The organism is Rhodococcus sp. NPDC056506, assembly GCF_042794945.1.
Lineage (GTDB): Bacteria > Actinomycetota > Actinomycetes > Mycobacteriales > Mycobacteriaceae > Rhodococcus_F.
On record NZ_JBHTSW010000003.1, the window covers coordinates 282,472 to 332,829 of the forward strand.

Sequence of the window (50,358 nt, forward strand, 5' to 3'; positions counted from 1 at the left end):
GAGCGGCTGGATCTCGATCCGGTGGTGACCATCGACGATCCGCGTCGCGATGCACCGACTCGGCAGGTAGCCAATCCGATTCGGTTGAGCGGCACTCCGGCAACCTATCGGTCGGCCCCGCCGCGGTTGGGTGAGGACAGCGTTCCCACCCCGTCGGGCGTTGGTTGACGCACGCGAATCGGCCACCGGAACACCGGTGGCCGATCTGCGTGTGTGTCTGCGTATGTGTCTGACTCAGCTGACCTTCAGGACCAGCTTTCCGGTGTTCGCACCGGCAAAGAGAAGATTGAGGCTGTCGCCGAATGCGTCGATACCGCCGTCGACGACGTGCTCGCGAGCAGTCAATTCGCCACTCTTGATCCACTTTCCGATCTGCTCCTGCGCTTCTGCGTAGCGATCGAGGTAGTCGAAGACCACGAAGCCGGCCATCGTGGCGCGGTTGACGAGAAGTGACAGGTAGTGCGCCGGGCCGGGCTGAGGTTCGGTGGCGTTGTAGCCCGCGATGGCGCCGCAGATGACCACCCGAGCACCGAGACGCAGGCGGGACAGTGCTGCGTCGAGAATCTCACCGCCGACGTTGTCGAAGTACACGTCGATACCGTCGGGTGCATTGGACTTGAGTGCCTTGTAGACGGATTCGTTCTTGTAGTCGATGGCAACATCGAAGCCGAGGTCTTCGGTGAGCCACGCGCACTTCTCCGGACCACCGGCGATGCCGATGACCTTGCAGCCGTGGATCTTTGCGATCTGGCCGACGAGGCTGCCGACGGCGCCTGCCGCGCCGGATACTACGACGGTGTCACCGTCCTTCAGCTTTCCGACGTCGAGCAGTCCGAAATACGCGGTGACGCCAGGGAATCCGAGAGCGCCGAGCCAGGTCGGTAGGGGAGCGATCGATTCGTCGACCCGCGTGACATCGGTGCCGTCGGAAACGCCGTATTCGGAAGCGCCGAACGATCCGGCGACGATGTCACCGACCTGGTAATCGGGGTGTTGGGATTCGGTGATGCGTCCGACGCCGTGGGCGCGCATGACGGAACCGAGCTTGACCGGGGGAACGTAGGACTTGACGTCGTTGAGCCAGCCGCGCATCGCGGGGTCGAGGGAGAGATACTCGACCTTGACGACAAACTCGCCCGGTCCGGCGGACGGGATCTCGGCATCGACGTATTCCCAGGTGGAAGCGTCGGGAAGTCCTGTCGGGCGGGCGGCGAGGCGTACTTGGCGGTTGGTCATCTCTCCCCTTCGGCGAAACGAATTGAACTTGAGGCCGGATTCAATATAGGTGATGGATCACGAACTGGGAAGAGTTGGATGAACCGATTGGCGACTATGTATGTTCGATCGATGAGCAATGTGGTCGAAGACGCGCCGGGTTGGTTCACCCGGGCGCTGGAAGCGCCGGTCGAGACCGGTTCGGTGGAGGTCGAGGGCGCTGCGGTGCACTTTCGGGCTTGGGGGTCGGCGGGGCCGGGAATCGTGCTGATTCACGGCGGCGCAGCCCACAGTCGCTGGTGGGATCACATTGCGCCGCAGTTCGCCGAGGGGCGCCGCGTCGTCGCTCTCGACTTGACGGGCCACGGCGACAGTGACACTCGCGACGCCTACGCGATGTCCCAGTGGGCTCGCGAGGTGCTGGCGGCGGCTGAGGCCGGGGGAATCGACGGCAAGCCGATTCTGGTGGGGCACAGTATGGGTGGGATTGTTTCTTTCGTGGCCTCTCATCTGCACGGCGAGCTGTTGGACGGCGTTGTCATCATCGATTCTCCGCTCAAGGCGCGTACGCCCGAAGAGGAGGCAGCTCGACGCCAGAATGCGTTCGGCCCCAAGAAGGTTTATCCCACCAGGGAGGACGCGATGGGCAGGTTCCGCTTCGTTCCGCCGCAGGATTCGGGTCTGCCTGCGGTGCGTGACCATGTGGCAGCCACGTCGATGGAGGAAGTCGAGGGCGGTTGGTCGTGGAAGTTCGATCCGAACTTCTTTCTCCGTGTCGGCGCCGAAGATGTTCTGAGCAGTGAACCACGTTGCCGCGTAGCATATTTCCGGGCCGAGAACGGAATTGTGTCCGACCGACTCATGGAACACATGCGCGGGTTGTTCGGACCGGACGCCATCGTGGCGGAGATTCCCGAAGCCGGACATCACGTCATGATCGATCAGCCGTTGCAACTCGTGACCGGGGTGCGAACTGTGTTGAGTGCGTGGGCCGTCGCCAGTCAAGTGCCGGTAAATCAAGTAGCAGGTAACGCCGAGGAAAGGGTAGAAGCATGAGCACGGAATTGACGCTCGAACCGAAAGTCGAAGCAGCCCTGCAGTTGTGGCACACCATGATCGAAACCGGTGACCTGTCGGCGCTACCGACCATCGTCGCGCCTGACGCGCAGTTCCGGTCGCCCACGGGATTCAAGCCGTACCAGTCCGCGGATGCCGTTGTGCTCATTCTCAATACGGTGATCCAGGTCTTCGAGAACTTCGAGTACCACCGGCAGTTCGCCGGAGCCAACGGTCGGCAGGTCGTGCTCGAATTCAGTGCGAACATCGGCGACAAGAGCCTCAAGGGAATCGACATGGTCGAATTCGACGAGGACGGCAAGATCGTCGATTTCGAGGTCATGGTACGTCCGGCCAGCGGGCTCGCCGCATTGGCTGCCGAGATGGGCAAGAGGCTCGGGCAGACGCTACCGACCTACAAAGCCTGAACTGAGTCCGGCCAGGGCTCAGTTCGTACTGAATCCGCCGTTGGAGTGAAGGAGTTGTCCCGTAATCCAGCTTCCGGCGTCGGACATCAGAAACCGAACGAGGTCTGCAGTGTCGCCGGGAGTACCCAGTCGGCCGGCAGGGGTCCGGAGGGTGGCGGCCTGCCTGATCTCCGGTGTCATCCACCCTGTGTCGATCGGTCCGGGGTTGATGACGTTGGCTCTTACCCCACGTGATCCGAGTTCGACTGCGGCTGCGATGACGATGCGGTCGAGAGCTCCCTTGCTGGCTCCGTACGGGAGATTGTGGGCCGCATGGTCGCTGGTGAGCGCGATGATCCGCCCGGTCACCTGACTGGCGTCGTGCTGTTCGGGAAGTTGTTCAGCGAACGCTTTGATCAGCAGCCAAGAGGCGCGGGCGTTGACGGCGAAATGTCGTTCCCAGCTCTCGATCGTGGTGTCGAGGATCGAGCTGTCGACGCTTTCGCAATGCGAGAGCACCAGCCCACGAAGGTCGCTTCGCGCTGCGGCAGCGTCAACGAGCTGATCGGCAGCGTCCGGCGAGGCCAGATCTCCGGGAATCAGGTCGACACGGCTCCCGAGTGCGCGACACTTCTCTGCAATGTCCTGCGGATCGTGCGCTCCGCGGACGAACCCGACGCGTTCGTCATAAGGCTCCCAGTAGCCGATCGTCAGATCCCAACCATCCTCGGCGAGACCCAATGCAAGGCCTGCTCCGATCGACTTGCTCCGGCCGACACCGGTGATCAACACGGTTCCGCGCTTGTCAGACACTGCTCGCCTCCAGAAACTTCGTGTAACTGATGCGGGACTTCCTGCAACTGACGCGCACAACTCGAGCGGTCAACCGCGGGTGAGGTCACTTCAGTTGGAAGGATCACTGTATCGGGCGAGCGCGTGCCGTCGGCCCCTCGACCTGGCAAGAGTCTTGACACGGCGCTGGTCACAGCGTTTGACTGAGATGCAAGCTCGAGTTGATTCGCCGGACTGTGTCCCGGGAGGTTGACCTATGCGCGGCAAGGGAATTGCAGGCAAGGCTTTCTCAGGCGAGGGCTGTAGACGTGGGGCACGGTCGCACCGGGGGACCATCCCGGTACTGGCTTTGGTTGGGGTGTGCGTACTTTCGTTTGCCATGACTCAGACGGCCGGCGCTCAACCTGTTGCGGAGACTGTCGATACCGGGTTCGTGATCCCCTTTGCCGGGGCACCTGGCTACGAGAGCGTCGCGCCCACACAGCTGACCAGTCCGGATCAGCTCAACCAGCCGCTGGGTCAACCGATAGCGGACGAGATTGCCGCGCAGATCGGACTCGAACCAGCCGACACTTTGTCCGAGGAGCAGTATCGCGATCTCATCTCCGGCGGTGGGGTCGGGGGCAATCGCGAGGACGCCGAGGTGATCGACGAATGCGCCCGAATATTGACCAATACGAACGGGCGCCCTCTCTACTCCGGCACTACGCCGTCGGTTCTGGCCAGCTACGGGTTGTACGTGAACCCCGACGGATTGTTGGAGAGTCCCGCCAACGCGGATGCGCCGACGCGGCAGGTGAATACGCTGATCGCTCCCGGCGGTTTTGTCGGCACCTGGTTACGCAACAACGGTGCGACGCACTCTCTGATTGCGCTCTATCAGTCGGCGTACACGGTGCAAGCGGTCTACGGATTTGCAGCGCAACAGATTTCGGGTGAAGCGCAGCTGGTGACCAACACCAAAGCCGATGTGAGTTCGGAAGTCGGCATGTCGATGGCGCCGCCGCTCTGGATAGTGAACTTCGCCCTGCTCTACATCTTGAAGCCCTCACTGGCGGCAGCGATGCCGGCACGCTGGGCTCCCATTCCGCCTGCCGTTGCCGACGCTGTGAAGGCGAGTCCCACCGGTCAAGTCGCCTTCAGTGACTACGCGTACTACTTCGAGTGATCGGTCTGGCGGACAGCGCTCACGAACTTCTCGATCAAAGCGTGGTCCTTGACGCCGCGGGACGATTCGACGCCGCTGGAGACGTCGACGCCCCAGGCTCCGGTGGCATCCAATGCGTCGCGCACATTGTCCGGGGACAGTCCGCCCGCCAGGATCCACTGGCCCTGCGGGCGCGATTGCTGTTGGGCCCAGTCCCACGCCACCCCGGATCCGGCGTCTGCGCCGTCGATCAAGAGTTCGTCCTCACCGAGGTCGAGGTTGTAACCGTCGCGGACGTTGCTGGAGACGACTGCACGGATCACGGTAAGGCCGGCGTCGTGCAGGCGCTGCACTTGCTCGGCGTCGACAAGATCGTGAATCTGCACGGTGCGGAGCCCTGTAATCTCGGCGATCTCGAGGATCTGATCTATCGGGTTGCCGAGAAAGACTCCGATTGCCCGAATGTCAGCGGGGACTCGCGCGAGTAGTTCGACTGCGAGCGCGGGATCGACTTTGCGGACGCTCTCGGCGAAGACGAAACCGATGGCGTCGACGCCCAGGCCCACCGTGAGGTCAACCGTGTCAACGTCGCGTAGGCCACAGACCTTGATGAATGTCACCTGATACAGAGTACTAGCGTCGTCGTCTAGCCTCGTGCGTGCGACATTTCTACGCGCGAGAGGCTTGACGTGGACTGGCTCTACCGAATCAGTTTGATCTCGGGACCGCTGCCAGTGATCCTGACTGTCCTTGGGGTCCTGGGTGGTGTGTGGCTGCTCGGTTCCAACGTGCGGTGGTACTACCGCCGAGCGGTGCCGATCGCGGGGCTGATCGCACTGGTGATCATGATCGCCGTCTGGATCACGGTCGAAAAGGTGATCGTGCCGTTCCCCGATCCCATCGCGATGTCGATTTACGTGTGGATCGGTCTCGGTATTTACGCGCTGCTACTTCTCGGGCCGCGAATCAAGGCGGGCGGAACCGTCGCGAAGGCGGTGCTGTCCGTGGTTGCGACAGTGCTGGTCATCGTCACCGCCGCGACGCAGATCAATCTGGTCTTTGCCGCCTACCCGACTGTGGGAATTGCGTTCGGCCACGACGATTTCGACCGCATTTCACTCAGTGAGGTTCCCGGTCCGACGGATCCTGTTGTCACCGGCAACCCCACCGACACGGTGTGGAAAGCGCCCGAAGGCATGCCGATTCGCGGACGAGTCACGACTTTGCCGGTCCCCGGAACTATTTCGGGATTCTCGGCGCGTGACTCTCAGGTGTATCTGCCGCCGTCGTACTTCACGAATCCGCGTCCACTTCTTCCCGTACTGGTGCTGATGGCCGGTCAGCCTGGCAAGCCCGAGGACTGGCTCCAGGGCGGAAAGCTCACCGCGACAATGGATTCTTTCGCGCGCGATCACGCCGGGCTCGCCCCGGTGGTCGTCATCGCCGACGGAACGGGTTCGCAGATGGCCAATCCGTTGTGCACCGATTCCTCGCAGGGCAAGGTCGGCACGTATCTCGCAAAGGACTTGCCCGCGGCAGTGGCGAATGCGTTCCAGATCGACACGAATCCGAGAGCGTGGGCCATCGGCGGGCTCTCCTACGGCGGTACCTGTTCACTGCAGATGGCGACCAACTACCCCGACGTGTACCCGACGTTCCTCGATCTGTCCGGTCAGGTGGAGCCTTCGCTCGGTGACCGAGCGCGGACCGTCGACGAGATCTTCGGCGGCGACGAGGCAGCCTTCGTGAAGGTGAATCCGATGGATCTCCTGGCGACCCGGAAGTTCCCGAACTCGGGCGGAGTGTTTGTGGTCGGAACAGATGACAACGAGTTCAAGCCCGGCCAGCAGAAGGTGTACGAAGCGGCCAAAGCGGCCGGAATGGACGCCAGGTATCTCGAGCTTCCCGGTGGTCACAGCTTTTCGGTGTGGTCCGCGGGTGTCGAACAGGAACTGGCGTGGATCTCGCAGCGAATGGGGCTGATCAGCTGAATCCTGTTCCGGTTTTGGAACGTGTTCTATATTCGGTGTGTGGCTGCCGTTCGGCAGTCTCTCGATCGTTCACCGACTGGAGTTCAGGCACATGTACGAGTGGTCCGACACCGACCTGATGTTCCGCGACGCCTTGCGGGGCTTTATCGACAAAGAGGTGCGACCTCACGTCGACGAGCTCGAAAGTGGTGCGCTGCCGCCGTTCGACATCATTCGCAAGCTGTACTCGACGTTCGGTCTCGCCGAGATGGCACGCGAGGGCCTCGAGAAGTCGCTGGCCCGTGAGCGTGGCGATGCACCCTCCAGTGACGGTGAGAAGTCGAGTGCCTTCAGCGGCGCAGGCAGTATGGGCGTTGTGCTCAACAGCGAATTGGCCGGAGTCAGCCTCGGTCTCGTCGCGTCGTTGGGCGTCAGCCTCGGATTGGCCGCCGGAACCATCCGCAGCCGCGGCACACTCGCGCAGAAGGAACGCTGGCTCCCCGGCCTGGTGACATTCGAAACCGTCGGCGCCTGGGCGATCACCGAACCGGATTCGGGCTCGGATGCCTTCGGCGGCATGAAGTCCTACGTGCGCCGCGATGGTGACGACTACATCCTCAACGGCAACAAGACCTTCATCACCAACGGTCCGTACGCCGACGTGATGATCGTGTACGCAAAGCTCGACGAGGGCGACGCGTCGGTCGACCGTCGTGATCGCAAGGTGCTCGCCTTCATCCTCGACAAGGGCATGGAGGGACTCACACAGAGCCCGCCGTTCAAGAAGATGGGCATGAATTCCTCACCCACCGGTGAGTTGTTCTTCGACAACGTCCGCATCACCATAGACCGCTTACTCGGCGAAACCGAGGACAGCGGAAAGTCGGACGGTAAGTCCAGCGCCAAGGAGAGCTTCGCCGCCGAACGCATCGGCATCGCGTCCCTCTCGCTCGGCATCATCAACGAATGTCACCGTCTGAGTATCGAATACGCGAAATCCCGCAAGCTGTGGGGACGCGAGATCGGGCAGTTCCAGCTCATCCAGCTCAAGCTGGCCGAGATGGAGGTCGCTCGAATCAACGTGCAGAACATGGTCTTCAACGCGATCGAACGCACCGCAGCCGGAGACAAGGTGAGCTTGGCGGAGGCGTCGGCGATGAAGCTGTACTCCTCGCGCGCAGCGACCGAAGTCGCGATGGAAGCCGTGCAACTGTTCGGTGGAAACGGCTACATGGCCGAGTACCGAGTGGAGCAGTTGGCGCGTGATGCCAAGTCGCTCATGATCTATGCAGGCAGCAACGAAATCCAGGTCACCCATATTGCCAAGGGGCTTCTGGGCTGACGCCCGGCACGTTTGCGCGTGTCGGTCGACCGCAGCAGGAACCGGATAGTCTTGCTGCGGTCGGCGACACCGCGCCGACGGATCGGAGTTGGTAATGAACGCGCCAGATTTCACTGCGTCAGATTCGTCGGCGCCGGATCCCGCCCTTGTTCATCCGATGGCCGGGCAACCGCGAGTGGTGTTGCTGAGGCCGTTGATCGACAACCCGTTGATCGAGGTAGGGGAGTACACCTACTACGACGATCCGGAGTTCGCCGAAGAGTTCGAGACTCGAAACGTGTTGCACCACTACGGTCCCGACAAACTGGTGATCGGAAAGTTCTGCGCGCTGGCAACCGGCGTCACCTTCATCATGAACGGCGCAAACCATCGTATGAACGGTGTCTCCACCTACCCGTTCCCGATCATGGGCGGCGATTGGGCCAGGCACATGGATTTGGTGCAGGATCTGCCGTCGCGCGGTGACACCGTCGTCGGGAACGACGTGTGGTTCGGCGGAAACGTGACAGTCATGCCCGGTGTTCGGATCGGTCACGGGGCGATCGTGTCCACTGGCGCCGTGGTTACGCGCGACGTCCCGGACTACGCCATCGTCGGCGGCAACCCGGCAACGGAGATCAAGCGCCGCTTCAGTGATGACGACACCGATAAGTTGGTGCGAATTGCATGGTGGGACTGGCCGATCGAGAAAATCACCCGCCACGTCCGGGTGATCTCGGACGGGAGTGTCGCGGACCTCGAAGCGGTCGAGTGATCTCCTCGCCCGCTAGTTCGTTCGTGTGAGCGAGTAGTTCCGGACGTGAAGCAGAGTGGCGGCGACAAGACCGACAGCAAGACCTGTGGCTGTGAAGGTGATCAGGTTCGGTTCGAGGTCGAAGTGGATGATGACCGATGCCGGGTAAGGGTTCTACGGGTCACGAGGTTCGGGAAGGACCACCGAATAGTAGGTGGGCGGCCAGATTTTTCCGACAACGGCAACCGCGAGTCCGTAGGCCGCGCCGAAAGCTGAAAGTGCAAGCGGAAGTGCAAATTTTCGCCCACCTGCGTCGCGGGACAGGTGCCATCCCGTCGCGTTCAGTGTCGCCGACACGGCAATGGCGACAGCCGTTCCGACAATCAGGAACCACGCAGTTGCGGGGAACCAATGAGGGGCGTCGACGTAGCTGTAGCCATCGACAACCCACATGTATCCGGTCTTGCCGTCCTCCATCGGCGGCGGTGGCGGAGGTTGGATGCCGATATGTTCTGTTCGCAGAGATGGCGTGGCAAATCGCCAGGCGAGCACTCCGAGGCAGCTCAACAGCAATCCGGTCGCGATGAAAACGGCGAAGAGTGGTTCTGAAGCGCGGTTGCGAAGCGTCGTGAGTCGCATTCGAGGATCGTCTCATCTCAGCCCGAGATCGAGAGTCTTTGTCGGTGGCTTCCATTAGCGTGTGCGCATGACTCTCACACTCGGCATGATCACCTTCGACAGTCTCGATCCCGGTCCGCTCGCAACGTGGTGGGCAGCGCAGTTGGGCGGAAACATCGTCGAGGAAAACGACGGTTGGTTCTACATCGTCTCGGTCCCGGACAGTGCCACAAACTTCGCTTTCCAGAAGGTCCCGGACCCCACCGCCGGGAAGAACCGTATCCACCTCGATCTGGGGAGTCCGGATCTCGACGCCGAGGTGGCGCGACTCGTCGAGGCCGGGGCAACTGAGCACCACCGCGAGAACATGGACGGTTTCCGCTGGGTGACGCTCCTCGATCCTGATGGGAACCAGTTCTGCGTGTCCGGTCCGCACGCCTGAGCTGACCGGTCCTGTGCCCACCTGATTCACGGCCACTGATTCGCGGCCACTGATTCGCGCCCGCTGATATCGCGGACACCTGTTCGGGCATGATGAGGGGCATGACTTCTCAGACTTCTCGGACGTCTCAGGCCGGGGCGGCTTCTCTGACCGGGGCCGACGCAGACGGCTTGTGTAGCTTCGTCGATTCGTCACCGTCGCCGTTCCATGTGTGCGCGACGGTGGCGACCGAGCTGACGGCCGGCGGGTTCGTCGAAGTCCACGAAACGCAGTCGTGGCCCGCCGAGCCCGGACGGTACTTCCTCGTGCGAGGCGGTTCGCTGATCGCCTGGAGCACCGAGGGCGTCGGAAGTACCGCTCCGTTCCGGATTGTCGGAGGTCATACCGACAGCCCGAATCTGCGGGTCAAACAGCATCCCGACCTCACTTCGGCCGGGTGGCAGATGGTGGGCCTCGAACCGTACGGCGGTGCGTGGCTGAACTCGTGGCTCGACCGCGATCTCGGTATCTCGGGACGATTGAGTGTGCGGGTGGGAAACACTGTGGAGCAGAAGCTGGTTCGCATCGACGACCCGATTCTTCGTGTTCCGCAGCTGGCTATCCACCTGTCCGAAGATCGCAAGGGCGTGACGCTGGATCCGCAGCGGCACGTCAACGGAATCTGGGGAGTGGGTTCGAAGCCCAAGTCTTTCATCGGTTTTGTCGCCGAGCGTGCGGGTGTGGCCGCGTCGTCGGTTCTCGGCTGGGAGTTGATGACACACGACCTTGCGCCCAGCGCAGTGGTGGGTGTGGACAAGGAATTGGTCAGCGCCCCTCGGCTCGACAACCAGGGCACGTGTTATGCAGGGACACAAGCACTTCTGGCCGCGGCCGAGTCGCCGGGGCAGCAGGTTCCGGTGCTCGCACTCTTCGATCACGAAGAGGTCGGCAGCATGTCCGATCGCGGAGCTTTCTCGGACCTGCTCAACACCGTGCTCGAGCGGATCGTGTTGGGACGCGGTGGCGGCCGCGAAGAATTCCTGCAGGCGATGGCCGGCTCGGTATGCGCGTCGGGCGACATGGCGCACGCCACGCACCCCAACTATCCGGACCGCCACGAGCCCGCTCATCGGATCGAGATCAACGGTGGGCCGGTACTCAAGGTGAACCAGAACTTGCGATACGCCACCGACGCAGCCGGTGCAGGCGAATTCGCGCTCGCCTGCGATCAGGCAGGAGTGCCCATGCAGCGCTACGTCCACCGCGCCGATCTGCCGTGCGGCTCCACCATCGGACCGATCACGGCATCACGCACCGGACTTTCCACCGTAGATGTGGGCGCGCCTCAGCTCGCCATGCACTCGGCCCGCGAGCTGATGGGCGCGGCAGATGTCCGCATGTATGCCGACGCGCTCGGTGCCTTCCTCACTCCGCGTAGTTAGAGGGCGCGTAGTTAAAGTGCAGGGAGCCCAGTCGGCGTCGAGGGCGCAGCCGGTAGATCCTCGAAGAAGTCGGCGCTCGGTGTGAAGAACATCGAGCCCGTCACGGCCGTCGAGAAATCGAGCAGACGGTCGTAATTGCCGCGAGGGTTACCGAGAAACATGTTCTCGAGCATCCGTTCGGTGATCGCCGGAGTCCGGCAGTAGCCGATGAAGAAGGTGCCGATCTCGTCGTCGCCGAGGCGTCCGTACGGCATGTTGGCACGCAGGATCTCGAGAGCCTTGCCGTTCTCGTCCTTGATCGCGTTGAGGGCTACGTGCGAGTTGGCCGGCTTCACTTCCGACGTCATCTCGATGTCCTCGAGCTTGCTGCGCCCGATCACACGCTCCTGCTCGTCGACGGTGATTGCTTCCCAGTCCCGCATCTTGTGGATGTAGCGCTGGATGTGGACGTAGCTGCCGCCTGCGAACTCTGGATCCTCGTCGCCGACCGTCACCGCGGCGACGGCGTCGCGGCCCACCGGATTCTCGGTGCCGTCGACGAAGCCGATGAGGTCGCGGTTCTCGAAGTACTGGAAGCCGTGAACTTCGTCGACGACGGTGGCCGCGCCGTGCAGTCGCTTCGTGATCTGCCGAGCGACCTCGAAACACGCGTCCATGCTCATCGCGCGGATGTGGAAGAGCAGATCGCCGGGAGTCGACGGCGCCGAGTGAACGTCACCCTGTAGAGCGGTGAACGGGTGCAGTAGGGCAGGGCGCGGACCGGCGAACAGTCGATCCCAGGCCGACGATCCGATGCTTGTCACCACATCCAAACCTGATCCGGGGACGCGCAGTCCCACGGCGCGCTGCAGACCCGCGACGTCGGCGAGTAGTTCTCGTGTGGTGTTCTCGCCACCCGGATTCACGGTCGCGACCAGGAAAATTGCAGCCGGAGTGAGGGGAGTGGTCACCGACTGGGACTGCGCCGTGAGATCGGACTGACGAACATCCTGGGGCATGCGAGGCCTTTCGAGGAGAGATGTGGACCGGGCTGACTTTAAGAAAACCGACCGGATTACCCAAACCGGTTCGGGTGTGACCGGCGATACTTCGCAGGCCCGGAGGTGTTGCGGGTGCTGCCGTCTGCGGAAGTCGTCGGCCCACACCGATAGACTGTCCCCCGGCACGTTCTTTCGTTGGGCACATTCGTGGTGTCCCGCTCCGCGCCGGCTTGCCTCTTGACTCCCGTAGGGAAGGGACCACTCTCCAGTGTCTGCTCACCAGGTCGATACCGTCACGCACGCATCGGCTGATCCCGATGCCGCTCAGCCGTTCAAGGAGCTCGGTCTCAAGGACGACGAATACGCACGCATCAAGGAGATCCTGGGCCGCCGTCCCACGGACGCCGAACTGGCGATGTACTCGGTGATGTGGAGCGAGCACTGCTCGTACAAGTCCTCGAAGGTCCACCTCGGATACTTCGGCAAGACCACCACCGACGAGATGCGCGCCAACATGCTGGCCGGTATCGGTGAGAACGCCGGCGTCGTCGACATCGGTGACGGCTGGGCAGTCACGTTCAAGGTCGAGAGCCACAACCACCCGTCGTACGTCGAGCCCTACCAGGGTGCGGCCACCGGCGTCGGCGGCATCGTCCGCGACATCATGGCCATGGGTGCGCGCCCGATCGCCGTCATGGATCAGCTGCGTTTCGGCGCTGCTGACGCCCCTGACACTCGTCGCGTCGTCGACGGTGTCGTGCGCGGTGTCGGTGGATACGGAAACTCCCTCGGCCTCCCCAACATCGGCGGCGAGACGGTCTTCGACGAGTCCTACGCAGGCAACCCGCTGGTCAACGCCCTCGCGGCCGGCGTCATGCGTGTCGAGGATCTGCATCTGGCCTTCGCTTCAGGTGCGGGCAACAAGATCATCCTGTTCGGCGCACGCACCGGTCTCGACGGAATCGGTGGCGTCTCGGTTCTCGCGTCGGCGACGTTCGACGGTGACGGCGGCGGACGTAAGAAGCTGCCCGCGGTTCAGGTCGGCGACCCGTTCACCGAGAAGGTGCTCATCGAGTGCTGTCTCGACCTTTACAAGGCCGGCCTCGTTGTCGGTATCCAGGACCTCGGCGGCGCCGGGCTGTCCTGCGCCACCTCCGAGCTGGCTGCAGCCGGCGACGGCGGCATGCACATCAACCTCGAGAAGGTTCCGATGCGCGCCACCGGCATGACCCCGGCGGAGGTGCTCTCGAGCGAATCGCAGGAGCGCATGTGCGCCGTGGTCACGCCCGAGAACGTCGATGCGTTCATGGAGGTCTGCAAGAAGTGGGACGTCCTGGCCACCGACATCGGCGAGGTCACCGACGGTGAGCACCTCACCATCTCCTGGCACGGCGAGACCGTCGTCGACGTTCCCCCGCGCACCGTCGCTCACGAGGGCCCGGTCTACAACCGTCCCGTCGAGCGCCCGGCAAGCCAGGATGCGTTGATCGCGAACACGACCGCAGGGCTCGAGCGTCCCGAGACGGACGAAGAACTCGAAGCCACTTTGCTGAAGATGATCGCTTCGCCTGCCCTGTGCAGCCGCAAGTGGATCACCGAGCAGTACGACCGCTACGTCCGCGGCAACACCGTCCTGGCCGAGAACGCCGACGGCGGCGTCATCCGCATCGACGAGAAGACCGGACGCGGAATCGCGCTGTCCACCGACGCTTCGGGCCGCTACACCGCGCTCGATCCGTACACCGGTGCCCAGCTCGCATTGGCCGAGGCTTTCCGCAACGTGGCAGTCACGGGCGCAACGCCCAAGGCCGTCTCCAACTGCCTCAACTTCGGTTCGCCCGAGGATCCGGGTGTCATGTGGCAGTTCCAGCAGGCTGTTCGCGGCCTCGCTGATGGCTGCGCCACCCTCGGCATCCCCGTCACCGGCGGCAATGTCAGCTTCTACAACCAGACCGGATCCACGGCGATCCTGCCGACGCCGGTGGTTGCCGTCCTCGGTGTGATCGACGACGTTCACCGCCGCATCCCGACGGGCCTCGGACTCGAGCCCGGTGAGACGCTGATCCTGCTCGGCGACACCCACGACGAGTTCGACGGTTCAATCTGGTCGCAGGTCGAGCACGGTCATCTCGGTGGCGTGCCGCCGAAGGTCGACCTGGCCCGCGAGCAGCTGCTCGCGGACATCCTGCTCGCCTCCTCGCGTGACGGACTGGTCACCGCAGCCCACGATCTCTCCGAGGGTGGACTGGCCCAGGCCGTCGTCGAAGCTGCGCTGGCCGGCGAAACCGGTTGCCGCATCCTGATTCCCGAGGGTGCCGATCCGTTCGTCACCCTGTTCTCGGAATCGTCGGGACGCGTCCTCGTTGCTGTTCCGCGCACGGAAGAAACCCGCTTCACGGGTATGTGCACCGCCCGCGGCTTGCCGTGGACGCGTATCGGAGTCGTCGACGAGGGCAGTGATTCCGTCGAGGTCCAGGGACACTTCTCCGTCACGATGGCCAAGCTCCGTGAGGCCTTCGAGGGAACGCTGCCCGCTCTGTTCGGGTGATAGATGGTCGATTCCGGAGAACTGACTTCTTCTGACAGCCAGCCGCAGGAACACCACCTGCGGCTGGCTGTTCCCGCATCTCTCGAGAAGCTCGACAACCGCTTCACCGAGTGGGCGTGGGGTCTCCTCAAGCTCGACTTCACCGGCATCGCGTTTGCCGCGTTCTTCTTCTGCTGGTCGTTGACTCCTTCGCTGCTTCCGCGAGATTGGCTGTTCCAAGGTCTGATCGGCGGCATCAACTCGGCCATCGGCTACGGGGTCGGTACCGCGATCGGCTGGGCTGTCGAGCGATACCTGCTCAGCGGGCGACGGTGGTGGCCACTGCCCGAACCGGTGCCCTCCGCGATCAAAGTGTTCGTTCCGGTCGCGTCCATCGTCGCGGCGATCATCATGCTGGTCTACGCGGCCGGGTGGCAACGCGAAATCGCGGCACTGACCGATGCTGAAGGCACGACCACCTCGGGCTACATCCGAACCCTCGGACTGAGCCTGCTCGTCGGCGGTCTGCTCATCTCGATCTGGCGGGTCCTCCACGATCTGGTGAAACTGATTGCCCGACAGCTGATGCGGCGGTTCCACTGGTCACGATCGGTGGCCAACGGTGTCGGCGTCCTGGTTGTCACCGTTCTGTTCTTCATGCTGGTCGACGGCGTCCTGGTCCGCGGAATCTACGCAGCGACCAACTCGATCTTCAGTCTGCAGAACTCGACCACTCGCGACGGCGTCGTCGAACCTCAGGATCCGATGAAATCGGGTAGCCCCGAATCTGCTGCTCCCTGGGACACATTGGGGTTCGAGGGGCGAAACTTCGTCTCGCGCGGACTCGACGCGCAGGAACTCGAAGCGGCAACCGGTAAGCCGGCGATGGATCCGATTCGCGTGTACGCCGGCCTCGAAAGCGCCGAAGATCCCGAAGAGCGCATGGATCTGGTCATCAAAGAACTGGAGAGGACCGGCGCATTCCAGCGCAAGGTTCTCGTGGTCATTCCGACGACGGGTACGGGGTGGGTCAATCCCACTGCGGCGCAGGCAATCGAACTTGTGCACGACGGCGACACTGCTCTTGTCGCCAGCCAGTACTCGTACCTGCCGAGTTGGATCTCGTTCCTCGCCGACCAGGAGAAGGCGCAAGCTGCCGGACGCCTGTTGATCGAGCGGGTGCACGAAAGATGGCTCCAGGAACCGGAAGCCACCAGGCCGAAGTTCATGGTCTACGGCGAGAGCCTCGGTGTCATGGCCGGCGCCGGAGCCTTCGACACACTTCAAGCGGCGCGCGATACCGCCGACGGAATTCTGTGGGTTGGCCCACCGAACGCGACGCAGTTGTGGCGTTCGATCGAGAAGAGGCGCGATCCCGGTACCCCTGAAGTAGCGCCCGTCTACGCGGACGGCCTGGCCGGCGTACGGTTCGCGGATCGCTCCGAAGACATTCCGACCGACGGAATGACGTGGCCGGAGCCGCGAGTTCTGTTTGTCCAGCACCCTTCCGATCCGGTGGTGTGGTGGTCGCCCGACCTCATGTTCAATCGTCCCGAGTGGCTCAAGGAAGTACCGGGATTCGACCGCTCACCGTCGATGAAGTGGTTCCCGGTCGTGACGTTCTGGCAGGTGTCGGCCGACCTCGGTAACGCCGCGGGAGTTCCGGACGGCCATGGTCACAATTACGGAACCTCCGTTCTGGACGCCTGGATCAGCGTTGCCCAGCCCGAGGGATGGACGGCCGCAGAAACCGAGCGGGTGCGATCGGCTTTGGTTGTCGCCGTGAAATCCGAGGGCCCGGAGAAGTGAGGGGAGCAGCCTCGATCGCGCTTTCCGCCGCCGCGATCACCTGGAGCAACGTCGTGCTTCCGGCATTCGGTCTTTCGCCTCGTGCCCGCGCCGTGGTCAACACTGCGGCCGGTCTGTCGGCTATCGGTGTCCTACTCGCACGTGGTTACACCCGCGAGGAACTCGGCTTGGCGCACACCGGCATTCGTGGTGGTGCTCAGTTCGGCGGAGCCGCGGCCGGCGCAGTGCTTACGGGTTACAGCGTCGCTTTAGCCGTTCCCTCGTTGCGCGCGACTCTCGCTGCCGACGAGCGCGCAGACGGCCGTGAGGACTTCCTCGAGTGGATCATCTTGCACATCCCCTTCGGCACGGTGCTTTCCGAGGAACTGTTGTTCCGGAGCGCGATGTCCGCAGTCTGGAATCGTGAGCTGAACCGTCCCACCGCGCAGGCTGTTCATGCACTGACTTTCGGGTTGTGGCACGTCGCCCCCGCCCGCGGTGCCGGCGACAACGTTCCCGCTGCAGTGGCATTCACCGGCGCTTCGGCATTGCTGTTCGAGTGGCTGCACCGGCGGGGCGGCAGCGTACTTGCCCCCGCCCTGCTGCACCTGGCCACGAATGCCGGTGGCGCACTTGCCGTTCGTATCGCTACTCGCAGACAGGGAGTGAACTGATGCCGCCCCGCCGCGCCGTCGACCCCGCCGAATTTCGTGCCGCCATCCTGGCCGTCGGCCCGTGGCTTCGAGATCCGGAACTGCCGAAACCTTCTCGCAGTGAACTCGGTGCGGCAGTGAAGATGAGTGCGCGCACTCTCGAGCAGATCGCCCCCGGATCGAGCGTCGAGGTGCGCGTCCCACCGTTTGTTGCGGTGCAGTGCATCGAAGGTCCGCGTCACACCCGCGGAACCCCGCCCAACGTCGTCGAGACAGACGCTCGGACCTGGTTGCAGATGGTCACCGGACTCCTCGAGTTTTCCGAGGCCGCAGGTGACGGACGAGTCGACGCATCAGGTAGCCGCGCCCCAGAAATAGCGCACTGGCTCCCCTTGCTGCGGTTGGCGTAGTGACAGAGCGGTTGGCGTTATTACTAGAGACCACCCGGTTCGCTTCGGAGTGATCTGAGGCCCAAGGCTGCCCTCAGGGGAAGTGGGTCCCAAAATGGCCGTAGACTGTGGATGCCCCCCAACCCCTGCCCACAAAGGGAGCGCCCGGTGACTCGTGCCGATCTGTCGGTCAACAGTCCAAATCTCCTCGCTTCGAACCCGTCCGACGAGGACGAGAACGAGCCCCGCGAAGAATGCGGTGTATTCGGCGTTTGGGCGCCGGGAGAGGATGTGGCGAAGCTCACTTATTACGGCCTGTACGCACTTCAGCACCGTGGTCAAGAAGCTGCCGGCATTGCGGTAGCCGACGGCTCCCAGGTGTTGGTGTTCAAGGATCTCGGCCTGGTCAGTCAGGTATTCGACGAGCAGACCCTCGCAGCGATGCCAGGACATGTCGCCGTCGGACATTGCCGTTATTCGACGACCGGTTCCACGACGTGGGAGAACGCGCAGCCCATCTTCCGTACGACCACTGCCGGTACGGGCATCGCGCTCGGCCACAACGGCAACCTGGTGAACACCGCTGAACTTGCGAGCCGCACCCGTGCGGCCGGCCTGGTCAACGACAAGCGCCCCAATGCCGCGACTTCCGACTCCGACCTCATCGGTGGTCTCCTGGCGCACGCTGCCGGCGACAGCACCATCGAACAGGCTGCGATGGAATTGCTTCCCACGTTGGAGGGCGCGTTCTGCCTGACCTTCATGGACGAGCACACGCTGTACGCAGCGCGCGATCCGCACGGCATCCGCCCGCTCTGCCTCGGCCGTTTGGATCGCGGTTGGGTAGTCGCCAGCGAGACCGCAGCCCTCGACATCGTGGGTGCGTCGTTCGTCCGCGACATCGAACCCGGTGAGCTGCTCGCGATCGACGCCGACGGCGTTCGCTCCTCGCGTTTCGCGAATCCGACGCCGAAGGGTTGCGTCTTCGAGTACGTCTATCTTGCCCGTCCCGACAGCGTCATCGGCGGCCGTTCGGTCCACTCGACCCGCGTCGAGATCGGTCGCCTGCTGGCCAGCGAGCACCCCGCCGAAGGTGACCTGGTCATCCCCGTTCCCGAGTCCGGCACTCCCGCAGCCGTCGGGTACGCACAGGGCTCAGGCATCCCCTACGGCCAGGGTCTGATGAAGAACGCCTACGTGGGCCGTACCTTCATCCAGCCGTCGCAGACGATCCGTCAGCTCGGTATCAGGCTCAAGCTCAACCCGCTCAAGGAAGTCATCCGCGGCAAGCGCCTTGTGGTGGTGGACGATTCGATCGTTCGCGGCAACACTCAGCGTGCGCTCATCCGGATGCTCCGCGAAGCCGGCGCTCTCGAAATCCACGTCCGCATCGCCTCACCGCCGGTCAAGTGGCCTTGCTTCTACGGCATCGACTTCGCCTCACCGGCCGAGTTGATCGCCAACGGAGCGGGCGGACAGGACGCGACGTTCGAGGAAATGCTCGACGGCGTGCGTCGCTCCATCGGAGCGGACACCCTCGGATACATCTCCACCGAAGGCATGATCGCCGCCACCGAGCAGCCGGCCAGCCGTCTGTGCGCCGCGTGCTTCGACGGGACCTACCCGATCGCGCTTCCCAAGGAAACGTCGATCGGCAAGAACGTCCTCGAGGGGATGCTCGAGAGCACCGCAGGTTCGACCGCCACTCGCGACAACGACAACGCGAGCGCGCTCAGCCGTCCCTGAACACCGAAAGCGCTGAACACCGAAAGCGCTGAACATCGAAAGCGCTGAACACCGAAAGCCTGAAATTCGACAGCCGAGAATCTGCCGTCCACAGCATGTGGGCGGCAGATTTTCTGTTCACGACTTTCTGTTCACGACTTTCTGCTCGACGACACGGCATCCGTCGTGGGCATCTGGCATAGTGCCCTCCGTGGCGCAACTGAGAATGGATGGGCACCGGGTACTGGTCGCAGACCTGGTGGGGGACACCATCAAAGCGATCAACGGCTCGATGGTGGCGTACGAGGGCGCGATCACCTTCAAGAACGCCGGTATGGGCGGTGGTGGCGGGCTGCGTGCCGCGCTCAAACAGAAGGCGGCAGGTGAATCACTGTCCCTGATGGAAGTCAGCGGTCAAGGCACCGTCTACTTCGCGGTCGACGCCCAGGACATCACGATCATCGAGCTCGACAACGACGCTTTGCATGTCGAAGCCTCACAATTGCTCGCATTGGTCGGCCAACTGCGAACCGACGTGAAATTTGCCGGTCTCCGCGGCGCAGGTTCCGGACAGGGCTTGTTCACGACGGTCGTCAGCGGCACGGGTCTGGTGGCCGTGCTGTCGAAGGGCGGGCCGATCATCGCGCTCGAAGTCAGCCCGCAGTATCCGCTGGTTGCCGATCCCGACGCCTTCGTCGCTCACCGCGGTCAGCTGAACCAGAGCTTCGTCACCGACGTCACCTGGCGCTCCGCGATCGGCGGTGGCAGCGGTGAAGCGTTCTCGCTGCGATTCGACGGATCCGGTGTCGTCTACATCCAGCCCGAGGAGCGCTGACCCATGACGTTGGAATTGGTGAACAGCAAGGTCGTCAAGTCGACTCTTACACCGGGACAGAACGTGCTCGCCCGCACCGGGTCGATGCTCTACTACACCGGCGACGTCCGTTTCATCCCGCACAGCATGGGCGGTGGGCCCGGCGCCATGCCGAACATGGGCGGTATCGCCGGGATGGCCGGCCGCATGATGTCCGGCGAACACGCACGCATGATGGCCGCCGAGGGAAACGGTGAAGTTTTCTACGGGCACGCCGGTCTTTACGTCGAGGTCATCCACCTCGACGGTTCGTCGATGCTCACGGTCGAAGCCGACCGACTCCTCGCACACGACGGTTACCTGCAGAGTTCGATAGTCGCTCTCACGTCGCAGGGCGGCGTGCGCGGAGCGGTACGTGGCGCCATGACCGGTCAAGGCCTGTTCACGACACAGTTGCACGGACAGGGAAGCGTCGCGGTTCTCTCGCACGGGGGCGCGATTCCGTTGCAGGTCGGTCCGAACAATCCTCAGGTCGTCGTCGACCCGCAGGCGTACGTGTGCCACATCGGTCAGATCAACGTCGACATCTCCGCGAACGTCGGTTGGCGCGAGGCCGTCGGCAAGGGCTCGGGGGAGTCCATCCAGCTGAAGATGACCGGCGCCGGCACCGTCTGGGTCCAGGCGTCCGAGCAGAAGTTCTGAGAGGGCACAGAACATGGGTATCGAAATTCACAATCCGGCAACTCTGCCCGCCAACGACAACGTCCCGGGCAACGATTACGCCTTCTGCGTCGAGATGGCCGGGCAGCCGTGGTTCACGTCCAAGGGCGCGATGATCGCGTACTACGGAAACATCAACTTCGAGCCGCTCGGGCGCACGAGTATGACGGCGATCGTCGCGGCCAGGTTCTCTTCGCCGCTCTACGCGGACGACTGGGTGCTCGCCCAGGGACAGGGAAAGTTGATCCTCGGTGACCGCGGGTTCAACATCAATTCCTACGACCTCGACGACGGCAACCTCACGATTCGCGCGGCCAATCTCCTCGCCTTCGAGACGAGCCTGGACCTCAAACAGTCCATCGTCCCAGGCTTTTTGACGCTACTGGGGACGGGCAAGTTCCTGGCGTCGTCCAACGGGCCGGTCATGTTCGCGGAGCCGCCGCTGCGTATCGACCCGCAGGCGTTGGTGGGTTGGGCTGACTGCCCGTCACCGTCCCACCACTTCGACGCCGACTGGATGCAGAGCTTCCTGGGTGCGGTTCGCGGAAGCATGTTCGGCGCGAACACCGGCGAAGAACGCCAGTTCGATTTCACCGGAGCCGGGACGGTACTGATCCAGTCGAGCGAGAAGGTCGTCCATGACGGACACCTCCTCAAACACATCGAATCCGAGACCGTCGCACTCGGGCAGAACAGTCTGCGCGCGCTGCACGCCTCGATCGGCGCGCGGCTGCAGAACTGACGTCTCGGGGTACGCGAGGTCTCACCGAGGGGGCCGGTCCGGTAGCGTATGGGCGTAATCGTCGGTATTTGTGTGCGCGCTCTGGGTCTCGAGTCGAACGATCCATCTCGCGTCACGAGGATTGCAAACACTTCACATTGCAAGACCACTTACCTGTGCACGAGCAATACGTGCTCGCGAGAAATACAAGGCTGGAGTAGTAACCCGATGACCGAGGACAGTCACCGCACCGCAGGCGCCTCCTACGCGGCAGCAGGAGTCGATATCGCCGCAGGCGACCGGGCGGTGGAACTCTTCGCCCCTCTGGCAAAGAAGGCCAGCCGCCCCGAGGTCATGGGTGGCCTCGGTGGTTTCGCCGGCTTGTTCTCCCTCAAGGGTGACTACAAGGAGCCGCTGCTCGCCGCATCGACCGACGGCGTCGGAACCAAGCTCGCTGTCGCCCAGGCGATGGACAAGCACGACACGGTCGGACTCGACCTCGTCGCCATGGTTGTCGACGACCTCGTCGTCTGTGGCGCTGAGCCGCTGTTCCTCCAGGACTACATCGCCGTCGGCCGGGTCATCCCCGAGCGTGTCGCGGAATTGGTCAGCGGTATCGCCGAGGGCTGCATCCAGGCCGGCTGCGCTCTCCTCGGTGGCGAGACCGCCGAGCACCCCGGCATCATGGCCGACGGTGACTACGACCTCTCCGCAACCGGCGTCGGTGTCGTCGAGGCCGAGAAGCTGCTCGGACCGGACCGCGTTCGCCCCGGCGACGTCGTCATCGCCATGGGTTCTTCGGGACTGCACTCCAACGGTTACTCGCTGGCCCGCAAGGTCCTGCTCGAGATCGACCGGATGAACCTGAGCGCACACGTCGACGAGTTCGGCCGCACGCTCGGTGAGGAACTGCTCGAGCCCACCAAGATCTACGCCAAGGACTGCCTGGCACTCGCTGCCGAGACCGACGTGCGCACCTTCTGTCACGTCACCGGTGGCGGCCTCGCCAACAACCTCGCGCGCGTCATGCCCAAGGGCCTGGTTGCCGAACTCGATCGCGGAACCTGGAGCCCCGCTCCGGTCTTCGCCATGATCGCGCAGCGCGGACGCGTCGAGCGCGCCGAGATGGAGCAGACCTTCAACATGGGCGTCGGCATGGTCGCCGTCGTCGCGCCCGAGGACGTCGACCGCGCGCTGGCCGTCCTCACCGCACGCCACATCGACTGCTGGACGCTCGGTAGCGTCAAGAAGGCGTCGGACGCCGCTGCAGAGCGTGCGTTCCTGGCCGGAGACCACCCGCGCTTCTGAACCGCAACGTCAACTGCCCCATCGGAGAGATCCGGTGGGGCAGTTTTGTTTCCGCACAAGCAGGCGCGAGGCAGAAAATGGAACGCAAAAATGAGGAAGAGCGATCAGCTCTTCCTCATTTCACAGTCTGCGCGGTGGCAGTGCGCGGTCAACGCCGCCAGTCGTCGTAGTCGTCCTCTCGCGCATGCCCTTCCCTATCGGAAGTCTGGTCCGATCGGACACTGCTCCGATGCGAGTTGGTCGATCCACCTGCGAGCTCTCTTTGCAGGCTGTCGAAATCCGTGGTCGGTACGCTGTATTTCAATTCGCGTGCAACCTTGGTCTGCTTTGCCTTAGCCCGGCCGCGGCCCATGGCTGACCCCCTCGCGCTTTCGCGGGGCGGCCTGGGGAATTTGGCGGCCCCGTTTGAGTGTGTAAGTTTCCTGACACACACTCTAGCGTGGAAAAGTCGCTTCCGCTTCCACGAAGGCCTCACCGCCGTGTCTGATTGCTCTCACTATGGCCGCGAGCTGCCAGGATGCTGAAAGAACTCGTCAGAACTTTGTGAGAACTGCTCAGAAGTTTCCCGGAATTGCGCGAATCGTCCCCACTCGGGCGTCGCCGCCGAAGACCGGAGCGGACGCGAGGGCCGCCAACTCCTCGGTCCACTCCGTGTTCATACGCTTGAGCAGAGCTGCCGCCAAGGGCAGGAGCGCCCGCTCGTGACCGTCGTCGATCTTGAGGGCAAAAGCGGAACCGTCGGGAAGCGCTCCGGCGTAGATGCCGTCGTATCCGGTCTTGGAGAACAGACCCGGCACTGCGGACATCAGACGCTGATCGTTGCGGCCTGTGCCCGAAACGAGGAAGGGGTTCTCGCGGACCGCGTCGGCCACCGCTCGTTCGGGGGAGTCGGGCTCAGCCGAGGGCAGGCGTCCGAATGCCCGAGCCAGGTTCGTGAGCGAGAGCGGCACGATCGGGAGACCACAACCGTCGATGCCGAGTTCCTGTTCTTCCTCGCCACTGAGATCGAAGATCGTCTCCTGGATCGCGAGCTGCAGGGGATGAGTCGGCTCCATGTACGTCTCGAGCGGCCAGTCGTTCACGACGCACGTCGCGAGCATCGCGGAGTGCTTGCCCGAGCAGGTCATGTAGATAGGGCTGGGAAGCTCGCCCGCGGCGATCAGTTCGGCTCGGGCCAGTTCGTTGCCCGGGAGGTCGGACGGGCACTGCAATTGGTCGACGCCGAGTTGGTAGCGAGCGAGGAGCGCGGCGACCAGTTCGATGTGATCGGCCTCGCCCGCGTGTGAGGACGACGCGATGGCCAACTCTTCCGGGCTGGTGGGTGCAAAGCCGTTACGAAGCGCAGCGACGGCTTGCAGCGGCTTGTTCGCCGAGCGGGGGTAGATAGGTGTGTGAATTTCCCCGAGTCCGACAACGACCTCGCCGTCGGCGCCGAGAACGACGGCCGATCCGCGGTGCACGCATTCGCGGAATCCGGAGCGGACTACTTCCACCAATTCGATACTCACGAGTGCACCTGCGCTTCTGCTTGTTCGATGAACCTCTGGACACGCGCGGTGACGTTCGGTGCAAGATCGGTGTGTTCTGCGAGCAGCCGTCGAAGCCGCTCGGGGTCCGTTCCGGCGAAGACCTCGCGAACAGTCACTCCGTGATCCGGTACGTGGACTCGGGTGACCGAGTCGCCCGCGGCGATCGTGCCGGTCCGGTTGACGCGAAGATAGGCGCCGACGTCGGTCCGCTCGGTGAATCGCTTGACCCAGCCCTTCTCCGCGGCCCAGATGCCGAACGTGCCGCACGGGACGCGGGGAGCGGTCACCTCGAGTTCGAGAACGTCAGACGCCTCGGCTCCGGTGATGTGCCAACGCTCGCCGATCACGGCGTCCGTGACGAGCATCCCGCTGATGTGGAGATTCTCGCCGAACCATCCGGGGCCGAGAGGTCGGCCCAATTCGTCCGACCAACGCTGGGCTTCGTCGCGCTGATAGGCGTAGACAGCTTGGAAGGCGCCGCCGTGGAACTCGGTGTCGCAGACGTAGTCGCCGCCGAGTCCGAGTCGGCCGACAGCGACGCGGCCGTCGACGGGACGCTTGTCGATCGCGGTTCGCGGGACACGCCTGACGCCACTGTCACGTTCGGTGTGGAGGACGCAGACCGCGTCAACGGTGCCCGTCACTTTCCGCGCAATCGGTTGACAGCCTCACGTCCGGCCTGGGGTGCGTCGTCCGCGACGATCGAGTCCGGATCGATGGACGCGGCGCTGGGTCCGGCCATGAGTTCGGTGTCGACCGGAATGTTGCGCTTGATCAGAGCGAGCGCGATGGGGCCGAGTTCGTGATGATTGACAACGGTGCCGACGCGTCCGACGGCTCGTCCGCCCGCCGTGATCGGGTCACCCGGTTCCGGGACGGCTTCGGCGCTGCCGTCGAGGTGCAACATGACGAGATGGCGCGGGGGCTTGCCGAGATTGTGAACCCGGGCGACGGTTTCCTGGCCGCGGTAGCAGCCCTTGTCGAGGTGGACGGCGCCGTGCTCGGCCGGCCCACCGATCCAGTGGACCTCGTGCGGGATCGTCCGATCGTCGGTGTCCAGTCCTAGGCGCGGCCTCGTCGCTTCGACGCGAAGTGCCTCGAAGGCCCAACTTCCGGCGGGCTTCGCGCCGGCATCGATCAGCTTGGTCCACCACGCCGCCAATTGCTCACGTGGGACGAGGAGATCGAAAGAGTTCTCGCAGGGCCACGGCATGCGGCGGACAAATCCGCCGTCGGCCAAGGCGAGAGCGTCGTAGGCCTCGGTGGGTGTCTGAACCTCGAGTGCGGCGAGGACAGTGGACGCTTCGGGTCCGATCAGGCTCAGGACCGCGAGTTCGTTGCCGTCTCGGGGTTCGGCTTTGGACCAGAACACCATCTTCTTCAAGAAGGAGAGGAGGTCTGGTCCGCGGTCGGCCTCGGTGTCGATCCAGGTGACACCTGCCAGGTCTGTCTGCACGAAGTGGTGCTCGACGCGTCCGTTGACGTCCAGGCTCAGATTTTCGGCGCTCTTGCCGTCGGGGAGCGCGGCGATGTGCTGGCTCGAGATCGTGTGCAACCAGGTGAGGCGTTCGTCGCCGGGAATGGCGATCACGAATCTGTGACTGCGGTCGACCACCACTGCTGCGCGCTGCGCGGTTCGCTGTTCACCGAGGGGATCGCCGTAGTGCCATGCGACACCGATGTCGGCCGAACCGTCCGGTGCGGTGACCGCGCCGGGGGAAGTCAGAAGTGGGCTGTTGGGCACAAGAGCGTTGTCGACCACAAGACCAGTCTAGGAGTGTGGGCGGGATCGCGGTTACAGGGCGGCCCCGGCGGCTCGGCGGATCGTTAGGGTTGATGGCATGCCTGATCGCGTATTGGTGACTCTCGACCATGAGGTGCTCGATGCTGACGCACCGTTTTTGCACGCCGACGACCTGGCGGTGGTGCGCGGCGACGGAGTCTTCGAGACGCTGTTGGTGCGCGACGGTAGGGCGCGGGTGGTCGAGGGACATCTGAGTCGACTGGTTCTGAGCGCGCGGGCGCTGGGTCTGCCCGCCCCCGTTCTCGATGACTGGCGTCTGGCGATCGAGATGGCAGCCGAGGAGTGGGGGACAGAGAAGGAAGGCGCTCTTCGTCTTGTTCTGACCCGCGGCCGTGAGAGCGGTGACAAGCCGACAGCCTTCGTGATGGTCGGCCCGGTGGCTGATCGGGTCAGGCAGGTCCGTGAATCGGGGCTGTCGGTGATGACTCTCGAGCGAGGTTTCTCCGTCGATCTCTCTGCCCGGGCACCTTGGCAGCTACTGGGCGCGAAGACGTTGTCCTACGCAACCAACATGGCTGCGCTTCGATATGCGGCGAATTTGGGTGCTGACGATGTGATCTTCGTCAGTTCCGAAGGCAATGTGTTGGAGGGGCCACGCTCGACGGTGGTGATCGTTCGGGACAGGACTTTGATCACACCTCCTCCTGCACAGGGCATTTTGATGGGTACGACGCAGCGTGCCCTGTTCGACGTTGCCGGCAGTGCTCGCTTCGATTGCCGGTACGAAACCCTCCGACCTGCGGATTTGATTGCGGCCGACGGAGTGTGGATGGTTTCGAGCGTCACGCTGGCCGCGCGCGTCCATACACTCGACGGGCTCGCATTGCCAGAGCCGAAGGTCTCCGAGGAATTCGCGGAATTGGTTGAACGTGCAATTGATTCGGATTCAGCAGGGCGATAGGCGAATAGGAATCGCGACAGGTCTCTACTACATTTGGTAGTAGCAAAGTCCTGCGGTCCAAACCGGACAGCAGTACCGTGTCCGCAGGGGCCGAGCGACTGCCCGCGTCTCGAACCCCGAAGCCTGTCCCAGGGCCCTACTCTCGGAGTAGCCAATGGATACTTTGGACGTCTCCAGGTGGCAGTTCGGTATCACTACCGTCTACCACTTCATCCTTGTTCCGCTGACCATCGGACTTGCACCGATGATCGCGATCATGCAGACGATGTGGGTGGTCACCAAAAAGGACCACTGGTATCGGCTCACCAAGTTTTTCGGCAAGCTTTTCCTCATCAACTTCGCACTCGGTGTAGCCACCGGCATCGTGCAGGAGTTCCAGTTCGGCATGAACTGGAGCGAGTACTCGCGATTCGTCGGTGACGTCTTCGGAGCTCCACTCGCATTGGAAGGCCTTGTCGCTTTCTTCATGGAGTCCGTCTTCATCGGACTCTGGATCTTCGGTTGGGGCAGGCTGCCCAAACTTGTACACCTGGCGTGCATTTGGCTCGTGGCGATCGGCGTCAACGCGTCGGCGTTCTTCATCATCGCGGCCAACTCGTTCATGCAGCATCCGGTCGGTGCGACGTACAACCCTGAAACGGGTCGTGCCGAGCTCACCAGCATCTGGGAGTTGTTGACCAACAACACCGCTCTCGCTGCCTTCCCGCACGCGGTTGCCGGCGCCTTCCTGACGGCGGCGACGTTTGTAGCCGGCATCAGTGGTTGGTGGATGGTGCGGAACATGCGCCGCGCCAAGCAGGCTGAGGCCGCCGAAGCCGAGCGCCTCGAAACCGATGCACGGACGATGTACCGCCCGGCAACACGATTCGCCTTGCTCGTCATGATCGTGGCCGGAATCGGCATCATCTACACCGGTGACGTCCAAGGCAAGCTCATGTTCCAGCAGCAGCCCATGAAGATGGCGTCGGCGGAATCGCTGTGCGACACCGAGATGGATCCGGATTTCTCGATCCTCACTATCGGCACTCACAACAACTGTGACAGCGTGACGCACGTTCTGAAGGTGCCGTTCGTTCTACCGTGGTTGGCCGAGGGCAAGTTCACCGGCGTCGAACTGCAAGGCGTGAACCAACTGCAGGAGCAGGCCGAGCAAGACTTCGGACCGGGCAACTACCGACCGAATCTCTTTGTCACGTACTGGTCTTTCCGCGCCATGATCGGCCTTGCCGCCGGTTCGGCCGCACTGGCCCTCGCGGGACTGTGGGTCACCCGCAAGGGGCGAGTCCCGGACCAGAAGTGGTTCGGAATCCTCAGCCTCGTCGCGATTCCCACTCCGTTCATGGCGAACAGTGCCGGCTGGATCTTCACCGAGATGGGCCGTCAGCCCTGGGTGGTGCATCCCAACCCGACCGGCGTCGACATGATCAGACTCACTGTCGACCAAGGTGTTTCGGACCACGCGTCGGCTACCGTCTGGGCTTCGCTGATCACCTTCACCCTCCTGTACGGAGCGCTGGGTGTCGTCTGGTTCAAGCTGATCGTGCGATACGCCAAGGAAGGCCCGTTGGAGCACGACATGCATCCGCCGGGCGATACAGATCATGACGAGCCGGAAGATCCGGACAAGCCCAAACAACTGTCGTTCGCGTACTAGGAGGCGATCATGGGACTTCAAGAAGTATGGTTCGTGCTCGTCGCAGTACTGTTCATCGGTTACTTCGTCCTCGAGGGGTTCGACTTCGGTGTCGGAATGCTCATGCCGATCGTCGGCAGAGGCAGTGACCTCCCGGCCGATACGCGTCGACGGGTGGCGCTCAACACGATCGGCCCGGTGTGGGACGGCAACGAAGTGTGGCTGATCACGGCCGGTGGCGCGATGTTCGCGGCGTTCCCGGAGTGGTACGCGACGTTGTTCTCCGGGTTCTATCTACCGTTGCTGATCATCCTGGTCGCCTTGATCGTTCGGATCTGCGCCATCGAATGGCGGAGTAAGATCGACGACGACAAGTGGCGTCAGCGTTGCGACTGGGGCATCATCTTCGGCTCCTGGGTCCCGGCAGTTCTCTGGGGCGTGGCTTTCGCGAACATCGTTCGGGGCGTGGCGATCAACGCCGACAAGCAGGTCGAGTCGGGATTCTTCGATCTGCTCAATCCTTACGCACTGCTCGGCGGTCTGACCACCGCGCTGGTGTTCGCTCTCCACGGCGCTGTGTTCCTGGCGCTCAAGAGTGCCGACGAGGTTCGTGAAGATGCCGTGAAAATTGCTGCACGACTGGCAATTCCAGCTATTCCGGTCGCCGGCGGATTCGTCCTGTGGACGCAACTCGCCTACGGCAAGGGATGGACTTGGATTCTGGTAGCCGCCGCTGCTGCCGCACTGATCGGCGTCGTCTTCCTGACGCGGGCCGAGCGCGAAGGGTGGGCCTTCGTTCTCACCTGTGTGGCCGTCATCGCCACTGTCGTGCTGCTGTTCGCCTCGCTGTTCCCGAACGTCATGCCGTCGACGCTTGATCCGGCGTACAGCCTGACCATCGAGAACGCGTCGTCGAGTCCGTACACGCTCAAGGTGATGACGTGGGCCGCGGCATTCATGACGCCGGTGGTGATCATCTACCAGGGTTGGACGTACTGGGTGTTCCGTCAACGCATCTCCTCCAAGCAGATTCCGGCGTCGATCGGCCTGCGATTCAAGGAGAAGACGTGGTAGTGGCAAACCCGCAATCACACAAGATTCGAATCACGAAAGAACTGACGGTCGAATTCACGTGACTATCGAAGTAGGCGACGCTCCCACCACTCGGGAGCGTCGCCGGGGGCCGATCGACCCGCGGCTGTGGCGACATTCCGCTTCTGCGCGCGGCTATCTGATCCTGACTGTTGCTCTGTCGATGGTGAACGTCGTGATGGTCATCGTCGCGGCGCTCATGATCGGCCGGGTGCTGGCCGGAGTGATCACCACTCGAACTGTGGATGTTTCTTCGTGGACAACCGAATTGGTTGTTCTAGGCGCAGCTGTGGCGGTCCGAGTTCTGGGGACTTGGCTGCAGACCAGGTATGCGCACCGGGCGTCGACTCGCGTGGTTGCCGAGATCAAGAACGGCGTGCTGACGTCGGCGACGGCGATGAGCCCTCGCGATCTCGATCCTCGGCGCGACGAGATCGCGACCGTGGTCACCCGCGGTGTCGACGGCCTTGGCCCGTACCTGACGGGATACCTTCCGGCTCTGGTCCTGTCGGTGACGCTGACACCCATCACCCTGATAGTCATTGCGGTGCAGGACATGACGTCTGCGGTCATCATCTTCGTGACGCTGCCGCTGATCCCCATCTTCATGATTCTGATCGGCTTGCTGACAAAGGGTAAGTCGGAGAAGACGCTGGCAGCGATGACCACGTTGTCTTCGCAACTGCTCGATCTGCTTGCCGGTTTGCCGACGCTTCGGGCGCTCGGTCGTCAGCAAGGTCCTGCCGAGCGCGTCCGTGAACTCGGTGACGCTCATCGGCGAACGACGATGTCCGCCCTCCGCGTCGCGTTCCTGTCCTCGATGGTGTTGGAACTGCTCGCAACACTCTGCGTTGCATTGGTGGCCGTGAGCATCGGCCTGCGACTGGTGTACGGGGACATGACACTCGAGCCGGGGATAGTCGCGTTGATCCTCGCGCCCGAGGTATACCTGCCGCTCCGAATGGTGGGAACCCAGTTCCATGCCGCCGAGGACGGAATGGCCGCAGCCGACAAGGCATTCGAGGTTATCGAGGCTGATTCTGCCGCGCCGGAGGGTGGTAGCGCGACGGTAGTCGCTCGCGGCGCCGACATCGTCTTCGACGGCCTCGGTGTGGCCTCTCGTGGGGGAGTCGCGCCGTCTGAACTGTCCGCGGTTGCGTCTCCAGGAAAGATCACGGTGCTCACCGGTCCCAACGGCTGCGGCAAGTCGACGGCAGTGCACGCGCTACTCGGGTTGATCGAACCGAGCAGTGGGCGCGTGACCGTCGCCGGCGTCGATGTCCGAGACCTGGACGAGCACGCGTGGTGGAGTCAGTTGGCCTGGCTACCGCAACATCCGGTCCTCCTGCCGGGCACCATTCGCGAGAACCTCGATCTCACCGGGGCTGTCGAGTCGCAGGCGTTGGCTCGAGCTGCGGCCGCGACGGGATTCGACGCGGTACTGGCCGAGCTGCCTGCGGGCGTCGAGACCGTGATCGGCGTCGGCGGCACTGGTCTGTCGTTGGGGCAGCGGCAGCGCCTGGCCCTGACACGCGTCCTCGCCTCCAACCGCGCGGTTCTTGTCCTGGACGAACCCACCGCTCACCTCGACTCCGATTCGGAAGGGACAGTGTTGGCTTCTCTGAGAGCACGAGCGGAGCGCGGCGACACCGTGGTCGTGATCGGCCACCGTCCGAGTGTGCTCGCCGCGGCTGACCGGATTGTCGAGGTACACGCTCATGAGAAGTGATACTCACGATCCGCTTCTGCGTGCTCTGCGGCTACTGGAACTTCGGCCACGACGAGTACTGACGGCGGTAGCGGCGGGCGTCGCAACACTCGGCAGCGCCCTCGCCTTGGCCGCGCTGTCTGCGTGGTTGATCACGCGGGCCTGGGAGATGCCTCCCGTTCTCGACCTCAGTGTTGCGGTGGTTGCCGTACGCGCATTGGGAATCTCGCGTGGTGTCTTCCGCTATCTCGAGCGATTGACGACGCATGACGTCGCGTTGCGCGGCACCACCGCAGCGCGGTCGAGGATCTACCAGCAGTTGGCAGCGGGAGATCCCGCGGCCGCCGCCGGACTACGACGCGGTGACCTGCTCTCACGTACCGGCGCCGATGTGGACGCGTTGGGCGACGTCGTCGTCAAAGCGCTGATCCCGATTGCGGTTTCGATTGTCCTCGCGTTCGCTGCGGTGGGAATCTTGTTGTTCATCTCAGTTCCGGCCGCGCTCATTCTCGCTGTTGCGCTCGCGGTGTCCGGGATCGCGGCACCCTGGCTGTCGGCTCGTGCTGCTCGACTCGCCGAAGCCGACAGTTCTGCTGCCGCAGCGCGATTCAGTGAGTCCGCGGTGACGGCCCTCGACCATTCCGCCGAGCTCCGGGTATCGGGTCGCTTGGATCAAGCAGTGAGCGAGGCTGTGTCCGCCGAGAACGAGGTGGTCGACGCGACCGATCGTGCGGCGGTACCGAGTGCCTTTGCCGCCGCTGCGACGCCTCTCGCAATCGGCGTGAGCGTCCTCGGGGCTCTACTGATCGGAATCGCGCTCTACGGAACCACCGACATGTCACCGATGTCCATGGGAATCCTTGTACTGCTTCCCCTGTCGGCTTTCGAGGGAACCGCGATACTGCCCAGCGCAGCGGTGGCATTGACCAAGGCGCGGCTGGCGTCGGCGCGCATCATGGCGGTTCTCGATCGCGCAGCCGAGGAGCACGTCGAAGGCGACCGTGCGTGGCCGGAGGACGGGGTCCTGAGTGTGCACGCGTTGCGGGCGGGTTGGCCCGGGGGGAAGGTGACCGAACCGCTGTCGGTGGATCTTCCTCGCGGTGCTCGTGTTGCCGCCATCGGCGAGAGTGGATCGGGAAAGACCACTGCACTGATGACGATGGCGGGACTGCTGCCGCCCGTCGCGGGAACAGTTCGTGTTGACTCGGTGGACGTTTCGGATATCGATCCGGCCGAGCTGCGTCGGCACGTGGGGTACTTCGCCGAGGACGCACACCTCTTCGAGACGTCGGTACTCGAGAACCTGCGCGTTGCACGCGGTGACCTCACGGCCGAGGACGCGGAGAAAGCACTTGCTGCAGTCGGTCTTGGGGAGTGGCTGTCGGAACTGCCGGACGGGCTCGACACCTACCTGGTCGGCGGTATGCGAGCGGTTTCGGGCGGTGAGCGTCGTCGGTTGCTGTTGGCACGCGCGATCGTCTCGCCCGCGGAGGTACTGCTGCTCGACGAGCCGACCGAGCACATGGACGCGGAGGCAGGCGCTCAGTTGCTTCGGGAGTTACTCGATCGCGACGGAATGCTGGTCGATTCTTCGCGAACGGTTGTTGTCGTCACTCACCAACTTCCGGCCGGTACTAGAGCTGACCAGGTGATATGCGTCGGAAAAGTTTCTGTGGAAAATACGTTGCCGTCATCGTGAAGTGGGCGTACTTTCTCCAGTACACAAGGAAGGAGGTGGTCTGAAATTGAAGTACAGACGGACGCGTGAGGTGGCTGCCAGCTAGCCGCAATCGCTGACGGAATTCACTTACCGCGCGAGCGGCCGGCGAATCCCAGGCAGCCACCCGACCCCCGAGCCCCCGATCAGTCCGACCGGGATCCGCGTGAAAGCGTGGGTGTGGCTCGGGGGTCGCTTCGTGCTGTGCGCCTTTGTTAACCCCCGGCGGTTAATAAAGGCGCACAGCGTGGACAAGGATTAGGCCCCCACCATCCACCGCGCTCGAGGACCGCTCTGACCTCGGCTGCAGTTCGGCACGAGGCTCCCTCCACCTCTTCCCAACCGAAGACCAGTGTGGCGTTGCCTGACAGTTCGGATGCGTTTCCTCGCCGACGATCACGCAGTGCAGTCGCCCGAGAAGAGTGGAAGGCAAATCCGTCGAGTCGAACGATCAGTGCGACACCGCAATTGCGGTAGTCGACGTCCTCGTAGAGAGTTCTGCCGTCAACGAGGACCGGCGATTGCCGTCGTGCTTCCGGCAAACCGTGTGCGCGCTCGATTTCGATTGCGTAGCGATGTTCGAGTACTGACTGGACGCCGCGATCCAAGAGGTCCAGTGTCGAGGACAGCGCTTTCACATATCGCCTCGGCCGGCGGCACTCCATTCGGGTGCGTAATTCCATCCGCGACAGCGCGTGAACGATGAACGATCACTCCGGGATGAGCAGTGGACCACCCCAACGGAACGGGGCGCGTCGGGGAGCGTTCAGGTCTGAACGTCGGATTCTGACAGCGCGAGGATCGGCCGTATCGGACCGTGATGTGGACCGGCAGTTCGGACTCGATGTGTGTGAGTCCCCACTCTTCGGCAGCAGTCCGGTGACTCAGATATGTTTCACCGCCGCCGAACAGAAGTGCAGCTTCGAGAATCATTGCTCGGTTGAGTGGGCCGTTGGTACTGGATTGAACACCGTGGAGGACGGTCGTCCATTGACCCGATTCGACCAGATGTTGGATGCGCCGCGGCGAATAGCCGAAAGGGCGCAGTTGTTTATTGGTCGCGAGTCCGTGTTGGAAGTCGAAGAGTCTTCGGAGATCAGGATCGATGTAGTCGCAGCTCATGCGAATACCGTGAGATCGCAGTCCGACAGGAATCGGCCGAAGATGCCGCACGGAAGCTCGCTTGTGGAATTTGACGGTGCCTGTGGATAAATCTGCTGTGCGCCTTTATTAACCGCCGGGGGTTAATAAAGGCGCACAGCAGGACTAGCCGATGTAGCGCGTCAGCCGCGCCGAGAGACGCGGTTCCAGGCCACCGTCAGACATGATCCGCTCTTCGACGTACGCGAGGTCGCCGCCTTCGACGATGCCGTACAGACGCTTCGCGCCGCCGTACAGTGCACCGGACTGGCTGCGGATCACCACGTCGGTGGCAAGTTCCCACGATGCCTGGGTGAGTGCGCGCCCGTAGTACATTTCGACGACGCCGGAGCTGTGGCTGAGCAGGAGTTCGACGACTTCCTGGTTGACGCTGCCGGGGATGCCGTCGCCGCCCATGCGCCAGTAACCGCTCTCGCGCAGATCGGGGCTCACGTACTCGCCCTCGGCGTCGAGACGCCAGGACCGGGACTCCCAATTGAGGTAGGGGCCACCGTCGTGAGAGATGACGATCTGCTGACCGAAGGCGTAGTCGCCGGTCTCGTCGTGTCCTTCGCCTTCGCCGCGCCAGACGCCGACGAGGGGGAGTAGTGCGAGGAGTTCGGGATTGATGTCCGGGCCGAGGCGCAGGTTTGCGGTGTCCTCGGGCAGCGGAAGGTCCGGCAGGGTCGGAATGTTGAGTGACGCCGTCGACTTGGAGCGCTCGACGGCGATGGCGACAGCTTCGTCCCCGCTGCCGCGCCTCACGGCACCTGCAGCGGCGGAATCGTCAGCGGTCGCGTCGGACCCTGAATCCGGAGCCTGACTCACGACTCGTCGGTGACCAAGCGGTACACGACGTACACGGAGAACCAAGCGATCATGACGGATGCGAGTGCGAGGAGTACCTCGAAGAAAATGACCACGGGTACATCTTAGACCGCGGCGACCGACCGGAAAAATCGGGCGCCGGAATGCAGAAGGCCCCGCACCGAAGGGGTGCGGGGCCGCCTGACAAAGCAGGAATTACTTGCTGACGGTCACGTCCACGTTGTGCACGCCCGAGCCCTCGGGAGCGACGGTGGAGGTGCCGTTGCCCGAGCTGGACAGCGCACGCACGGTCCACTCGCCCGGAGCGGCGAAGAAGCGGAAATCGCCGGTTCCCGATGCCACGACCTCGGCTGTGAACTCTCCGGAGCCGTCGAGCAGACGCACGAATGCGCCGCCGATGGGCTGGCCGTCAGCTGCGAGAACGCGGCCGGTGATGACCGTTTCCTTCTCGACGTCGACGCCGGCAGGCAGGGTCTGGCCCTGGGTAGGTGCTCCACACATGATCAGGCTCCCAATTCGATCGGTGCGCCGACGAGTGAGCCGTATTCGACCCAGCTGCCGTCGTAGTTCTTGACGTTGTTCTTGCCGAGGATCTCCTGCAGGACGAACCAGGTGTGGCTCGAACGCTCGCCGATGCGGCAGTAGGCGATCGTTTCCTTGGTGTCGTCGAAGCCCTTCTCCGCGTACAGCTTGGCGAGGTCGTCGTCCGACTTGAAAGTGCCGTCCTCGTTGGCGGTGGTGCTCCACGGGATGTTGATGGCGCCGGGGACGTGGCCGCGCTGCTGTGCCTGCTCCTGCGGAAGGTGCGCGGGAGCGAGGATCTTGCCGGAGAACTCGTCAGGGCTGCGAACGTCGACGAGGTTCTTGCTGCCGATGGCGTCGATGACCTCGTCGCGGAATGCGCGGATCGAGAAGTCGGGGGTCTCGGCCTTGTACTGCGTGGCTTCGCGGTTGACGGCATCCTTGGAGAGCGGGCGTCCGTCGAGTTCCCACTTCTTGCGGCCGCCGTCGATCAGCTTGATGTCCTGGTGGCCGTACAGCTTGAAGTACCAGTACGCGTATGCGGCGAACCAGTTGTTGTTGCCACCGTAGAGAACGACGGTGTCGTCGTTCGCAATGCCCTTGGCGGAGAGCAGATCCGAGAACTGCTCCTGGTTCAGGAAGTCGCGTCGGACGCCGTCCTGGAGGTCCTTGCGCCAGTCGAGCTTGACTGCACCCTCGATGTGCCCGCCGTCGTATGCGCTGGTGTCCTCGTCCACCTCGACAAAAACGGTCTTGGGGGTGTTGAGGTTCTGCTCAGCCCAGTCAGCGGAGACTAGGACGTCGGAGCGAGCCATGGTGTTCCTTTCGATGTGGTCTTGCATCGGTCGATATCTAGCAGGGGTTCAGCAGGGTTGTGTGGCAAGCGCTTTCACGCGGGGGTAGCGCGGCCGGTATTTCGCAGCCTTGCGACGAGTGGGTAGATCTGGCAGCCGAGGCAGATGCCGAACGCGGCGTTGAGTAGGGCCGCGAACAAGGCGAACCCGGTGGCAACGGTGCCGACGATCGTCGACCCGGCCAGGAAACCGACCGTGCCGGCGAGTGCGAAGACGAAGCCGACGAACTGCGCGAAGCGAAGTGGCGCTACGGGTTCGCGTTCGCTGACCGGCGAGATTCGCGGCGCGACGAGCTTGCCGAAGATCTGGCCGTACGGGCTGCGCTTGGGACCGAGTACCGCTCCGACCGCGAAGACGATCGCCTGCAGGGCGAGAAGCACTGTGGCGGCGGGCAGTGAGAAGGTCGAGAGGATGAGCGTGAGGACGAGAACGCCGGTGGTGACCCACGCGGCGAATCGAGGTCCGCGGACGTCGACTTGCTCGAGCTGGGGTGTGGTTGTGGACATCGGGAGTGCTCCTGCGCTGGGTTGCATGATGCTGTGCCTGGACCGAGAAAACGGGACGTCAAAGTCCCACTCGGTGGATTGATCACGTGAGCGAAAGCTCGAAGGTCAGAGAGATCTGACGGATGTGGTGATCAGCAACAGGTACAGCAACAGCCCCCGAGGCGGCACAGGTCTACTGCGCGGCGTCGGGTGAGCATCAGCTCGTGGCGGGTTTGCACGTCGGCGAGTTTACCCCGAATTCTCGGATTTTGGCTCGTGGGGTCCGGATAGTGGTACGAGCGCAGCTTTCAGGTCGGCTGCGGACGGCACTCCTGACACTCGGAACTGTTCGTCGAGTCCACCGTCGAGGATAAAGGTGGTGGGTAGGGACAGGACGCTCATTTCGCGTGCCAGGGCCGGTTCCTTGTCGATGTCGAGTTCGATCTCCACCGGCGGACGGTGAGCGTCGGCCATCGAAACCACGACCTGGCCGACGACGCGCCGTACTGCTGCACACGGTCCGCACCAGTCGGCGGAGAAATGCAGTACGACGGGTCCGCCGTTCGGCGATGCGACACCGGCGGCGCTCAGCAGTTCGAGGCGGCTGTCGGTGCTGCCGACTGCGGACGTGGTGGTGGCCCGGACCGCTCCGTTGCGCGATTTGAGAAAGAGCCCGACCGCGACGACGGCTACGAGCGCGACCAGCAGAATTGTGATCCCGGTCATCGGTTCTGCAGCTCTGCGAGATCGATCGTCGTGTTTTCGGCGCTGCCTTCGATCACGATTCTTCCGCCTTCTGCGTAGACCAGGCTCGGCTGGATTCCGTAGGGGAGTGCCTGCGGATCGATCGTGTAGCTGAACAATCCGAGGACTACGGGTTCGAGTGCTGCGGGAATCGAGAAATCGGCTTTGCCCTCGGGACCGAAGTACAGGTTGCTGGCGACGATCTTGACCTGCCCACCTTCCAGAACCAGGTTGGCCTGCACGCTCACGGCAGTCTCGACCGGGCCGACGGCAACCGTTCCGGTCAGCACGACGGCGCCCGCGGTGCTGGCGCCCGTTCCGCCGCTGCCCCCGGTGCCGTCCGACTTGTTGGCCGGCGGCGAAGATACCTGCAGGTCAGGGATGTTCAGCAACTTTCCGAGATCGGTGGCGTTGATTCCCATCCGGCCGTCGAGTTTGTCGACGGGGAGCTGGGTGACGTTGCCGTTCACGATGTCGGAGAAGGGCACGGTGACCCCGCGCAGGTTGGCCTCGACGGTCACTTCGCCGACCACGTCGCTCTGGACGCCGGTGGCTCTGACGTAGACGTCCTTGTACTTCCCACCGAGTGCCTGGGTGAGGAAGGGGAACCCGTTGAAGGTGACCTCGGGGTCCGCCTCGAGTGACGCGCCGGTTCGGAGCTCGCGGGAAACCCGGTACTCGGCGTACGCGGCAGCGCCGAAATCGGCCACCAGTCCGAGGCCGAGGAGGAAGACGATGCCGATGATCAGTTTGCGCACCGCACCATTGTGGCGGACTCCGGTCGGGGTTCGATGCGACGGCCCCGGTACCAGGCACGCTAATGTAGTGACCGACCAAAAGCGTCGAACTACTCGAGCGTTGCCCTCGCGGGTTGCGCGGGCTACTAGATAGGAGGCCGTGTGGAACTGCTCCTCCTCACCTCCGACCCCAACCCGGAAGCTGTACTACCGGCGTTGGCGTTGCTGGCGCACTCGGTTCGGCCTGCCCCCACAGAGGTTTCCTCGCTTCTCGAAGCGAGTTCCGCGGACGTGGCGTTGGTAGATGCGCGCACCGATCTTGCTGCCGCGCGCGGTTTGTGTCGACTGCTCGGAAGCACGGGATCTGCAGTACCTGTGGTCGCCGTACTCACCGAAGGCGGACTCGTCGCAGTCAATGCCGACTGGGGGCTGGACGACATCCTGCTTCCCGGTACCGGTCCGGCGGAGGTGGACGCCCGATTGCGGTTGTTGGTCGCCCGCAGCGGCGGTGTGGCCAGTCCGGAAGCGTCGGGAAAGATCACGCTGGGCGAATTGGTTATCGACGAGGGGACGTACACGGCACGACTGCGTGGACGGCCCCTTGATTTGACTTACAAGGAATTCGAGCTGCTCAAGTACCTCGCGCAGCACGCCGGGCGTGTATTCACCCGTGCGCAGTTGTTGCAGGAAGTGTGGGGTTACGACTTCTTCGGTGGCACCAGGACGGTTGACGTCCACGTGCGTCGTCTGCGGGCGAAACTCGGCACCGAATACGAGTCCTTGATCGGTACAGTCCGAAATGTCGGATACAAGGCAGTGCGTCCGACCAGGGCCAAGGGCGGCGCTGCTGCTCCCGTTCAGTTCGAGGACGACGAAGACGTCGACTACGACGCGGCCGACGGTTCGGTGGTCTGACGTGGGTTGGACCGATTCGCTGCCGGCCGGATCCGCCGAGCAGGTTTCCGCGCTGCTCGATCGCGCGACCGAGTTCGACGGCAAGGCTCCGGTGTCGGAGCAGGGGCGACATGCCGTTGCCGGACGCGGTGCAGCACGACACTTCCTCGAGTTCGACGGCGATGCCGTCGTCGGTTACGCACAGCTGCAAGCCGGTTCGGACGAGCATCCTGACATGGCGGAGTTGGTGGTCGACCCGCAGGCACGGCGCCGCGGCATCGGAACCAGGCTTGCCGCAGCGGTATTCGACGAGGGTCGTTCAGGCACACGCGTCTGGGCGCACGGAAACATAGACGCTGCAGAGGAATTCGCCAAGAGTCTCGATCTGGTCAGTGTGCGTGAGCTCCTCCAGTTGCGTCGACCTCTCGATGCTCCGCAGCTTCCGGAAATCGTTGTGCCCGAGGGTGTAACGATGCGGACGTATCGCGGACCCGAAGACGATTCCGAGATCCTTCGCGTCAATAATGCGGCGTTCTCCTGGCACCCCGAGCAGGGCGGCTGGACCCAGTCGGAGATCGACGAGAGAACGGCCGAAGGGTGGTTCGATCCCGCCGGTCTGTTCATGGCGTTCGCGGACACCGATCCCGACACTCTTCTCGGCTTTCACTGGACCAAGGTGCACGCGCCCGAAGGCGATGATCCGGAGCTGGGGGAGGTGTACGTCGTGGGCATCGATCCTGCGGCACAGGGACGCGGCCTCGGCCGAGTGCTGACCCTCGCGGGCATGCATTACCTGCGTGATCGTGGCCTCGGAACCGTCCTTCTGTACGTCGAAGGCGACAACACTGCCGCCCTGCACACGTACGAGCGTCTCGGCTTCGATCGGTTCCACGTGGACATGGCTTACGCCCGCGCGCGCTGACGTCACAGTCGAACACGCAGAAATGTCTGGTCTGTTCATTCTCCGTTAACCATGTGTGGTCCAACCGGACACCGCGCCCGCCTACTTTTCTCTGTGGGCAGCGCCGTGTTGCCTGATGCAGATTTCAATCATTCTGCATCTCATGTCGCCGCCCGATCGTGGGCGTGGCGGTAGCGATTTCCGGAGGATCTTGGTGAATCTCAAGCGCAGTGGTGCCCTGCTCGGTGTAGTGGCCGTGGGCGCCATGACCTTGGCCGCATGTGGCAGCGACAACAACTCGTCGTCGACGGGTGTGGACGCGTCCTCATCGAACGCAACGTGCGAAGGCAAGAGCAACCTCTCTGCCGCTGGTTCCTCGGCACAGAAGAACGCCATGGACCAGTTCGTCGCCACCTACATCTCCGTGTGCCAGGAAAAGGGCAAGACGGTCAACGTCGCTTACAACCCCAGCGGTTCGGGTGACGGACGTACGCAGTTCATCGCCAAGCAGATCGACTTCGCGGGCTCCGACTCGGCCATCAAGGACGAGCAGGCCGACAAGGCCAAGGAGCGTTGCGTCGGCGGCGAAGCCTGGAATCTTCCCCTCGTCTTCGGCCCCATCGCAGTTGCATACAACCTCGACGGCGTCGACAGGCTCGTTCTCAACGCAGAGGTTCTCGCGAAGATCTTCAACGGTGGCATCACGAACTGGAACGATCCGGCAATCGCCGCGCTGAACTCCGGAGCAAAGCTTCCTGACGAGAAGATCACCGCCGTGATCCGCTCCGATTCCTCGGGCACCACGGACAACTTCCAGAAGTACCTCGACGCAGCGTCGAACGGTGCTTGGACTTCGGGTGCGGGCTCCGACTTCACCGGTGGCGTCGGTGAGGGCGCCAAGGGTTCGGCCGGAGTAGCACAGGCAGTATCCACCGCACCGGGTTCGATCACCTACGTCGAGAAGTCGTTCGCGGATCAGAACAAGCTCTCGGTTGCCGAGATCAACACGGGCTCCGAGGCAGTCGCACTGACCAACGATTCGGCTTCCAAGTCGATCGCCGGTGCCAAGTTCAAGTCCGACGCCACCGGCGACCTGACGCTCGACCTCGCGTCGATCTTCAAGACCAACGAAGCCGGCGCGTACCCGCTCGTGCTCGCCACCTACTCGATCGTGTGCTCCAAGGGCTACGACGCCGACACCTCCGCAGCTGTGAAGTCGTTCCTGACCAGCGCAGCAAACGAGGGACAGGCCAACCTGGCCGAGCAGGGCTACGTTCCGCTGCCCTCGAACGTCCAGGATCGACTCAACGCATCCATCTCGGCAATCAGCTGAGCTGACCTGCGGACTCGTGCGGACAAGCCCATGGATCTACATTCAGACGTGAAGGAACGTGAGCGCACATGAGTGACGCGCCCATCACCTCGACATCTCGTTCTCCCGGCCCCGCAACCAGCGGGGCCGGGGTGGGCGGTCCGAACGGCACCACGGAGGACACGATTACTTCCACCAAGGCCCAGGCCACCGAGCAGTCACCGAAGGGTGACGGCCCGGGTACCGGCACAGCAAAGACCGTGACCCGTCCGGGCGACCGCATCTTCAGCTCGCTCGCTTCCGGTTCGGCCATCTTCATCACCGTCGTCATCGCGGCGATCGGTGCGTTCCTGATCTGGCGGGCGATCCCCGCACTGAGCCGGAACCAGGTCAACTTCCTGACCAGCTCCCAGTGGGTGACGCAGAACATCAACGAGATGGCATTCGGTGTCCTCGACCTCTTCCAGGTCACGGTCCTCGTCTCGCTCTTCGCGCTGGTGCTCGCGATGCCGATCGCACTGGGTATCGCGATCTTCCTGACCTCGTACTCACCCAAGTGGCTCACCCGGCCGCTGTCGTACACGATCGATCTCCTCGCGGCAGTGCCGTCCATCGTCTACGGCCTGTGGGGACTTCTCGTGTTCGCACCGGCGATCACCCCGGTCGCGGTGTGGCTCAACAAGACTTTCGGCTGGTTCCCGCTCTTCGCCGACGGCAGCGGATCGATCACCGGCGGCGGCACCATCTTCACCGCAGGCATCGTCCTGGCGGTGATGATCCTCCCGGTCATCACCGCAGTGACCCGCGAGGTGTTCATCCAGACTCCGCGATCACAGATCGAAGCCGCACTCGCACTCGGCGCCACGCGCTGGGAAGTTGTGCGCACCACGGTCATCCCGTTCGGTAAGTCCGGCTACATCAGCGGATCGATGCTCGGTCTCGGACGCGCACTCGGTGAAACGATGGCGCTGTACCTGATCCTGCGCACCACCTCTCAGGCCTTCGGCTGGTCGCTGTTCGACGGCGGCTCGACCATCGCCTCCAAGATCGCCCTCGGCTACGCGGAGTTCAACAACGACATCCAGGCAGGCGCGTACATCGCGGCCGGACTGGTGCTGTTCGTACTGACCTTCGTCGTCAACGCGGCTGCCCGCGCAGTGATCGCCGGAAAGAAGGACTGACCTATGACCTCCACTCTGGACCGGCCGGTCAAGGCCCCCACTTTCCAAGGCGTCGGTGCCCGTCGTCGCGCCAAGGACGTCATCGCGACCATCTTGGTCAGCCTGGCAGTTGTCATCGCGCTCATCCCGTTGGTCTGGGTGCTCTTCACGGTCATCGCCAAGGGCTTGCCCGCTCTGACGTCGCCGACGTGGTTCACCAACTCGCTCAGCGGATTGACGGCGTCGGCCGACGGCGGCGGTATCTATCACGCGTTGATCGGCACCCTGCTGCAAGGCATCGTGTGCGCGGTCTTCTCCATCCCGCTCGGTATCTTCGTCGCGATCTACCTGGTGGAGTACGCCGACCGGAAGTCGAAGCTCGGCAAGCTCACCACGTTCATGGTCGACATCCTCAGCGGTGTTCCGTCGATCGTGGCCGCGCTCTTCATCTACGCCCTGTGGATCGCGACCTTCGGCTTCCCCAAGTCCGCGTTCGCCGTGTCACTGGCTCTGGTCCTTCTGATGGTCCCGGTCGTCATCCGCTCCACCGAGGAAATGCTGCGCATCGTCCCGATGGATCTGCGAGAGGCGTCGTACGCGCTCGGCGTGCCGAAGTGGAAGACCATCTCGAAAATCGTTCTGCCGACGGCACTTCCCGGCATCATTACCGGCGTGATGCTGGCCCTGGCCCGCGTGCTCGGTGAGACCGCACCGCTGCTGATCCTCGTCGGCTACGCACCGTTCATCAACTTCGACCTGTTCAACGGTGAAATGGGCACTCTGCCTTCCGTCATGGTCGCCGAGATGAACAACCCCACCGACGCCGGCACCAACCGCATCTGGGGCGCAGCGCTGACCCTGATCCTGCTGATCGCGATCCTCAACATCGTCGCGAAGCTGATCGGTCACTTCTCACAGGTCAGAAGCAAGTGATGCGGCCTCGGAACATGTTCGTACTCAACAGCGTCAACAACTCAGTAGGGAGCCGGTAATGGCCAAGCGTCTGGATCTCAAGGACGTCAACATCTACTACGGCAAGTTCCACGCCGTCGCCGATGTGGGCCTGTCCGTCCCGCCCCGGAGTGTCACCGCCTTCATCGGCCCGTCCGGCTGCGGCAAGTCCACCGTTCTTCGTTCGCTCAACCGCATGCACGAAGTGATTCCCGGTGCGCGCGTCGAGGGTTCGGTCTTGCTCGACGGTGAAGACATCTACGGTTCGAACGTCGATCCCGTCGGTGTTCGCAAGACCATCGGCATGGTCTTCCAGCGACCCAACCCGTTCCCGACCATGTCCATCCGGGACAACGTCGTCGCGGGCTTGAAGTTGCAGGGCGAGCGCAGCAAGAAGAAGCTCGACGAGGTGGCCGAGCGTTCGCTGCGCGGCGCCAACCTGTGGAACGAGGTCAAGGATCGCCTCGACAAGCCCGGTGGTGGCCTCTCAGGCGGTCAGCAGCAGCGTCTGTGCATCGCGCGTGCCATTGCCGTCTCGCCCGACGTCCTGCTCATGGACGAGCCGTGCTCCGCGCTCGACCCGATCTCGACTCTGGCGATCGAGGACCTGATCACCGAACTGAAGAAGGACTTCACCATCGTCATCGTCACGCACAACATGCAGCAGGCTGCGCGTGTGAGTGACCAGACGGCGTTCTTCAACCTCGAGGCAACCGGTAAGCCCGGTCAGCTCGTCGAGATCGACGACACCGAGAAGATCTTCTCGAACCCGACACAGAAGGCCACCGAGGACTACATCTCCGGCCGCTTCGGATAAGTCCGGGGATTGCACACTGCACGACCATGTTTCACCCCCGTTTCCAACAGGAGACGGGGGTGAAACTTTTTGGTTGTGGTGATAGTTCCCACTCCGGTGCGCACAGCTGAGCGTCGTTGGGCGCCCGAATAATTCGATGAGCAGCGCAAGTGTGCCGAGTGGGTGCTGAAGTAGCCGACGATGTGAATCTCGTGGATACTGACGACGCTTCGGGCAATGCTAATCTCGGCCCGACAGCACGCTGTCGATCGATGTCGTTTCACAACCGGAAGGGCTTGTCAGTGCATCTCACCCCTTCAGATACCGAAAAGCTGCTCCTGAGCGTTGCGGGCATGGTCGCCCGCGACCGCCGCGAGCGCGGGGTACTGCTGAACTACCCCGAAGCGATGGCCCTGATCTCGTGTTGGATTCTCGAGCGCGCGCGTGACGGAATGACGGTTGCGGAACTGATGAACGCCGGTCGGCAAGTGCTCACCCGCGACGACGTGATGGAAGGGGTACCAGAGATGATTGCAAACGTCCAGGTGGAGGCCACTTTCCCGGACGGTCGCAAGCTGGTCACCGTGACGGAGCCCATTCGATGATCCCCGGTGAGGTACGTGTGTCCACCGAACCGCTCGAGTTCGGCACGGACGCGGAAAAGATCACGATGGTCGTCGTCAACGACGGCGATCGTCCCATTCAGATCGGTTCGCATCTCCATCTGCCGGCCGCCAACCCGGCGCTGACCTTCGATCGCGAAGCGGCAGACGGTTTCCGGCTCGACATCCCCTCGGGAACGTCGGTTCGGTTCGAACCGGGGGTGAGCAGGACGGTGACACTGATCGCGCTCGGCGGACTCAAAAGGGTCCCGGGCCTGCAGATCGTGCCGGACGAAGACCTGCCGACGCATGCGCGTGAGCCCAAGACCGTCATGCCGTTCGGCACACCCGGCGTCGAGGTCGAAGAGCCGTTGCGAGCGTCCTCGGTGAACGTTCGCGTGAGTGATGTTCCAGTCGAGGCGGATTCACCGGATGACGCCGCGACGACAGTTGAGAGGACAGCCGAATGAGCAGGATCGATCGACGCGGCTACGCCTCCCTGTACGGCCCGACTGCAGGCGACCAGATCCGTTTGGCCGACACAGATCTGTGGATCGAGATCGAGCACGACTACACCGCGACCGGCGACGAGATGGTCTTCGGCGGCGGTAAGAGCATCCGCGAGTCGATGGGCCAGGGCCTGACCACTCGTGATCAGGGTGCTCTCGACGTCGTCATCACCAACACGGTGATCCTCGATCACTGGGGAATTGTCCGGGCAGACGTCGGAATTCGCGACGGACGCATCGTTGCGATCGGCAAGTCCGGTAACCCAGACATCATGAACGGTGTTCACCCCAAGCTGCTCATCGGGCCGAGCACCGACGTGATCGCCGGCGAGGGAAAGATCCTCACCGCGGGTGCGATCGACACTCACGTGCACTTCCTCAGTGAAGTCGAGATGATGGAAGCACTCGCCACTGGTACGACGACGGTGGCGGGCGGCGGAACGGGGCCCACCGAAGGAAGCAAGGCAACCACCGTCACGCCCGGCGCCTGGTCGCTGACGATGATGCATCGGGCCCTCGACCACATCCCGCTCAACGTACTTCTTCTCGGCAAGGGCAGCACCGTCAGCCATGAGGCCATGCGCCAGGAAGCTCTCGCGGGCGCAGGCGGATTCAAGGTTCACGAGGACTGGGGTTCCACTCCGGCCGCGATCGACGCCGCTCTGCGAGCAGCCGACGAGTTCGGCCTCCAGGTAGCGCTGCACGCCGACAGTCTCAACGAAACCGGTTACGTACAGCATACTTTGGACGCTATCGCCGGACGCGGAATCCACGTATTCCATGCGGAAGGTGCCGGCGGCGGGCACGCGCCGGACATCATCGTGACCGCGGGTGAGCCGAACGTTCTTCCGGCATCGACCAATCCGACGTTGCCGCATACCGTCAACACGGTTGCCGAGCACCTCGACATGCTCATCGTGTGCCATGCGCTCAATCCCCGGGTTCCGGAGGACCTTGCCTTTGCCGAGTCTCGAATCCGCCCGACAACGATTGCGGCGGAAGACTTTCTGCACGACATCGGAGCCATCTCCATCACCTCGTCCGATGCCCAGGCTATGGGCCGTATCGGCGAGGTGACTCTGCGGACGTGGCAGGTGGCCCACGTCATGAAGGCCCAGTACGGAAAGCTGGGCACCAGCATGCCGGCCGACAACGAGCGTGCGCGGCGCTACGTCGCCAAGTACACGATCTGCCCCGCGGTGGCACACGGTATCGATCACGAAATCGGATCGGTCGAGGCAGGGAAGATGGCAGACCTGGTGCTGTGGGACCCCGCTTTCTTCGGAGTCCGTCCTTCTGCCGTGATCAAGGGTGGGGCGATAGTTGCTGCGCCGCTCGGTGATCCGAACGCTGCGATCCCGACCCCGCAGCCGGTGTTCGTTCGCCCGGCCATCGCGGCAACCCCTGGGTCGGCGCCGCACCTGTCCACGACGTTCGTCTCGCCGATGGCCATCGAGGACGGTCTGGCCGATCGTCTCGGTCTCACCCGCAGCCTTACCGGCGTTCGTCCGACGAGGCACCTCACCAAGGCGGATATGCCGAACAACACGGCACTGCCGTCCATCGACGTCGATCCGGAGACGTTTGCCATCAAGGTCAACGGCGACCTGATCGCGCCCAACCCCGTTGACGTAGTGCCGATGGCTCAGCGCTACATGCTGTTCTGAAACCATGTCAATCGAGATGGCGTCTGCCGAGATATCGTCGATGCTCTTGGCAGACGGGCGTCTGCCTACGGGCGGCCACGCGCACTCGTCGGGGTTGGAACCGGCACTGGTGGGCGGACTCCTGCAGAGTCAGGTCCCTGACTTCATCCGGGGGCGACTCGAAACAGTAGGGCTGGTCGAGGCCGCTGCAACGGTGATTACGCGGCGTTGGGCCGTAAGCGCGGGTAGTGCAGCCGAACTCGAGGACATCTCGAGAGAACTGCTCGCTCGGACTCCCAGCGCACCGCTGCGTGAGGCGTCGATTCAACTCGGACGCGGGCTGGCAAGGCTGGCGTCGCGATTGTGGCCGCACCACCCCGCGGTGCAGATCCTCATGGCTCTGCCCGGGCATCCGATGCGTCCGCTCGCATTGGGAGTCTTCACGGCGATCTCCGGGATGGACGACCTACAGGCAGCTAGATCCTGTCTGTACGACGACGCTCAAACGGTGGCGTCGGCAGCATTGAAGCTACTGCCGGTGGATCCGGCAGAACCGGTCGAATGGCTGCTCCGAGCCGCCTCGACCATCGAAACCGTCGCCGCGGCTGCCGTAGCAGTCGACGGCGTCACAGATATACCCGCAACAACAGGACCGTTGGTCGAACAATGGTCACTCGAACACCACGCTCGATCCAGGAGGATTTTCCGTGCTTGACAACCTGAACAACACCGCCACTGCTGCAAGAGGTTTGAGGCTCGGCGTCGCCGGACCGGTTGGCACCGGCAAAAGTACCCTCATCGCCACCATCTGCCGCGAACTCGCGTCGGAGTACGAGATCGCGGTTGTCACCAACGACATCTACACCGACGAGGACGCACGACTGTTGCGCGCGGCCAACGTTCTGCCGATCGAGCGCATCGTCGCAGTCGAGACGGGCGCGTGCCCGCACACGGCAATTCGTGACGACGTCACACCGAATCTCATTGCGGTCGAAGACCTCGAGCGTCAGTTCCATCCCCTCGACATGGTGATCGTGGAAAGCGGCGGTGACAATCTGACCGCCACGTTCAGTCCGGCCTTGGTCGACGCCCAGATCTTCTGCATCGACGTCGCCGGCGGCGGAGACGTCGCACGCAAGGGTGGTCCCGGAATCGAGCGGGCAGATCTGTTGGTTGTCAACAAGATCGACCTGGCCCCGTACGTCGACGTCGACGCGGTCCAGATGGTTGCCGATGCCACGGCCGCGCGTGACGGACTTCCCGTTCTCGCGCTCAGCCAGAAGGATCACGCCACGATCGACCAGCTCAGCGCGTGGCTTCGCCAGGTCATCGCAGCTCATCGCGCGGGTAGCCACACCCCGCAGGATCCGGGACCGATGGCACCGCACTTCCATGCCGATGAAGAAGACCACGACCACGGACACGGTCACGGGCACAGTCACTCTCACGCTCACTGATGAGCACCGGAGCTACGCGGGTTGTCGTCGAGCGAGTGGGGGACACCGCTGTTGCGCGAGAGCTGATCTCGGGCGACTTCCTGGCCCCGCGATTCGTCGACGCTCGCGAGCTCACCGTGCGAATTGCCTTGGTAGGGCACAGCGCAACGCTGCTTGCCGGTGACGACCTGCGTATCGAATTCGTGGTCGCACCGGGTACGTGTCTCGAGGTGATCGAGCCTTCAGGGACCGTCGCGTACAACGCGCGCGGTGGCCGGGCGTCGTGGTCGGCATCAGCGAGCGTCGGCGCGGGTGCGGCGCTGATCTGGCGTGCGGCACCGTTTGTCGTCGCCGGCGGCGCGGATGTGACCAGGCGCGTGGATATTTCGCTGGAATCCGACGCGGTGGCGCTGCTCGACGAGATGATCGTGTTCGGCCGGACCGGCGAAACCGGCGGTGCACTTCGCTCGGATCAGCGAATCACCGTCGACGGTGACGCGCTTCTCGTGGAAACACTCGACCTGCGAAGCGTGCCGGGCCGTTCGCTGCCGGGAATTCTTGGTGGTCATCGCGTGCTCGGTACAACCATGCTGTTGGGGATGAAGACTTCCGACGACGTCGAAGGGCACGTGACGCCGCTGGCGGGACCGGGGATGCTGGCCCGGGCTGTGGCCGACCACGCACACGAGGCGAGCGAAGCGTTGGATCCGGTCTGGTCGCAGTGGCGGGCACGGGTCTCGGAGAAGTACAGCGACTGATCTGCCCGACCGTCACACTCCGGGCGGCTGCATCGTCCACTATGTGACCAGGCCGAAGAGAGCCGGGCGCACAGGTTTGACGGAGGCATCATGCGAATTGTTGTTCTGGGCGGAACCGGCCAGATGGGAAAACTGGTCGTAGAGCAGGCCAAGGCAAGGGGCCATGACGTGGTCGCTGCCGCTCGATCGACGGGAGTCGACATCTCCACGGGTGCCGGGTTGGACGAAGCGGTTGCCGGCGCCGACGTGGTTGTCGACGTGAGCGATCACGTCACCAACAGTGCCAAGAAGGCGATCGAGTTCTTCGAGACCGGAGCGAGGAATATCGCCGCGGCCGAAACCAGAGCCGGCGTGAAGCACCACGTGTTGCTTTCGATCGTGAACTGCGACGATCCGCAGCTGAAGTCGTTCGGGTACTACCAGGGAAAAGCTGCCCAGGAACGCGCGGTGGAAGCGTCGGGCGTTCCCTTCACGATCCTGCGATCCACTCAGTGGTTCGAGTTCGGCGAGAAGACCATCGCCCTCTTCGGACTGGGGCCGATCGCGATGGTTCCCCGGATGCGGTCACAACCGGTGGCAGCGAAGACCGTTGCCGAGGCGCTCGTGACCTGTGCTGAGAACGGTCCGACCGGTAGGGCCCCAGACCTGGCCGGGCCCGAGGTCCTCGAGATCCCGGCCATGACGCGCGAGATCTTGAAATACCGTGGCCGGCGCAGATTGCTGATCCCGATCTCGATGCCGGGAGCGGGTAAGGCGATGAAGGGTGGGGCGCTGTTGCCCGGGCCTGGATCGACAACTGCGGGACCCACGTTGGAAGCCTGGTTGCACGAGAACTGAATAGGAAAGGCGGCCCCCCCCCAGGCCCGCCCCCCAATAATAAACGTGTCGGGGGGGTTCAGTTATACGGGGAAGAAGTTATGGTTTAGAGCAA

The 50,358-nt window shown here is 63.4% G+C and carries 52 protein-coding genes and 1 pseudogene (1 of these 53 only partly in view); 36 read left to right on the top strand and 17 right to left on the bottom strand.

Translation table 11 applies throughout. The features are described from left to right. Positions 1-168, top strand: partial view of a CaiB/BaiF CoA transferase family protein gene (locus ACFQ6H_RS05180; protein WP_378644451.1) — the final stretch only. It extends 981 nt beyond the left edge of the window; 168 of the gene's 1,149 nt are visible here — the last part of the coding sequence; the start codon falls outside the window, past its left edge; its stop codon occupies positions 166-168. A gap of 66 nt (positions 169-234) precedes the next feature. Here ACFQ6H_RS05180 and ACFQ6H_RS05185 read toward each other — a convergent pair whose 3' ends face one another. Further along, positions 235-1,236, bottom strand: a complete 1,002-nt coding sequence (locus tag ACFQ6H_RS05185) for an NADP-dependent oxidoreductase (RefSeq protein ID WP_095968655.1) — start codon at positions 1,234-1,236, stop codon at positions 235-237. A gap of 111 nt (positions 1,237-1,347) precedes the next feature. Here ACFQ6H_RS05185 and ACFQ6H_RS05190 point away from each other — a divergent pair, with 111 nt between their 5' ends. Together ACFQ6H_RS05190 and ACFQ6H_RS05195 are read left to right on the top strand one after the other, a co-directional pair. Beyond that, positions 1,348-2,271, top strand: coding sequence for an alpha/beta fold hydrolase (locus ACFQ6H_RS05190; RefSeq protein ID WP_378644454.1), 924 nt, complete (start codon positions 1,348-1,350; stop codon positions 2,269-2,271). After that, positions 2,268-2,699 (top strand): nuclear transport factor 2 family protein, encoded by a 432-nt coding sequence (locus tag ACFQ6H_RS05195; RefSeq protein ID WP_283567770.1) that lies wholly within the window; start codon positions 2,268-2,270, stop codon positions 2,697-2,699. The genes ACFQ6H_RS05190 and ACFQ6H_RS05195 overlap by 4 nt, the downstream gene beginning before the upstream one ends. 18 nt (positions 2,700-2,717) lie before the next feature. On the opposite strand, the gene ACFQ6H_RS05200 is transcribed toward ACFQ6H_RS05195, so the two are convergent. After that, positions 2,718-3,491, bottom strand: a complete 774-nt coding sequence (locus ACFQ6H_RS05200) for an SDR family oxidoreductase (RefSeq protein ID WP_378644457.1) — start codon at positions 3,489-3,491, stop codon at positions 2,718-2,720. Positions 3,492-3,726: 235 nt separating this feature from the next. Here ACFQ6H_RS05200 and ACFQ6H_RS05205 point away from each other — a divergent pair, with 235 nt between their 5' ends. Next, positions 3,727-4,638, top strand: a complete 912-nt coding sequence (locus ACFQ6H_RS05205) for a hypothetical protein (protein WP_378644459.1) — start codon at positions 3,727-3,729, stop codon at positions 4,636-4,638. On the opposite strand, the gene ACFQ6H_RS05210 is transcribed toward ACFQ6H_RS05205, so the two are convergent. Next, on the bottom strand, positions 4,626-5,237 hold the full coding sequence (locus ACFQ6H_RS05210; protein WP_378644462.1) for a phosphoribosylanthranilate isomerase: 612 nt from the start codon (positions 5,235-5,237) through the stop codon (positions 4,626-4,628). The two genes, ACFQ6H_RS05205 and ACFQ6H_RS05210, sit on opposite strands and share 13 nt — an antisense overlap. A gap of 69 nt (positions 5,238-5,306) precedes the next feature. Between ACFQ6H_RS05210 and ACFQ6H_RS05215 the strand changes: the two genes are divergently transcribed. From ACFQ6H_RS05215 to ACFQ6H_RS05225, 3 genes are all read left to right on the top strand, one after another. After that, positions 5,307-6,608 (top strand): alpha/beta hydrolase, encoded by a 1,302-nt coding sequence (locus ACFQ6H_RS05215; protein ID WP_378644465.1) that lies wholly within the window; start codon positions 5,307-5,309, stop codon positions 6,606-6,608. Positions 6,609-6,699: 91 nt separating this feature from the next. Then, a complete protein-coding gene (locus ACFQ6H_RS05220) occupies positions 6,700-7,929 on the top strand; it encodes an acyl-CoA dehydrogenase family protein (protein WP_378644468.1) in 1,230 nt (409 codons plus the stop codon). A gap of 94 nt (positions 7,930-8,023) precedes the next feature. Continuing rightward, on the top strand, positions 8,024-8,683 hold the full coding sequence (locus tag ACFQ6H_RS05225) for a CatB-related O-acetyltransferase (protein ID WP_378644471.1): 660 nt from the start codon (positions 8,024-8,026) through the stop codon (positions 8,681-8,683). Between the two features lie 153 nt (positions 8,684-8,836). On the opposite strand, the gene ACFQ6H_RS05230 is transcribed toward ACFQ6H_RS05225, so the two are convergent. After that, complete coding sequence (locus tag ACFQ6H_RS05230) at positions 8,837-9,301, bottom strand: hypothetical protein (RefSeq protein ID WP_378644473.1); 465 nt, start codon at positions 9,299-9,301, stop codon at positions 8,837-8,839. Positions 9,302-9,368: 67 nt separating this feature from the next. On the opposite strand from ACFQ6H_RS05230, the gene ACFQ6H_RS05235 reads away from it, so the two are divergent. Both ACFQ6H_RS05235 and ACFQ6H_RS05240 read left to right on the top strand, forming a co-directional pair. Next, the gene (locus tag ACFQ6H_RS05235) at positions 9,369-9,722 is read left to right on the top strand and encodes a VOC family protein (RefSeq protein ID WP_003939907.1); all 354 of its coding nucleotides are present in this window, start codon (positions 9,369-9,371) and stop codon (positions 9,720-9,722) included. Between the two features lie 101 nt (positions 9,723-9,823). After that, positions 9,824-11,143 carry a M18 family aminopeptidase gene (locus ACFQ6H_RS05240; RefSeq protein ID WP_287482658.1) on the top strand — a complete coding sequence of 440 codons (1,320 nt, stop codon included), beginning with the start codon at positions 9,824-9,826 and terminating at the stop codon, positions 11,141-11,143. A gap of 11 nt (positions 11,144-11,154) precedes the next feature. Here ACFQ6H_RS05240 and ACFQ6H_RS05245 read toward each other — a convergent pair whose 3' ends face one another. Beyond that, on the bottom strand, positions 11,155-12,141 hold the full coding sequence (locus ACFQ6H_RS05245) for a Dyp-type peroxidase (RefSeq protein ID WP_378542828.1): 987 nt from the start codon (positions 12,139-12,141) through the stop codon (positions 11,155-11,157). A 250-nt stretch (positions 12,142-12,391) separates the two neighbouring features. Here ACFQ6H_RS05245 and purL point away from each other — a divergent pair, with 250 nt between their 5' ends. From purL to purM, 9 genes are all read left to right on the top strand, one after another. Then, the gene (gene purL, locus ACFQ6H_RS05250; protein WP_378542830.1) at positions 12,392-14,671 is read left to right on the top strand and encodes a phosphoribosylformylglycinamidine synthase subunit PurL; all 2,280 of its coding nucleotides are present in this window, start codon (positions 12,392-12,394) and stop codon (positions 14,669-14,671) included. Between the two features lie 3 nt (positions 14,672-14,674). Continuing rightward, positions 14,675-16,459, top strand: coding sequence for an alpha/beta hydrolase (locus ACFQ6H_RS05255; RefSeq protein ID WP_378629701.1), 1,785 nt, complete (start codon positions 14,675-14,677; stop codon positions 16,457-16,459). Beyond that, on the top strand, positions 16,456-17,112 hold the full coding sequence (locus ACFQ6H_RS05260) for a CPBP family intramembrane glutamic endopeptidase (protein ID WP_378629704.1): 657 nt from the start codon (positions 16,456-16,458) through the stop codon (positions 17,110-17,112). Before ACFQ6H_RS05255 ends, ACFQ6H_RS05260 begins: the two co-directional genes overlap by 4 nt. After that, positions 17,112-17,501: a sterol carrier family protein gene (locus tag ACFQ6H_RS05265; protein ID WP_378644477.1), complete on the top strand. Its 390-nt coding sequence runs from the start codon at positions 17,112-17,114 to the stop codon at positions 17,499-17,501. The genes ACFQ6H_RS05260 and ACFQ6H_RS05265 overlap by 1 nt, the downstream gene beginning before the upstream one ends. A 147-nt stretch (positions 17,502-17,648) precedes the next feature. Continuing rightward, entirely contained in the window at positions 17,649-19,226 is a 1,578-nt protein-coding gene (gene purF / locus ACFQ6H_RS05270; RefSeq protein WP_003940541.1) for an amidophosphoribosyltransferase, read from the top strand. A gap of 205 nt (positions 19,227-19,431) precedes the next feature. Continuing rightward, complete coding sequence (locus tag ACFQ6H_RS05275) at positions 19,432-20,040, top strand: AIM24 family protein (protein WP_020970622.1); 609 nt, start codon at positions 19,432-19,434, stop codon at positions 20,038-20,040. Between the two features lie 3 nt (positions 20,041-20,043). After that, positions 20,044-20,721, top strand: a complete 678-nt coding sequence (locus ACFQ6H_RS05280) for an AIM24 family protein (RefSeq protein ID WP_378644479.1) — start codon at positions 20,044-20,046, stop codon at positions 20,719-20,721. Positions 20,722-20,734: 13 nt separating this feature from the next. Then, positions 20,735-21,481 (top strand): AIM24 family protein, encoded by a 747-nt coding sequence (locus ACFQ6H_RS05285; RefSeq protein ID WP_003939813.1) that lies wholly within the window; start codon positions 20,735-20,737, stop codon positions 21,479-21,481. 207 nt (positions 21,482-21,688) lie between these two features. After that, positions 21,689-22,768: a phosphoribosylformylglycinamidine cyclo-ligase gene (gene purM / locus ACFQ6H_RS05290; RefSeq protein ID WP_003940225.1), complete on the top strand. Its 1,080-nt coding sequence runs from the start codon at positions 21,689-21,691 to the stop codon at positions 22,766-22,768. A 148-nt stretch (positions 22,769-22,916) separates the two neighbouring features. Here the strand turns inward: purM and ACFQ6H_RS05295 are convergent, their stop codons facing one another. The 4 genes from ACFQ6H_RS05295 to ACFQ6H_RS05310 all read right to left on the bottom strand — a co-directional run bounded on the left by ACFQ6H_RS05295 (position 22,917) and on the right by ACFQ6H_RS05310 (position 26,059). Then, positions 22,917-23,120, bottom strand: a complete 204-nt coding sequence (locus ACFQ6H_RS05295; protein WP_003940337.1) for a DUF3073 domain-containing protein — start codon at positions 23,118-23,120, stop codon at positions 22,917-22,919. Positions 23,121-23,322: 202 nt separating this feature from the next. Then, entirely contained in the window at positions 23,323-24,276 is a 954-nt protein-coding gene (locus ACFQ6H_RS05300; protein ID WP_378629710.1) for an asparaginase, read from the bottom strand. Beyond that, positions 24,273-24,941 carry an MOSC domain-containing protein gene (locus ACFQ6H_RS05305; protein WP_378446596.1) on the bottom strand — a complete coding sequence of 223 codons (669 nt, stop codon included), beginning with the start codon at positions 24,939-24,941 and terminating at the stop codon, positions 24,273-24,275. Before ACFQ6H_RS05305 ends, ACFQ6H_RS05300 begins: the two co-directional genes overlap by 4 nt. Beyond that, positions 24,938-26,059: a YgfZ/GcvT domain-containing protein gene (locus ACFQ6H_RS05310; protein ID WP_378644482.1), complete on the bottom strand. Its 1,122-nt coding sequence runs from the start codon at positions 26,057-26,059 to the stop codon at positions 24,938-24,940. Before ACFQ6H_RS05310 ends, ACFQ6H_RS05305 begins: the two co-directional genes overlap by 4 nt. 79 nt (positions 26,060-26,138) lie before the next feature. On the opposite strand from ACFQ6H_RS05310, the gene ACFQ6H_RS05315 reads away from it, so the two are divergent. From ACFQ6H_RS05315 to cydC, 5 genes are all read left to right on the top strand, one after another. Further along, positions 26,139-27,002 (top strand): aminodeoxychorismate lyase, encoded by an 864-nt coding sequence (locus ACFQ6H_RS05315; RefSeq protein WP_019745097.1) that lies wholly within the window; start codon positions 26,139-26,141, stop codon positions 27,000-27,002. Between the two features lie 154 nt (positions 27,003-27,156). Further along, entirely contained in the window at positions 27,157-28,656 is a 1,500-nt protein-coding gene (locus ACFQ6H_RS05320; protein WP_020970618.1) for a cytochrome ubiquinol oxidase subunit I, read from the top strand. Positions 28,657-28,665: 9 nt separating this feature from the next. Next, complete coding sequence (gene cydB, locus ACFQ6H_RS05325) at positions 28,666-29,709, top strand: cytochrome d ubiquinol oxidase subunit II (protein ID WP_003939727.1); 1,044 nt, start codon at positions 28,666-28,668, stop codon at positions 29,707-29,709. A 58-nt stretch (positions 29,710-29,767) separates the two neighbouring features. Next, entirely contained in the window at positions 29,768-31,456 is a 1,689-nt protein-coding gene (gene cydD / locus ACFQ6H_RS05330; RefSeq protein ID WP_378644484.1) for a thiol reductant ABC exporter subunit CydD, read from the top strand. After that, positions 31,446-33,134, top strand: a complete 1,689-nt coding sequence (gene cydC / locus ACFQ6H_RS05335; RefSeq protein WP_378644487.1) for a thiol reductant ABC exporter subunit CydC — start codon at positions 31,446-31,448, stop codon at positions 33,132-33,134. Before cydD ends, cydC begins: the two co-directional genes overlap by 11 nt. Before the next feature lie 233 nt (positions 33,135-33,367). Here cydC and ACFQ6H_RS05340 read toward each other — a convergent pair. From ACFQ6H_RS05340 to ACFQ6H_RS05375, 8 genes and pseudogenes are all read right to left on the bottom strand, one after another. Beyond that, positions 33,368-34,274, bottom strand: a pseudogene (locus tag ACFQ6H_RS05340) (type IV toxin-antitoxin system AbiEi family antitoxin domain-containing protein). 144 nt (positions 34,275-34,418) lie between these two features. Next, positions 34,419-35,057 carry an FABP family protein gene (locus ACFQ6H_RS05345; protein WP_214884598.1) on the bottom strand — a complete coding sequence of 213 codons (639 nt, stop codon included), beginning with the start codon at positions 35,055-35,057 and terminating at the stop codon, positions 34,419-34,421. A 258-nt stretch (positions 35,058-35,315) separates the two neighbouring features. Further along, positions 35,316-35,621 carry a DUF1416 domain-containing protein gene (locus ACFQ6H_RS05350; RefSeq protein ID WP_003939797.1) on the bottom strand — a complete coding sequence of 102 codons (306 nt, stop codon included), beginning with the start codon at positions 35,619-35,621 and terminating at the stop codon, positions 35,316-35,318. Between the two features lie 2 nt (positions 35,622-35,623). Beyond that, positions 35,624-36,457 carry a sulfurtransferase gene (locus tag ACFQ6H_RS05355; protein WP_003939859.1) on the bottom strand — a complete coding sequence of 278 codons (834 nt, stop codon included), beginning with the start codon at positions 36,455-36,457 and terminating at the stop codon, positions 35,624-35,626. A 74-nt stretch (positions 36,458-36,531) separates the two neighbouring features. Next, positions 36,532-37,002, bottom strand: coding sequence for a DUF4395 domain-containing protein (locus ACFQ6H_RS05360; protein ID WP_378629730.1), 471 nt, complete (start codon positions 37,000-37,002; stop codon positions 36,532-36,534). A gap of 131 nt (positions 37,003-37,133) precedes the next feature. After that, complete coding sequence (locus tag ACFQ6H_RS05365; RefSeq protein WP_350318872.1) at positions 37,134-37,220, bottom strand: putative leader peptide; 87 nt, start codon at positions 37,218-37,220, stop codon at positions 37,134-37,136. A 10-nt stretch (positions 37,221-37,230) separates the two neighbouring features. Next, positions 37,231-37,707, bottom strand: coding sequence for a thioredoxin family protein (locus ACFQ6H_RS05370; RefSeq protein ID WP_378644490.1), 477 nt, complete (start codon positions 37,705-37,707; stop codon positions 37,231-37,233). Further along, complete coding sequence (locus ACFQ6H_RS05375) at positions 37,704-38,483, bottom strand: LmeA family phospholipid-binding protein (RefSeq protein WP_347874593.1); 780 nt, start codon at positions 38,481-38,483, stop codon at positions 37,704-37,706. Before ACFQ6H_RS05375 ends, ACFQ6H_RS05370 begins: the two co-directional genes overlap by 4 nt. Positions 38,484-38,624: 141 nt before the next feature. On the opposite strand from ACFQ6H_RS05375, the gene ACFQ6H_RS05380 reads away from it, so the two are divergent. From ACFQ6H_RS05380 to ACFQ6H_RS05440, 13 genes are all read left to right on the top strand, one after another. Then, positions 38,625-39,377 carry a response regulator transcription factor gene (locus tag ACFQ6H_RS05380; protein ID WP_003939728.1) on the top strand — a complete coding sequence of 251 codons (753 nt, stop codon included), beginning with the start codon at positions 38,625-38,627 and terminating at the stop codon, positions 39,375-39,377. 1 nt (position 39,378) lies between these two features. Beyond that, a complete protein-coding gene (gene mshD / locus ACFQ6H_RS05385) occupies positions 39,379-40,278 on the top strand; it encodes a mycothiol synthase (RefSeq protein ID WP_378644493.1) in 900 nt (299 codons plus the stop codon). Between the two features lie 193 nt (positions 40,279-40,471). Continuing rightward, positions 40,472-41,590 (top strand): phosphate ABC transporter substrate-binding protein PstS, encoded by a 1,119-nt coding sequence (gene pstS / locus ACFQ6H_RS05390; RefSeq protein ID WP_378644521.1) that lies wholly within the window; start codon positions 40,472-40,474, stop codon positions 41,588-41,590. A gap of 68 nt (positions 41,591-41,658) precedes the next feature. Then, complete coding sequence (gene pstC, locus ACFQ6H_RS05395) at positions 41,659-42,750, top strand: phosphate ABC transporter permease subunit PstC (RefSeq protein WP_378531991.1); 1,092 nt, start codon at positions 41,659-41,661, stop codon at positions 42,748-42,750. 3 nt (positions 42,751-42,753) lie between these two features. Next, on the top strand, positions 42,754-43,662 hold the full coding sequence (gene pstA, locus ACFQ6H_RS05400; RefSeq protein WP_003940100.1) for a phosphate ABC transporter permease PstA: 909 nt from the start codon (positions 42,754-42,756) through the stop codon (positions 43,660-43,662). A gap of 58 nt (positions 43,663-43,720) precedes the next feature. Then, on the top strand, positions 43,721-44,497 hold the full coding sequence (pstB, locus tag ACFQ6H_RS05405; protein WP_230814665.1) for a phosphate ABC transporter ATP-binding protein PstB: 777 nt from the start codon (positions 43,721-43,723) through the stop codon (positions 44,495-44,497). A 281-nt stretch (positions 44,498-44,778) separates the two neighbouring features. Beyond that, positions 44,779-45,081, top strand: coding sequence for an urease subunit gamma (gene ureA / locus ACFQ6H_RS05410; protein ID WP_003939800.1), 303 nt, complete (start codon positions 44,779-44,781; stop codon positions 45,079-45,081). Next, positions 45,078-45,548 (top strand): urease subunit beta, encoded by a 471-nt coding sequence (ureB, locus tag ACFQ6H_RS05415; RefSeq protein WP_007733849.1) that lies wholly within the window; start codon positions 45,078-45,080, stop codon positions 45,546-45,548. Before ureA ends, ureB begins: the two co-directional genes overlap by 4 nt. After that, a complete protein-coding gene (locus ACFQ6H_RS05420; RefSeq protein WP_378644496.1) occupies positions 45,545-47,254 on the top strand; it encodes an urease subunit alpha in 1,710 nt (569 codons plus the stop codon). The genes ureB and ACFQ6H_RS05420 overlap by 4 nt, the downstream gene beginning before the upstream one ends. A gap of 4 nt (positions 47,255-47,258) precedes the next feature. Continuing rightward, positions 47,259-47,948, top strand: coding sequence for an urease accessory protein UreF (locus tag ACFQ6H_RS05425; protein ID WP_378644498.1), 690 nt, complete (start codon positions 47,259-47,261; stop codon positions 47,946-47,948). After that, positions 47,941-48,690, top strand: coding sequence for an urease accessory protein UreG (gene ureG / locus ACFQ6H_RS05430; protein WP_347874591.1), 750 nt, complete (start codon positions 47,941-47,943; stop codon positions 48,688-48,690). The genes ACFQ6H_RS05425 and ureG overlap by 8 nt, the downstream gene beginning before the upstream one ends. Further along, complete coding sequence (locus tag ACFQ6H_RS05435; protein WP_378531996.1) at positions 48,690-49,427, top strand: urease accessory protein UreD; 738 nt, start codon at positions 48,690-48,692, stop codon at positions 49,425-49,427. The genes ureG and ACFQ6H_RS05435 overlap by 1 nt, the downstream gene beginning before the upstream one ends. A 90-nt stretch (positions 49,428-49,517) precedes the next feature. Further along, entirely contained in the window at positions 49,518-50,264 is a 747-nt protein-coding gene (locus ACFQ6H_RS05440; protein ID WP_378531999.1) for an SDR family oxidoreductase, read from the top strand. Positions 50,265-50,358: the final 94 nt, after the last annotated feature.

Excerpts from the sequence above, each read along its gene's own strand:
- ACFQ6H_RS05195 (WP_283567770.1), top strand. The coding sequence starts at position 2,268 with ATGAGCACGGAATTGACGCTCGAACCGAAAGTCGAAGCAGCCCTGCAG.
- ACFQ6H_RS05435 (WP_378531996.1), top strand. The coding sequence starts at position 48,690 with ATGAGCACCGGAGCTACGCGGGTTGTCGTCGAGCGAGTGGGGGACACC.
- ACFQ6H_RS05440 (WP_378531999.1), top strand. The coding sequence starts at position 49,518 with ATGCGAATTGTTGTTCTGGGCGGAACCGGCCAGATGGGAAAACTGGTC.
- purM (WP_003940225.1), top strand. The coding sequence starts at position 21,689 with ATGACCGAGGACAGTCACCGCACCGCAGGCGCCTCCTACGCGGCAGCA.
- pstC (WP_378531991.1), top strand. The coding sequence starts at position 41,659 with ATGAGTGACGCGCCCATCACCTCGACATCTCGTTCTCCCGGCCCCGCA.
- ACFQ6H_RS05275 (WP_020970622.1), top strand. The coding sequence starts at position 19,432 with ATGGATGGGCACCGGGTACTGGTCGCAGACCTGGTGGGGGACACCATC.
- ACFQ6H_RS05185 (WP_095968655.1), bottom strand. The coding sequence starts at position 1,236 with ATGACCAACCGCCAAGTACGCCTCGCCGCCCGCCCGACAGGACTTCCC.
- ACFQ6H_RS05190 (WP_378644454.1), top strand. The coding sequence starts at position 1,348 with ATGAGCAATGTGGTCGAAGACGCGCCGGGTTGGTTCACCCGGGCGCTG.
- ACFQ6H_RS05320 (WP_020970618.1), top strand. The coding sequence starts at position 27,157 with ATGGATACTTTGGACGTCTCCAGGTGGCAGTTCGGTATCACTACCGTC.
- ACFQ6H_RS05280 (WP_378644479.1), top strand. The coding sequence starts at position 20,044 with ATGACGTTGGAATTGGTGAACAGCAAGGTCGTCAAGTCGACTCTTACA.
- ACFQ6H_RS05370 (WP_378644490.1), bottom strand. The coding sequence starts at position 37,707 with ATGACCGGGATCACAATTCTGCTGGTCGCGCTCGTAGCCGTCGTCGCG.
- pstA (WP_003940100.1), top strand. The coding sequence starts at position 42,754 with ATGACCTCCACTCTGGACCGGCCGGTCAAGGCCCCCACTTTCCAAGGC.
- ACFQ6H_RS05285 (WP_003939813.1), top strand. The coding sequence starts at position 20,735 with ATGGGTATCGAAATTCACAATCCGGCAACTCTGCCCGCCAACGACAAC.
- ACFQ6H_RS05245 (WP_378542828.1), bottom strand. The coding sequence starts at position 12,141 with ATGCCCCAGGATGTTCGTCAGTCCGATCTCACGGCGCAGTCCCAGTCG.
- ACFQ6H_RS05315 (WP_019745097.1), top strand. The coding sequence starts at position 26,139 with ATGCCTGATCGCGTATTGGTGACTCTCGACCATGAGGTGCTCGATGCT.
- ureB (WP_007733849.1), top strand. The coding sequence starts at position 45,078 with ATGATCCCCGGTGAGGTACGTGTGTCCACCGAACCGCTCGAGTTCGGC.
- ACFQ6H_RS05235 (WP_003939907.1), top strand. The coding sequence starts at position 9,369 with ATGACTCTCACACTCGGCATGATCACCTTCGACAGTCTCGATCCCGGT.
- ACFQ6H_RS05295 (WP_003940337.1), bottom strand. The coding sequence starts at position 23,120 with ATGGGCCGCGGCCGGGCTAAGGCAAAGCAGACCAAGGTTGCACGCGAA.
- ACFQ6H_RS05225 (WP_378644471.1), top strand. The coding sequence starts at position 8,024 with ATGAACGCGCCAGATTTCACTGCGTCAGATTCGTCGGCGCCGGATCCC.
- ACFQ6H_RS05230 (WP_378644473.1), bottom strand. The coding sequence starts at position 9,301 with ATGCGACTCACGACGCTTCGCAACCGCGCTTCAGAACCACTCTTCGCC.
- cydB (WP_003939727.1), top strand. The coding sequence starts at position 28,666 with ATGGGACTTCAAGAAGTATGGTTCGTGCTCGTCGCAGTACTGTTCATC.
- ACFQ6H_RS05265 (WP_378644477.1), top strand. The coding sequence starts at position 17,112 with ATGCCGCCCCGCCGCGCCGTCGACCCCGCCGAATTTCGTGCCGCCATC.
- ACFQ6H_RS05220 (WP_378644468.1), top strand. The coding sequence starts at position 6,700 with ATGTACGAGTGGTCCGACACCGACCTGATGTTCCGCGACGCCTTGCGG.
- ACFQ6H_RS05205 (WP_378644459.1), top strand. The coding sequence starts at position 3,727 with ATGCGCGGCAAGGGAATTGCAGGCAAGGCTTTCTCAGGCGAGGGCTGT.
- ACFQ6H_RS05420 (WP_378644496.1), top strand. The coding sequence starts at position 45,545 with ATGAGCAGGATCGATCGACGCGGCTACGCCTCCCTGTACGGCCCGACT.
- ACFQ6H_RS05240 (WP_287482658.1), top strand. The coding sequence starts at position 9,824 with ATGACTTCTCAGACTTCTCGGACGTCTCAGGCCGGGGCGGCTTCTCTG.
- pstB (WP_230814665.1), top strand. The coding sequence starts at position 43,721 with ATGGCCAAGCGTCTGGATCTCAAGGACGTCAACATCTACTACGGCAAG.
- cydC (WP_378644487.1), top strand. The coding sequence starts at position 31,446 with ATGAGAAGTGATACTCACGATCCGCTTCTGCGTGCTCTGCGGCTACTG.
- ACFQ6H_RS05425 (WP_378644498.1), top strand. The coding sequence starts at position 47,259 with ATGTCAATCGAGATGGCGTCTGCCGAGATATCGTCGATGCTCTTGGCA.
- ACFQ6H_RS05355 (WP_003939859.1), bottom strand. The coding sequence starts at position 36,457 with ATGGCTCGCTCCGACGTCCTAGTCTCCGCTGACTGGGCTGAGCAGAAC.
- ACFQ6H_RS05255 (WP_378629701.1), top strand. The coding sequence starts at position 14,675 with ATGGTCGATTCCGGAGAACTGACTTCTTCTGACAGCCAGCCGCAGGAA.
- ACFQ6H_RS05350 (WP_003939797.1), bottom strand. The coding sequence starts at position 35,621 with ATGTGTGGAGCACCTACCCAGGGCCAGACCCTGCCTGCCGGCGTCGAC.
- ACFQ6H_RS05360 (WP_378629730.1), bottom strand. The coding sequence starts at position 37,002 with ATGTCCACAACCACACCCCAGCTCGAGCAAGTCGACGTCCGCGGACCT.